Below are 54,703 nucleotides of genomic sequence, written 5' to 3'. Positions count from 1 at the left end.
CCGCTGTGCCGTCCCTCCCTGGTAACTGTTGGTCCCGTGACGAGTGGCGAAAGGCCGCTCAGCGGACGGTCAACTCGACGGTCCCCTCGATATCCAGTACGTCGGTCGGGGCCAGGAGTCGGGCGGTCGTGGTCGATCCACCGGCCGTCGTGAGCCGGAGGCTCACCACGTCGTCCGTCCGCAACACGCGGCCGAAGTGCGTGCTGTCCTCGGCCAGTCGCCGGTGTCGGTCGTCGATCTCCTCGTCGTCGTCGCCGAGGTCGAACACCAGTCGGTGACGTTCGTGGTTGGTCCCCAGTGTCGCGTCCGCGCTCGTGGCCCTGGCCGGTTCGATTCCGAAGTAGCCGTCGGCCGATCTGTCGGTCGACCGCGCGGCCAGTTCGTAGCTGTCGTTCGCAGTCTTCCAGCTCACGGTGACGCCGGTCAGATCCACTTCCTCGACCCAGTCGGCCTTGGCCACGGTCACCTCGACCGTCCCGATCCGCCGCTGGGCGACGTTGGTTCCGACCGCCGAGACGACCCGGAGCGCCGACGGGAGTGACCCCTCGTCCTCCGACTTGCCCGGTCCGGCCGAACCGGGCTCGACCGTCCCCGGCCCCACCGTCGTCGGCGTCGTGCCTCGGTCGCCCTCGTCATCCCCGTCGCCGCCGTCACCGAGACAGCCGGCCGCGCCGGCCGCCCCGAGGAGTGCCATCCCCCGCAGGAACCCTCGTCTGCCCGTCATTTCTGCCCGGTAGTTGCCCGTGCCGGCCCTTTAGCCTGTCCGTCGCCGTGACGCAAGTCTTATGTGCAGTTCCGTCCGTCAATGTACAGTAATGGACGCTAGTGGAGAGATAGCACCAGCGGTCGAGTCGATCCTCGCCGCCGCGCGCGAGCGAGGTGGGGGCGACGAGCGGGTGTCCGTGGACGCGCGGTCGTTGCCCGACGCCTTCGCGGCCGCCGAGGCCGACGGGCGAGTGCCCGTGATCGCGGAGGTGAAGCCGACGAGTCCGACGACCGACGGCGAGCGGACGGACGACCCCGTCGAACTCGCCGAGGCGATGGTCGCCGGCGGTGCGGCGGCCCTGTCGGTGCTGACCGAACCCGATCACTTCGGGGGGTCGCCGGAGAACCTGCGGCGGATTCGGGCGGCCGTCGACGTACCGGTTTTGCGGAAGGACTTCGTCGTGCGGGAGGCGCAACTCGACACCGTGGCGGCCGACGTCATCTTGCTGATCGTCCGGTTCCTGCAGGAGGAGGACACGGACGACCTGGCCGACCTGCTCGCGGCGGCCCGTGATCGGGGCTTTCAGGTCCTCGTGGAGGTCCACGACGGCGACGAACTCCAGCAGGCACTTGACGCCGGAGCCGATATCGTGGGTGTGAACAACCGCGATCTCGCACAGCTGAACGTCGATCTGGACACGTTCGAGCGCGTCGCGCCCGACGTGCCCGACGACGTGACGCTACTGGCCGAGAGCGGGATCGAGACCACCGACGACGTGGCCCGGATGCGCGCCGCCGGGGCCGACGGGCTGTTGATCGGCAGTGCGATCATGGACGGACCGGTCGGGGAGAACACGTCGCGGCTGACGAACACCGAGCAAACATGAGCGAGACAGGCAAATTCGGACAGTACGGCGGACAGTACGTGCCCGAGGCGTTGATGCCGGCCATCGAGGAACTGACGGACGCCTACGAGCGGTACGTGCTGGACAACGAGGACGGGTTCATGGACGAGTTCCGCGAGCGACTGCGCGACTTCGGCGGCCGACCCACGCCGTTGCAGTACGCCGACCAGCTCTCGGAGCGGTACGACACCGATGTCTACCTCAAGCGCGAGGACCTGCTCCACGGCGGCGCACACAAGCTGAACAACGCCCTGGGACAGGTCCTGCTCGCCAAGTACATGGGCAAAGAGCGGATCATCGCCGAGACCGGGGCCGGCCAGCACGGCACCGCGACGGCGATGGCGGCCGCCCACCTCGACATGCCCTGTGAGATCTACATGGGCCGGACGGACATCAACCGCCAGCGGCCCAACGTGTTCCGGATGCGGCTCAACGGGGCCGAGGTCAACCCCGTCACGGTGGGTCGGGGCACGCTGAAGGAGGCCATCAGCGAGACGATGCGAGACTGGGCGACGACGGTCGAGCGGACCCACTACGTCATCGGATCGGTCGTCGGCCCCGCGCCGTTCCCCGCGATGGTCCGTGACTTCCAGTCGGTGATCTCCGAGGAAGCCCGCGAGCAGATCCGGGAGCAGGCGGGTCGGCTCCCCGACTCCGTGGTCGCCTGCGCCGGCGGCGGGTCGAACACGATGGGCGCGTTCGCCGAGTTCGTCGACGACGCGGACGTGGACCTCCTCGCTGTGGAGGCCGGCGGCTCCTCCCTGACCGTCGACGAGGAACGCGGCGTCGCCCCGAACTCGGCGACGCTGTCGACCGGTGTCGAGGGCGTCCTCCACGGCGCACGCACCAAACTCCTCCAGGACGGGGACGGCCAGATCATGGAGTCCCACAGCGTCTCGGCGGGACTGGACTACGCCGGCGTCGGCCCGGAACTGGCCCACCTCGTCGACGAGGGACGGATCACGCCCGCCAACGTCGGCGACGACGCCGCGCTGGAAGGGTTCCACAGGCTCTCACAGGAGGAGGGAATCATCCCCGCACTGGAGACGGCCCACGCCTTCGGGTACCTGCACGAGAATCCCGACGCGGTGGGCGACGTGACCGTCGTCAACGTCTCGGGCCGGGGCGACAAGGACCTCGAAACCGTCATCGAGGAGACCGAAAAGCGGGACCTGGACGTGGACGTTGACATGTCCGTGTTCGACGCCGCCGGAGGTGCGATGTAGATGGCGAACAACCCCGACCTGGCGGCCGCGTTCGAGCGCGACGAGCCGGCTTTCGTCCCGTACCTGGCCGCGGGCGATCCCGACTACGACGCCTCCATCGAGTACGTCGAGGCGCTGGCCCGCGGCGGCGCGGACGTGATCGAACTCGGGCTCCCCTTCTCCGAACCCATCGCCGAGGGCAAGACGATCCAGGACGCTATCGTGCGCGCACTGGACGCGGGCATGACGCCGGATCGGTACTTCGAGTTCGTCGAAGAACTGGACGTGGACGTGCCGCTGGTCTGTATGACCTACTACAACCTGATCTACCAGTACGGCCAGGAAGAAGGCCCGCGTCCGTTCGTCGAGAAAGCCGCCGACGTGGGGATCACGGGCTTTGTCGTTCCGGACCTCCCCGCGGAGGAGGCCGACCCGCTCCGGGCGGCCTGCGACGAGTTCGACCTCGATCTGGTGTTCATCGTCGCGCCGACGACACGGGGCGAGCGCCTCGACCGCATGCGCGAGCAGGTCTCGGGGTACGTCTACGTGCAGGCGCGACTGGGGACGACCGGCGCGCGCGACGACGTGAGCGATCAGACCGACGAGAGTCTGGCTCGCATCGACGACTGGGACGTGCCCAAGGCCGTCGGCTTCGGCATCAAGGAGGGCGACCACGCCGCGCGGATCGTCCGCGCCGGGGCCGACGGGATCATCGTCGGCTCCGCGCTGGTCGACATCGTGGCCGACGGGTACGAAGCCGACACGCCCGTCGCCGAAGTCGCGGACCGCCTCGAAGCGAAGGCCCGCGAGTTGAAGCAGGGGGCCCTGCGCGGGGCCGAACAGCGCGCCGAGGCGGGCGGGGACTAGCGCACCTCACGGATCGCTGACAGCCCGCACACCGGCGGTGTCTCCGTCTCGAAATCACCGCCAGCGATTGCTTCGTCGGGGTCCCTGATGTCGCAGTCTCGCAACGCTTATGTCCGTACTTGCCACACCTTCACCTAATATGAGTACGGGGAACACAGCGCGGCTGGCGCGCATCGGGACAGGGGGACGCCACCTCATCGTCCCCATGGACCACGGCATCACACTGGGGGCCGTCAAAGGCCTCAAAGACATCGAATCGACCATCGACGCGATCACGCGGGGCGGCGCGGATGCAGTTCTCACCCAGAAGGGCATCGCGGGGCGCGTCCACGAGAACAAGAACGGTGCGGGCTATATCTGCCATCTCAACGGCTCGACGGCCATCGGTCCGGACGAAAACGACAAGCGCACGACCGGGACCGTCGAAGACGCCATCCGGGCCGGGGCCGACGCCGTCTCCTTCCACATCAACGTCGGCTCGACCTACGAACGCGAACAGATCGAGGAACTCGCGGCGGTCACGAGCGAGGCCGACCGCTACGGGATGCCCGTCCTCGCGATGACCTACGCGCGCGGGCCGGACATCGACCCCGAGAGCGAGGACTACAACCAGGCCGTCGGGCACGCCGTCCGCCTGGGCGAGGAACTCGGCGCGGACCTCGTGAAGACCGGCTACACCGGCGACGCCGAGAGTTTCCAGCACGTCGTCGAGTCGACCAGCCTGCCCGTCGTCATCGCGGGCGGCGCGAAAGGCACCGACAAGGAGACCCTGCAGATGGTGCGGGGCGCGATGGACGCTGGCGCGGCCGGCGTCTCGATGGGCCGCTCCATCTTCCAGCACGACGACCCCGAGGCGATCACGCAGGGCGTCGCCAGCGTCATCCACGACGACCAGAGCGCCGAGGAGGCCGCCCGCGAGGCCGGGCTCGCAGTGGAAGCCTGAAACGGACCGGTTTCACTGATCGTGCGGAGATGAGGGAGTCAGACGACTGTTCAGATACACCTTTTCCCTCATCTTTCGGTTCGGGGCCCGTTGACCACCTGTCGGAAGATATCGGTGCCGTTTTGACACGTTTCCGCGCACTGCAGGTATGGGCGAGCGGCTCGAGCAACGAATTGGCCAGCTGGCCGGTCTGTCGATGCTAGGGGTTCTCGGGCTGGGACTCGCAGAGCTGTTGGGCGCCATCGACTACTTCTCCGTGCGTTCGTTTCTGGCCCTGTTTTTCGGCCTCGGCATCTGTATGGCGATACTTCAGTGGTGGGCGTCTTGAGGCCAAAGTAGTGCTGGACCGGAGGTCCCACGATACCCTGCACACGGGCGCTTTCCGCCCGTTCACAGATTGTGGTCGCAGGCCACCTGAGGCCGAAACAGGAGACCTAGAACAGGTACCGCTTGTCAGTCTCCGCGGCCACGTCGACCATCACCAGCTGGGCGTCCATGTACTGCAGGGTGTTTTTCATGTCGGCGGTCACGTTCAGCGTCCCGCCCATCACGGCGTCGAGGAGGCCCAGATCGCCCGAGAGCAGGCGTTTCCAGTCCTCGTACTCGCCGGTGAGGCGGACGCGGTGTTCACGTTCGTCCACGGACTGCATGGTCGCGGTCTCCAGACAGTCGCCGTCGACCATGTTGAGCCAGGCGAAGACGTGGCCCTCGTCGGTGACGTGTTCGTCGAGTTCGTCGACCAGCGAGTCCAGCACGTCCGGCATGATGTTACGGAGGCCGGGCCAGACTTTCTCGGGCGACTCGTTGAGCGGTGTTTCGAGCAGTTCCGCGGACGCACGCTCCTGCAGGGTCCCGGTTCGGGCCTCGACGTTCTCCTGGATCTGTTCGGGCGCGGTCTGCATGACGGCTTCGAGCGTGCTGTCGGGAAGCTGTCGGATGGCGTCGCCGAGGTTCCGCCAGAGTTCCTCGGGCAGGTCGTTGACGGCGTTCTCGAAGATGGGGAGGTTGCGGATCTCGAAGACGAAATCGCCGTTCCACTTGGTGCCCCAGCCGTCCATCTCCCGGTCGAGCGCCTCGCTCTCGCAGAGTCGTTCGGCGTAGGCCTCCAGCCACGCCGTCGTCGGGAAGTACTCGTGCAGTTCGTAGTAGGTCAGTTCGTCCGCTGACGTCCCCTCCTGTTGCGTACTCATGTTGTCACACCCCGTGGCTGCCGCGGACGGCACCGGTCCCGCTGGGTGGTACCGCCCGGCGTCACACTATCTATGCCAACACGTCGTACAATAAAGTCTTGTTCGATTCTATCAGCACGCGACCACGTCGGCCAACGCCGTGGCGGTTCGTTTCGGGTCCGCCAGTCGCAACCGACCGGTAGCTACCATGCGAGGACGCTTATACGCCTGTAACCGCCGGTTGAGACTATGGCTCCCGTACAGCAAGACGAGGAGGCCGGCGAGCCGGAGTCGACCGTTCCGCGGCCGGCGACCTCGCGCATCGACGACCTGGCCTCGGTGCTGGCCGACGCGGGGTCGCTGGGTATCGTCTGTCACGACAACCCCGATCCCGACTCCATCGCCAGCGCACTGGCGCTGGAACTGCTCGCCGAGGCCTGGGGGGTGCCCGAGACCGAGATCGTCTACGGCGGGTCGATCACCCACCAGCAGAACCGCGCGTTCGTCAACCTGCTCGACCTGGATCTGACCCACCTCGACGACACGGACCTCGACGGGTTCGACTGCATCGCCTTCGTGGACCACTCGATCCCCGGCGTCAACAACAGCGTCCCGGCCTCGACCGGCGTCGACGTGGTCATCGACCACCACGACTTCCCCGAACCGCCCGACGCCGAGTACGTCGACGTGCGCGACCGCTGTGGCGCGACCGCGTCGATCCTCGTCGGCTATCTGACCCAGAGCGACGTGCCCATCTCCGAACCGGTCGCCTCGGCGCTGCTCTTTGCCCTCCACCGCGAGCGCCTGGACTACGTCCGGCATCCGACCGCCGAGGAGTACCAGGCCGCGCTCACCGTCTTCCGGCAGGCCGACGTGCCGCTGGTCGAGGAGATGTACGGGTCGGCCTTCACCCCCGCGATGCTCGACGCCATCGGCGAGGCGATCCGGAGTCGCACCGTCCGCGGATCGAGCCTCGTGGCGACCGTCGGCCGGACCAGCGAGAGCGGTGCGATCCCACAGGCCGCCGACTACCTCCTGAACCTGGAGGGGATCACGACGGTCCTGGTGTTCGGGCTGGTCGACGAGACCGTCCGGCTCAGCGCCCGGTCCATCGACTCCCGGGTCGACATCGCCGACGCGCTCCGGGCCTCCTTCGCCGACGTGGGGCAGGTCGGCGGCCACGGGGACATGGCCGGCGGCCAGATCCCGCTGGGGCTGTTCGCGGACCACGGCGAGGACGACCCCGACCTCCTGGCCTTCGCCGACCGTCGAGTTCGTCATCGCTTTTTCGACGCGATGCATCTGGACGGCGACGACGGGTGAGTGGGACCGTCGGCCCCCACCTGCGGGAACTGACACTGATTTACGGCGGGACGTTCTACCCGCCTGCATGCTCAGAGACGAGTTCGAGGCAGTCGGGGACCGCGACCCCGAGGACCTGCTGGCCGCCTACGAGGCGGTCCTGACGGACGTGATCGAAGCCCGCGGCGTCGAGACCGTCGCCGCCGAGACCGAGATCGACGAGGCGACGCTCTCGGCGCTGGTCGCGGGCGACTCGCCCGACGTGACGCTCGAAGAAGCGGCGGCGATCCTCGCGACCGATCCGGATCGGCCCGATTCCGACTTCCTCGTGGCCGACGCTCGCGACATCCTCCTGATGGGGATGAGCAGTGCCGTCCTCGACGTGGAGGCGATCCAGTCGGGGATCGACGGCAAACTCGAAGCCAAGGAGATCCAGCAGAAAGTCGAGGGGCGCTACCCGATGACCATCGCCGAGTACGCCCTGCTGCACGGGTACATCGAGAGCAAGAAGTGACCATGCGCGTCGCGATTCTGGGCTGTGGCTACGTCGGGCTGGAACTGGGACGACAGCTATCGACCGATCACGAGGTCGTCGGCGTCCGCCGCTCCGAGGCGGGCGTCGAGGCCATCGAGGCCGCGGGGTTCGAGGCCGTTCGGGCGGACGTGACCGACCCCGACGACCTCGACCGGGTCCCCGACGCCGACGCGGTCGTGTTCGCGGCCAGTTCGGGCGGTCGGGGGGCCGAGGCGGCCCGCGAGATCTACGTCGACGGCCTCCGGACCGCCGTCGAACACTTCGCCGTCCGTGACGATCCGCCGGAACGGCTGATCTACACCTCCAGCACGGGCGTCTACGGCGACCACGACGGCGACTGGGTGGACGAGACGACGCCGCTTTCCCCGACGACCGAGAAGACCGAGGTGCTGGCCGAGGCCGAACGAATCGCCACCGAGGTGGCCGGGGATCACGGTATCGACGGCACCGTCGCCCGCTTTGCCGGCCTGTACGGCCCGGACCGCTACCGGCTGGAGCGATACATCGAGGGGCCGGTGACGGAGGGGTACCTGAACATGGTCCACCGCGACGACGCCGCGGGCGTCGTGCGGTACCTGCTGGAGACCGACCGCGGCCGCGACGACGTGGTGCTGGTCGTCGACGACGAGCCGGCTCCGAAGTGGGACTTTGCGGACTGGCTGGCCACCGAGTGCGGTGTGCCCGAGCCGCCCAAGCGGACGAAAGCCGAGCGGCTGGCCGACGACTCGCTGTCGGCCGCCGCCCGCCGCCGGATCGAGACGAGCAAGCGCTGCTCGAACGACCGGCTCCGCGAGTGGGGCTACGACTACTCCTACCCGACCTACCGCGAGGGGTACCGGGCGGCCATCGAGTCGTATCGCCGCGGCGATTACGGATAATCCTGCCGTACAGCACCGGTACGTGCGTGTTGGTGGCGGCTTCCGAGTTTTGTACCGATGGGGAACCTTCATGTTCGTCGGGTTCGACACAACGCGAGTATGCCACTTGCTGCCGCGGGTGGCGTCGGGCTCGGTGCAGCCGTCGATACCACCGCGGCGTTCGCCCTGGACGGCCCATCGCTCGTGGCGGTGGCCGTCGCTGCGCTGGTCGCCCTCGGCGTCGTCGCCTGGCTCGTCGCCCGCCTCCGCCGACCGAAGGGGGCGAAACTCGAGCGACTCCTGGCCGCCCGCGACGAGGTGTCGGTGTTGATGCACCCCAACCCCGACCCGGACGCCATGGCCAGCGCCATGGCCGTCCGGACGCTCGCCGAATCCGTCGACACGGACGCGACGATGCAGTACACCGGCCAGATCCGGCATCAGGAAAACCGCGCCTTCGAGACCGTCCTCGATCTCGACTTCGAGCGCGTCGAGGACGCCAGCGAACTCACCTCCAAGGAAGTCGTTCTCGTCGATCACAACACGCCGAGAGGCTTCTCCGGCGCGGACAGCGTCGACCCCTTCGCCGTCGTCGATCACCACCCCGGCGAGGGTACCGGCTCGGAGTTCACCGACGTGCGTACCGACAACGGGGCCTGCGCCACGATCTGCGCCGAGTACTTCGAGGACCTCGGCTGGGACCCCATCGACCCGGACGACGAGGCCGGCCCCGAACAGCTCCCGACGGACCTCGCAACCGGCCTCATCTACGGCATCCAGGCCGACACCAAACACCTCACCAAGGGGTGTTCGGCCGCCGAATTCAGTGCCGCCTCCTACCTCTACGAAGGGGTCGACGAGGACATGCTCGACCGCATCGCCAACCCCGAGGTCGACGCCGAAGTGCTGGAAGTCAAAGCGAGGGCGATCACCAACCGCGAGGTCCGCAACGCCTTCGCGTTCGCCAACGTCGGCGACGTGAACAACGCCGACGCCATTCCCCAGGCCGCCGACGAACTCCTCCGGCTGGAGGGCGTGACCGCCGTCGTCGTCGCCGGCGAGAAAGACGGCACCGTCCACCTCTCGGGCCGCTCCCGGGACGACCGCGTCCACATGGGCAAGACCCTCCGGGCCGCCGTCGACGACATCCCGATGGCCGAAGCCGGCGGCCACGCCCGCATGGGTGGCGGCCAGATCTCGCTGGATCACATGGAGGGCCTGGGCCCCTCGACGGGCATGACGATGCCCGAACTGACGGATCGGCTGTTCGACGCGATGAGCGGGGATATTTGACCACTTTTTACTTCGTCGGGTGCCGCGCTCCGCGCGGCACCGCTCCTCGTAAAAACGTGGGGAAAAACTGCCGACCCCTCACTCCGTTCGGGGTCGGTGAACCGGCGCGCAGAGCGCGCCGGATGCTGGTGCCAACCGAACCACCCGCGACCGCCCCGCCTTTACTGTCGGCCGCCCAACGCACGCCCATGGCTACCCGCGAGGCAACCTGGGACTATCGGGACCGCCACCACGAGCGGTTCGCCCGCACCTACTTCCGGTCGTTCGCCGACTGCGTCGTCTCCTCGGTCGGCGTCGGCACGTACCTCGGCGACCCCACCGACGAAGCCGACGAGGACTACCACGAGGCCATCGTCGAAGCGCTCGAATCGGGCATCAACGTCGTCGACACGGCGATCAACTACCGGTGTCAGCGATCCGAACGCGTCGTCGGCGCGGCCATCGAGGCCGCCGACGTGGACCGCGAGGCCGTCCTCGTCGCCACGAAGGGCGGGTTCGTCCCCTTCGACGGCGAACGACCGGCCGATCCGGGACAGTTCGTCCGCGAGGAGTACCTCGATACGGGTCTCGTCGACCCCGACGACCTCGTTCGGGGGCAACACTGCATCGCGCCCGACTACGTTTCCGACCAGCTGGACCGGTCGCTGGAGAACCTGGGACTCGATACGGTCGATCTGTACTACGTCCACAACCCGGAGACGCAACTCGAATCGAAATCACGGGACGCCGTTTACGACCAGCTGGAGGACACCTTCACCCGACTCGAAGAACGAGCGGCCGCGGGTGATCTGCGCCACTACGGCGTGGCCTCCTGGGAGTCGTTCCGGGTGGCGGCGGACGCGGACAGCTACCTCTCGCTTCCCGAAATCGTCTCGCGCGCCCGGACGGCGTCGGATCGGGCGGGGACGGAGGCCACGCACCTCCGGGCGATCCAGTTGCCGTTCAACGTGTTCATGGCCGACGCGTTCACGGTCGAATCACACGAGGGAGCGGAGGGGGCACAGTCGGCGCTGTGGTTCGCGAACGACGCGGGACTGGACGTGTTCACGAGCGCGTCGATCATGCAGGGGCGGCTGGCCACGGACATGCCGGAACAGGTCGAGGCGAAACTGGACGGGGAGACGCGGGCCCAGCGAGCGATCAACTTCTCGCGGAGCGCCCCCGGTGTGACGAGTTCGCTGGTCGGGATGGGCTCGCCGGGCCACGTCGCGGAGAACGTCGCGGCGGGCACGTTCGAGCCGCTGGGTGCGAGCGCGTTCGACGCCGTCTTCGAGTGACTATCCCACTTTCTTCCACTTGCGGTCACAGCTCGGACAGAACCTGATCGTGTTGAGTTCGTCGGGGTCGTTTTCGGTTCCGAGTTGCTCCCCACACGCCGCACAGGTGAGTCGCTCGTAGGTGTCCTTCTCGATGTCGCCCGAGCGTAGCCCCTTGCGGACGGAATCCATAGCCGGCCATACTCGTGGACTCGTTAAAAAGCCCGCGCCGACGTGTCAGACGCGCGTTCGACGCCAGGCGTCCCGGTGCCGGCCGGGAGGCCCACGCACGTCCGAGAACGGCGGGTTTTTTCGGGGGCAGTCCTTACGACGGGGCGATGGAATACGTCCAGGAGCGGGTGGCGACGCTCCACGCGTTCGCCGACCGCGTTCCAGACGCGCCGACCGAGAACGCGGCCGTCGTCGTCCCCCTGACCGAGCGGGAGCACGCCAGCCTCGCCGCCGAGCGGGTGCTGACGACGCTGGATCGGGTCGACCCCGCCCGCGTGATCGTCGCGCTCCGGGCCAGCGAGGAGCGCGTCGACACCGTCGCCCGCTGGCTCGACTCCTTCGAACTCGGCCCCGACGTGCTGTGGTGTAACGCCCCCGAGGTCCGGGACACCCTCGGCGAGCACGGGCTGAACGGCCCCGCAGGGAAGGGGCGGGACGTGTGGCTGGCGCTGGGACTCGCCGCCCAGGAGGAGTACGTCGCGGTCCACGACGCGGACGCGACGACCTACTCGCGGGCCCACGTCCCGCGCCTCCTCTTTCCGCTCGCCCGTGGCTACGACTTCTCGAAGGGCTACTACGCCCGCGTCGAGAACGACCGGCTGTACGGCCGGCTCTTTCGGCTGTTCTACACGCCGCTGGTCCGGGCCCTCGCCGCGGAAGACGACGCGCCCATCGTCGACTACCTGGCGAGTTTCCGCTACGCGCTGGCCGGCGAGTTCGCGGCCACGAGCGACCTGGTACGCCAACTGCGCGCCCAGCGTGGCTGGGGGCTGGAAGTCGGGACGCTCGGTGACGCCTTCGATGTCGCCGGCTTCTCCGGCACCGCACAGGTCGACCTCGGGCGGCACGAACACGACCACCGCGCGGTCGGCGGTCCGCAGGGGCTGGGCGACATGTGTCGCGAGGTCGCCACCGCACTGTTCCACGCGGTCGAGGACGCGGGCGTCGATCCCGACTACGACCGGTTGCGCGAACGCTACCGGGCGGTCGCGGACGACCTCGTCGCACAGTACGAGACTGACGCGGCGTTCAACGGGTTCGCGTTCGACGCCGCTGGCGAGCGCGAGCAGGTCGACACCTACGCCGAGGCCGTCGCCCCGCCGGCGGAGGACACCCGACTCCCGGCCTGGGCGGAGACGGACCTCGATCCCGCGACGGTCGAACGGGCCGCCCGGCAGGGGCTGGACCGCGCGACCGACCGGTGACCGGCGGTCACGCCTCGCCGTCCCGCTCCGACCAGTTCACGACGACGCCCATCACCGCGGGGCCACCCTCGTACTCGATCCGGCCGCCGTGGAGTTCCAGGTCGAGCGTCGAGCCGTCGCGGTGTTTCCCGACGATCCGGTAGTTCAGTTCCTCGCGGTCGCCGGCCAGTCGCGCCTGGAGGTTCCGGCGGACGCGGTCGCGGTCGGACTCGGCGACGACCGTCAGCGGTGACATGCCGATCATCTCCGACCGGTCGTAGCCGTGGATGGCGGCGAGTTTCTCGTTGACGAACCGGAACTCGCCGTTCTGGATGAGGTAGATCCCGACGACGTTCTGTTCGACGAGGCGCTGGTACTGCTCTTTGGTCGTGCGCAGTTCCCGCTCGGCCCGGTGGCGCGCCACGGCCGTCTCGATCTTGTTGGCCAGCACGTCGTAGTGGTCGATGCCGGACTCCTTCTGGAGGTAGTCGGTCACACCCGCGGAGATGGCCTCACTGGCGATCTCCTCGCTGCCCTTCCCGGTGTAGAGGATAAACGGGAGGTCGTCGTATTCCTCGCGGACGCGGTCGAGGAAGGCCAGCCCGTCCATCCCCGGCATGTCGTAATCGCTGAGGACGCAGTCGACTGCCGATTCGGCGAGCCGGTCCAGTCCGGCCGCCGCGGTGGTCTCTCGGACCACGTCGAGCCTGTCCGACGCCCGCTCCAGACACTCCTGGGTCAGATCGAGGAGGCCAACCTCGTCGTCGACGTGGAGCACCTGTATCCGGTCGTCGATCGGAGCGTGCACAGTTCCTTACACGTTAGGGATGCTATACAATAAACGTGAGCCCTGCTACGCGGAGTTGTCGGCGGCCCCGTCAGAGTAAAGGGGGTGCCACTCGCGGGTCGGAGCATGGACGTGACGGGCGACGAGTTGGCGGGGGTCGTCGACCTGTTCGACGCGCTGACGCCCGGGGAACTCGCGCAGGCGCTGGTGGAACTGGCCTACCGGCAGGGCGAGGATCTGGAGCCGGCGGCGTTCGAGGACGACATCGCCGCGGCCCGCGAGACGTATCACCTGGTCGGGTTCGAGCCCGGGGCGGCCGACGAGGCGTGGCTGGTGCCCGGCCCGGTGGCGTTCCCGGAACTCCCCGAGGACGCGACGGACCTGCCCCACATCCTCGACGTACCCGACCGGACGGTCGACCGCGAGCAGTTGGGAGCCGCCGCGGAGGAACGCTTCCGTGCGGACACGGCCCAGGCCGTCGCCGACGGGGACGACGAGCGGATGCGGGAACTGCTCGACGTGAGTTACGAACTCGAAGTGTGGGGGCCGGTCGACCTGGAGTCGGCGCGGGACCGGCTCGACGACGCGCTAGCATGACCCACGGACGCCGGTGTCCCCGGGCAAATTAAGAGCGCGGGGGCCCACATGGAGGGTATGGACCTGGAGCGGGTCGGGAACTTCCGGGCGACCGGAATAAACGACGAGGAGCGCGAGGCCGCCGTGCTCGCGCCGATCATCGCCCGTGACGGCGGTGAACACCTGTTGTTCACCAAGCGGGCGGACCACCTCGGGGAGCATCCGGGTCAGATGAGTTTCCCCGGCGGTGGCCGCGAACCCAGCGACCGGGATCTGGAGGCGACCGCGCTCCGGGAGGCCAACGAGGAGATCGGCCTCGATCCCGCCGAGGCCGACATCGTCGGCCGACTCGACGACATCAGCACCGTGACCCGGTACTCCGTCCGGCCGTTCGTCGCACGCATCCCCGATCAGGAGTACGTCCCCGACGAGCGCGAGGTCGCCGAGATCGCGGTGCTGGCGGTCGCGGATCTCACCGACCTGTCCAACTACGAGTCAGAGCGCCGCGACCATCCCCACTACGGCGACATCCGCCTGCACTTCTTCCACGTCGACGGCTACACCGTCTGGGGCGCGACCGCCCGCATCCTCGTGCAGTTGCTGGAACTCACGACCGACTGGGAGATGCCGGCGGACGTGGATCGGGAGGTCGATCCGGACGCAGACCTCCCAATGTAGCGGCCAGTGGACGCGAATCGAGGTATGCGTTCGGCGGACGCAGACCTCCCAATGTAGCGGGGTCCCCGACTACCGGGAAGCGACAGCGTTTTGCGGGCAACTCCCACACTGAGGGACAACGGGCCGCGGGAACGCGGCCGGTCGGAAATCATGTTAACAGAGGGCGCGCTGGCGAGGACCGGCATCGACGCGGTGGCGCTGAAACCCACGGAAGTCGACCTCTCGCGAGCGGCGGGACTCTCTGTCGACGCGGTCGTCGACTACGAGGGCCGTGACGAGCTGCCCGACCCCGACGTGCTGGCCGACCTCGCGTCGGATCGGACGGTCCGGGTCACGACACCGGTCAGGGCCGACGGGTTCGACCCGCTCGGTGACGACGGACTGTGGGACTGGGTACCCGACGGCGTCGGTCGGATCCTGGTCGCGGGCAACCCCGCGTACCTGACCGAGGCCGAACAGGGGCGGGCGGTCGCGCCTCGGCTCGGTGCGGCACGCGACCGCGCGCCCGACGCCTGGGTCGGCACCGAGAGCGTCGAACGGATCGCGCTGGCGGCCGGCGGACCGCAGTTCGAGTTGCTCTCACGGTCGACCGAGCGGGACCTGCACGCCCTCCGGACGGCCGGGTTCGAGGGGCGACTGGCCGTCTACGCGCCGACGGTCGTCACCGACGACGAGGACGCCATCCTCGACGCGGTCGGGGCCTACGCGGCGCGTCGCGGGCCGGTCCGGGCGGCACTCCCCGAGGACGCCGCGACGGACGCGACGGCGACGGGCCGGGCCAGGGAGGTCCTCACGCAGGCCGTCCGGGACTACGCGCTGGTCGGCGACGGCGAGACGGTCGAGAATCGGGTCGAACGGCTCCGCGAGGCGGGTGCCGATACCGTGGTGGCCTACCCGGCCCGCGGCCTCGACGCGCTCGGACGATGAGCGTCGGCCGGGCCCGCCTCGCCGGTGTCGTCGGCGTCGTCGGCCTCCTGCTGACACTGCTGGCGGCCGTCCTCGAAACGTCGCCGGGGCTGGCCGCGACGGCCGCGTGGGCGGCAGAACTGTTCATCTTCGTTTCCTTCCGAATCGCCGCCGTCGCCGTGTTCTGTCTCGGATTCGCGGTCATCGTCTACTCGGCGTACCACCAGCGCCGGGGGAGCGTCGACGAGGTGGCCGCCCGCCGGATCGCCTTCGGCGTCGCGGGCGTCCTCGCGCTGTCGCTGTTCTTCCCCCTCGTCGTGCTGGACGACCTCGCCGTGCTGGCCGGCGGTGTCCTGCGGCGAGCAGGTGTCGATCTCGACGGGATCGCCGTCCTGTACGCGAGCCTCGCCGTGTTCGGGAGCCTGACGCTGGTCGGGCTGGTCGACGCCGTTCGCCGACGCCGGGGCTAAGTGCGGTCGCGCCCCAGCGTCACCAATGACCGATTCGGTCGCCGTCGTCGGCGGCGGTGCGGTGGGCGTGACCGCGGCCCGCGCCCTCGCCGTCCGCGGCGCTGACGTGACGTTGTTCGAGCGCGGGGAAATCGCGGCCGAGAGTACGGGCCGAGCGGCGGGCATCTGCTACGACGCCTTCGCCGGCCGGACCGACGCCGCCGTCGCCGCGCGGGCGATGACCCGCTTCCGCGAACTCGCGGCCGAGACACGGTTCTCCCTCGTCGAGCGCCCGTACGTCTGGCTCGCGCGCGAGGGCGACGAGACGCGCGCCGAGGCTATCCGCGAGCAGGTGCCACGGATGCGCGAACGGGACCGTGCCGTCGAACTGCTCGATCCGGGGGCGCTGGCCGCCGAGTTTCCCGCACTGCGGACCGACGACGTGGCCGTCGCCGCGGTCGCACGGGACGCGGCCTGTGCCGACCCGGCCGAGTACGCCGCCGTGATGGCCGAGCGGGCGCGCGAGGCCGGCGCGGTGATCCGGACCGAGACCGAGGTGGGCCTGACCGACGGTCCCACGGTCGTGACGCCCGACGGCACCGTCGCATTCGACGCGGTGCTGGTCGCGGCCGGCGCACACACGCGCCCGCTGCTGGCCGAGGCCGGCGTCGCCGTGCCGATCAAGGCATACCGGGTGCAGGCGCTGGTCACCGAGCCGATCCCGGCCAGCGAGCGCGTCCCGACGCTGTACGACGCGACCGAGGGGTTCTACTGGCGTCCAGTCGAGCAGTGCGGGACTGGGGTCGACGGACGAGCGTCGGAAGTCCGTCGGGGAGCGCGCGAGGGCGGCCTGCTCGTCGGCGACGGCGTGGAGAAGCGCGACTTCGACCCCGAGGACTGGGACCGGACGGCCGACGAACCCTTCCTCGCCAGCGCTCTTGAGCGTGTCGACGCGGCGCTGGCACCTGGGGAGACGCGACCGTCCGAGGCCGAGCGCTCCTGGGCCGGCCTCTGTACCGCGACGCCGGATCGGGACCCGCTGGTCGGCGAGATCGAATCGGACTTCTTCGTCGCGGCGGGGTGGCACGGCCACGGGTTCATGCGTGCGCCGGCGCTGGGGAGAACAGTTGCGGGGCAGATTCTGGGCGAGGACGGCATCGAGGCGTTCCACCCGACGCGGTTCGACGGGGACGAACAGTTCCCGGTCGTCGAGGGGATGACCGTCGAGTAGTTACGCGTCGCTCGCTTCCGGCGCGTCCGTCTCCTCGTCGGCGTTGCCGGCCGACGCCTCGGCGGCCTCGACGTCTTCGACTTCGGTCGATTCCTCCTCGACGTGCATCTCGCGGGCGTCCTCGTCTTTGGGGATGTGGACTTCGAGCGTCCCGTTTCGCCGGAGGGTCGCGTCGGCCCCGGTCGGGTCGACGGCGGCCTCGGCGGGGAGGGTGACGCGGCCGTCGAGCGCGAGGCCACGACCGGGGACGAGCATCTCGAAGCCCTCGTAGAAGTCCCGGAAGCGGTCGATCCGGACCTCGACGGCGTTGTCGTCGAACCGGACCTGTACGTCGCTGCTGGTCGCGCCGGGCGCGTCGAACACCGCCAGGAAGGCGTCCTCGGATTCCAGCAGATCGGCCGGGAGCGGGCGACGCTCCTGGACGCGACTCGCCGCGCGGCCGACGGTCTCCATGACCGTGTTGCCGAGCGAGCGGCCGAGTTCCCGGATCATAGTTCGATCTCCTCCAGTCCGTCCGTCTCGCCGCAGTACGGGCACGAGAAGTCCGTGACTCCCACGTCGTCGGGCATGTCGTAGGTGTAGTGAAGTTCGAACATGTCGAGTTCACAGTCCCCGCTCGTGCACCTGACTTCGAGCGTTTTGGGCATACTCACCGGTAGGGCGGCCTCGCCTATCAATGCCCCGGCTTTTTGCACCCGTCGCACCCACCTGCGAGCATGCTCCACGGCGTCGACTTCAGCGGTGCGGCCCAGGCCGGCCACAACATCTGGATCGCCGAGGCCACGGTGGACGGGAACGAACTCCGGATCGAGTCCTGTGACTCGGCCGCCGACCGCTTCGGCGTCGCCGAGCGCGCCCCCAGTCTCGGCCAGTTGCGCGCGTTCCTCCGGGACGCCGACACCGTGGGACTGGACTTTCCGTTCGGCGTGCCCGCGGCCGTCCACCAGCGCGACTCCTGGGCGGAGAGTCTGGAGTGGGTCGCCACCGCCGCGACCGACGCCGACGGATTCCAGGCGACGTGTCGCTCCCGAGCGCGCGACGCGACCGAGGGCGAGCGAGCCGACCTCCGCCGGGAGACCGACGGCCCCGTCGGCGCGCTCTGCCCCTACGGGAGTCACGTCTGGAAACAGACCTTCTTCGGCATCCGGGACGTGCTCGCGCCGCTCGCCCGCACCGACGCGGTGGCCGTGCGCCCGATGCAGGACGGGGGCGACACGTCCCTCTGTGAGGTGTACCCGGCGGCGACGCTGGCCCGGTGTGACCTCCCGGCGGCCGAGTACAAGGACGGCGGCGAGCCAGCGAGGGAGCGCCGCCGGACCATCGTCGAGGGACTGGAAGCCGAGACGCCCCTCGCGTTCGCCCAGGGCGTCCGCGCCGAGTTGATCGACGACGCGGGCGGGGACGCGCTGGATGCAGTCGTCGCCGCGCTCGCGACGCATCGGGCCCGCGAGGCGGACTTCGAGCCGGATCGAGCGTGGGACCGGACGGAGGGGCACATTTACGTCTGATCTCGCCGGGGCATCTCGTCGACGAGGATGGTCGCAGTCCCCTGGATGACGATGTCGCCGTCGCCGTTCTCCACGCGGGTCGAGACGCGGTAGCGCTCCTTCGCGAGTTCGTCGACGATGGTACACCGGGCGGTGTAGGTGTCGCCGACTGCGGCGGGCGCGACGAACTCCAGATGTTGATCGAGGTAGATGGTCAGGCCCGGGAACGCGGCCAGCGCGGCGCTGATGAGTCCCGCCACGAGTGTCCCGTGGAGGATGCGTTCGCCGAAGCGCGTCTCGGCCGCGAACGCGTCGTTGAGGTGGAGCGCGTTGGTGTCGCTCGTGATCCTCGCGAACTGATCGGCCGCCTCGTCGTCCAGTCGCCGGGTCAGCGTCACCTCGTCGCCCACGTCGAGGTCGTGTTCGTCGGCCACCGAGAGGTGGAACTCGCCGGGCGTCCCGCCGTATGGCAGCCGGGTCGTCCGCATCCCTTCGATCTCCTCGAGGAAGGGGAAGTCGGCGTCGACGTACCGCTCGGGATCGGCCTCGAAGTGTTCCTTACAGGCCTCCGAACAGAAGTGGTAGCGCTGTCCTCGATACTCGGCGGTCGCTCCCGGATCGTCCGGATCGACCTCCATGCCACAGGCGATGTCGACGACCATGCGTCCGTAGACGGGAACCGCGCCCGTAGTGGTGTCTGCCGGTCGTTTCCGGGTCGGCACGGATCGGTTGCGGGCTGGCCCCGCGCCGCCTCTCACCCCTCGCGGGCGACGGCGAGAAAGACCAGCGCGAACAGCCCCGTGATCGCCGCGGCCCACCAGCCGACCGGACTCCCCAACCGAGTCAGCGCGACCGCGCCGACCACGAGCAGGATCGCGAATCCCCCGGCGACCGCCCGAACCGCTGGATTGGGGTCCCGACTCGCATCGGATGCGGTCGTGTCGAGGATCTCATCGAGCGCGGCCGTGGCGTCGTCGGCGACGGTCGCGGGCACGAGGAGCCACGACGGAACTGCTCCGAAACTCCCCGGCCCGGACGCCGAGAGCCGGACGACCACGAGCGGGCCGATCCGGCGGGTGTTGTAGTCCGTGACTCGTGAGAGGTCCCACTCGCGGTAGTCGGTGCTCGCCGTCCCGGATTCGGGGTCGATCTCGCCGTGCGTCGAGCAGGCCACCCCGACCGCGCCCGCACAGAAGCCGGCGGCGAACAGTCCGCCCGCCAACCGCTGGTCGATCACCAGTGCGGTCGCGAGCGTCGGGCCGCCCACGACTCCGGCCGCGACTCGCTCCCGACCGGGGATCGTCGGCTCGCGACCGCTGAACGGGAGCTTCCGCTGGGACTCGTCGGTGAGCATCGGCAGGAGGTACAACAGCGAGAACGGGCCGCCGACCAGTGCGAGGAGGACGACGAGCAGTCGCATCTCGGTGCTCCCGCCGACGAACACGAGGACGAGACCGAGCGCGCCGAGTGCGAGGATCCCCGCGTAGACGCCGAAGACGGCCGCCATCCCGGCCCGGACGAGCCAGCGGAGCCACGGCTCGGTGCCGTAGTCGTACCGCCAGGAGACCGCGGCGGGCATGTGCGGCGGTACGGGGAGCGGTCCCAAGAGCGTGGGGGTCGGTGGCGGTGGTGGTCGCGAGCGGCGAGTCAGACACCGTTATACGCGTCGGCGGGCAAGGGCCGCCCATGATCGACCCGGCCGAGATCGACGTGACCATCGTCGACGGCTACGTCGACGAGCCGGCCCACTTCGGGGTGCCCCCCTACATCTCGACGTACCCGCGCTACACCGCCGGGGCGCTGGTCGACGCCGGCGTCCCCCGCGAGCGGATCACCTACCACACCATCGACGCGCTCCGGGACGAGGGGTCGCGGTGGCGCGACGTGGAGGACGCGGACCTGCTGATCTACGTCGGCGGCATGACCGTCCCCGGGAAGTACGTCGGGGGGACGCCCGCCGAACCCGACGAGGTGCGCCGCATCGCTTGGACCGCCGAGGGCGTCTCGATGATCGGCGGCCCCGTCCGCTTCGGCGTCGGCGAGGCAAACGAGGGGGCCTCCGAGACCGCCCGCGACGACCTGGACTTCGACTTCCTCGCGATGGCCGACGTGGAGGCGGCCGCCTACGATCTGGTCCACAACGGGCTGGAAGGCTTCGAGGACCGCTACCGCGGCGTACCGGAGGAGACCCGCTGGGCGAAACAGGGCGCGTTCGTCGTCGAGCAACACCCCAACCACCCGGAGTACATCCTCGCGGAACTGGAGACCTCGCGGGGCTGTCCCTATCGGTGCTCGTTCTGCACGGAACCGATGTACGGCGATCCGGACTTCCGGCCGCCCGAGAGCGTCGTCGGCGAGGTGGCCGCGCTGGCCGACCACGGCGTGAGCGACTTCCGCCTGGGCCGGCAGGCCGACATTCTCGCCTACGGCGGCGACGGCGAAGCACCCAACCCCGACGCGCTGCGGGACCTCTACAGCGGTATCCGCGAGGTCGCGCCCGACCTGGACACGCTCCACCTGGACAACATGAACCCGATCACGGTCGTGAAGTGGCCCGAGAAGTCCAGGGAGGGTATCCGGATCATCGCCGAACACAACACGCCCGGCGACACGGCCGCGTTCGGGCTGGAGTCGGCCGATCCGCTGGTACAAGACGAGAACAACCTCAACGTCACCGCCGAGGAGTGTTTCCGAGCTGTCAAGATCGTCAACGAGGAGGCTGGTTTCAGACCTGGCGGTGACAGGGAGACCGCACCCAACTTCGGGAACGATGCCAGCCCACGGCTCCCGAAGCTCCTGCCGGGGATCAACCTCGTCCACGGGCTGAAAGGCGAGCGGGCCGAAACCTTCGAGCACAACAAGCAGTTCCTCCAGCGGGTGTACGACGAGGGCCTGATGCTGCGCCGGGTGAACATCCGGCAGGTGATGGCCTTCGAGGGGACCGACATGGCCGACACCGGCGCGGAGATCGCTCACGACCACAAGAAACAGTTCAAACAGTACAAGCGCGAGGTCCGCGAGGAGATAGACAATCCGATGCTCAAGCGGGTCGCGCCGCCGGGGACGGTGCTTCCCGACGTGCACCTGGAGTACCACGAGGACGGCTACACCTTCGGTCGGCAACTGGGGACCTACCCCCTGCTCGTGGGGATTCCGGGCGAGCGCGACCTCGGGCGGACCATCGACGTGGCGGTCACGGACCACGGCTACCGCTCGGTCTCGGGGGTGCCCTACCCGCTCGATCTCAACGCCGCCTCCATGGACGAGTTGACCGAGATTCCGGGTATCGGCAAGCAGACCGCCGGGAACATCGTCGTCGACCGCCCGCACGAGTCTGTCGGCGAGGTCGCGCCGGACGCGGAGCTGGATCGGTTCGTGACCCTCGGGAGTCGCGAGAGCGCCGACTGATCGACGGTCGGACCTAGGCGAACTCGTCCTCGTCGTCACGCAATCGGGCACTGACGAGGCCGACGAGTGCGCCGGCACCGCCGAACACGAGCGGGTAGCCCACGCACATCCGGAGGAGCGCCTCCGGGAGGTCCCGAAGTTCGACCGTCAGTTCCGCCGACTGGACGACTGGGAAGACAGACAGGATGGCCACGAACAGATCCGCGACGATGGCGTTGAACAGCCACGTCGCGCCGAGGGTCGCGACCGCGGTCGCGAGTCCGTAGCCGAGGACGAGCGCGACCGGTTTCGTCAGCAGGTCGATCACACTCCGCGTCCCGGCCCCGACGACGGCCCCGTACCAGACGAGGACGAGCGGCGGCAGGACGATGCCGAGTTCGGCGAACGGGATCGCGAGCGTCTCGGCCGTGATCGGGAGGGTGCCGGTCCCCGAGATGGTCGGCGAGACCGGGAGGACGCCGACGAGCGCGTCGACCGATCCCGTGGCCGAGAGCACGAACTCGATCTCCACGCCGTGGAGGCTCACGAACACGAAGACGGCGAAGAAAAAGGTTAGAAAGACGCCGACCAGCACGCCGATAACCAGCGCGACGAGCAACCCCCAGAGTCCGTAGAACGCACCGACGGGCGACGAACCGGCGGCCGCGCCGGCCGCCCTCGTCCCGCCGGTGAGGATCTCGAACAACTGGAGGAGAAACAGGATCAACGACACCAGATAGAGGACCATGATGCCGATAAACGCGCTGATGCCACTGATGCCCGCGTCGGTCAGGAATCGACCCAGCACCGAGTTCGGTCCCGATCCGGTGCCGCTCCGTCGCCGTCCGCCGGTCATGTCGCTCGTGGAGCAGATGGGCGATAACCCACTTAACCGTACGGACCGGTTCGGCGCGAAAAAGGAGCCGCTCAGGCGGTCTGCATCTCTTTGAGTACTTCCAGGTCGCGGTCGGTGCGCATGAACTCGGCGGTCCGGCGCTCGGTGCCACAGTCCGGGCAGGTGAACTCGTCGTCCGCCGCCGGGAGGTCGGTCGGCCCGTCTTCCCAGTCTTTCTCACAGTCGGGACACAGGAGTTGAACGAACGCCTCGTTCATATCCGACCGTGCGACCCGCGGACGTGAAAAAGTGACGGCGGTTCCCGACTCGAAAGAACGGACGGGACGGGTTTTTGCCACGGCGGCCCGACTCGGCCGCGGCGACGGTAGCGTGGCGGGCGGTTCGGTGCCTCGTCCCCGCCGTGGCGGAGCGTGGGCTAACAGAAGGTACTTTTGCGCGCTGGTGGAAAGACGGGCAATGAGTCCGACTCGGGAGGTGAGCGTCGTCCTCCCCGCCTACAACGAGGCGGCGACCCTGGCGGACACGGTCGAGGTTACCCTCGAGACGCTCGACTCCTTTCTCCCCGCCGGCTCGTTCGAGGTGATCGTCGCCGAGGACGGCTGTGCGGATCGGACGCCCGAGATCGCCGACCGATTGGCCAGCGAGGACGACCGCGTTCGCCACTACCACAGCGACGAGCGCCTGGGCCGGGGGAAAGCCCTCGGACAGGCGTTTCGCGCCGCCGAGGGCCAGACTCTCGTCTACTTCGACACCGACCTCGCGACGGACATGCGCCACCTCGAAGAACTGGTCGAGCGCGTTCGCTCCGGCGAGTACGACGTGGCGACCGGCTCGCGGTGGGTGCCCGGAGCCGACGCGGACCGCCCGGCCAGGCGTGGCATCCCCTCGAAGGGGTACAACCGGCTGGTCCGCCTGTTCCTCCGCTCGGATCTGCTCGATCACCAGTGTGGGTTCAAGGCCTTCGACCGCGATGCCCTGCTGGACCTGCTGGACGACGTGGAGGACGACCACTGGTTCTGGGACACCGAAGTCCTCGTCCGGGCCCAGCGGGCCGGCTACCGGGTCGCGGAGTTTCCCGTCGAGTGGACGCCACAGGGCGACTCGAAGGTCGACCTCGTGCGAGACGTGTTCGGGATGGGGAGTCAGATCGTCCGGACCTGGTGGCAACTGAGCGTGAGTCCGCGCCTGACCCGGCGGGTGAGCATGACCGCCGGGTCGGTGCTGGTGTTCGTCGCGCTGGCGCTCATGCTCGTCTATCTGGAACCCGCGGCCGTGCTGGACGCGATCACCGGGGCCGACCCGGCGCTGGTCGCGGTCTCGGCAGTGGTCTACCTGCTCTCGTGGCCGCTCCGTGGCCTGCGCTACCGGGACATCCTCTCGCGACTGGACTACGACGGCGACACGTGGTTCCTGACCGGGGCGATATTCATCAGCCAGACCGGCAACCTCGTGTTCCCGGCGCGAGCCGGTGACGCGGTGCGGGCCTACGTGGTGAAGGCCCGGCGGTCGATCCCCTACCCCACGGGGTTCGCGTCGCTGGCCGTCGAGCGGGTGTTCGACCTGCTGGCGATCACGGTCCTGGGTGGGAGCGTCCTCCTGGGGCTGGTCGCCACCGGCGGGACCGAGGAGGTCGCCGCGGCCATCGCGGCGGACGTGGGTACGGTGACCATCGGCGGGGAGACGCTGAACCCGGCCGCGGCGGCCGGCACGGCGATGCGGGTCGCGGCCGGCGTCGGGCTGGTCGCCATCCTCGCGGTGGCGGTCATCGTCGTCAACGCGCGCCGGGACACCAACCTCGTGCGCCGGGCGGTTCGGGCCATCAGCAACGACTCCTACGCGGAGTACGTCGCCGGCGTGATCGAGCGGTTCGTCGGCGACGTGGAGCGGGTCGTCAGCGACCGCGGGGCCTTCCTCCGGGTCGGCTTCGGGAGCCTCGCCATCTGGACGCTGGACGTGGTGACCGCGCTGATCGTGTTCGCGGCCTTCGGGATCGAGGTGACGCCGTACCTGACCGCAGTGGCCTTCTTCGCCGTTTCCGTCGGGAACCTCGCGAAGATCCTCCCGCTCTCGCCCGGTGGGATCGGGCTGTACGAGGGCGCGTTCACCATCATCGTCGTCGGCCTGACCGCTAATCCCGCACTCACGGCGCTGGTCGCGCTCGGTATCGCCATCGTCGATCACGCGGTCAAGAATCTGGTCACCATCGCCGGCGGACTGACCTCGATGGCGTGGCTCAACGTCTCGCTGACCACTGCGGTGGCCGAGACCGAGGAGGCGAGCGCGAGTGCCGCAGACGCCGGTGACGAGGCGGCCTAGTACCGCTCGGTCACGAACGGGCCGGCGGCGCTCGCGACGGCGTGGACCAGCGCCGACTCGCGGTCGATCCGCTCGCCGGTGAGGACACCCGCCGCCCCCTCTCGTTCTGCGACGCCCTCGGTGTCGAGCAGATCGTCCATCACCGGCCCGAGTTCGGCCCCGTCCGCGACGCGGGCGGCCACGTCGTCGGGGAGCCTGAGGCTCGGGCCGCCGCCGACGCCCCAGCGCTCGCCATCGGTGACGGCGGCCCACATGATCAGAAAGAGGCCGTCGGTTCCCTCGACGCGGGCGACGCCGCCCTCGATGCCGACGCCGAGGGCGGCGTCGGTCGCGGCCAGCGCGGCTTCGGCGCGGTTCCGTGCGCCGCTGATCGTCTGGTCGCGCCCGCGGGGTTGTTCCGGGACGCCCGACGCCACGTCGACGGGTTCGGCGACCGCGTCGGGGAGGGCTCGTCTGGTCGCGGCCACCTTCACCGGATTCTCGCTGCCGACTGCGACGCGCATGTCGAGCCCTGGGGCGGGGGTGGCCTTGTGCGTTGTGTCCGAACCCCGCTCTCAGGCCGCTCGTTCCCAAAAATCGAAGCGATTGGTGTGAATTTATGTGCGGCCACGGTGTTCTCTCGTGTATGTGGGGTCAGAAACGGGGTGAGAACCGGTGAGTACGACAGTTCCGTTCTCGATGATCGAGGAGTCGGTGCATCACATCGAACACGAGTTCCAGCCCTGGAACATCCAGGCCGAACTCGAAACGACGGTGACGGTCGACGTCGACCGCCTGGGTGAGGCCGCCGCGACGGCCTGTGCGGTCCATCCGATCGCCGGGGCCCGCAAGCGGCCGAGCGATCTCTCGTCGACCCGCTTCGAGTGGGAGCTTCCCGACGACGAGTACGAGGTCGAGGTCGGTGCGATCGACGGAAGCGGGCGGGACCTCGAGGAGATCCAGAACCAGCTCTACTACCGACGGTTCGACCTGACCGAGGAACCGCCGTTTCGGGTGCTGGTCGTCAGAGGTGCGGGGATCGACGGCGGCGACCGGATACTGGTGAGCATGAATCACGTCGCCGCCGACGGCGTTGGTACCCTGCGGATCGCCCAGGCGCTCTGTGAGGCCTACCGCGGCGACGAACCGATGCAGGATTCCGTGAGCTTCCGGGAGTCGCGGTCGATGCTCGACGACCTGCGCCCCTCGTCGCTGGACGACGGGCTGAACGTGGTCGATTCGGCGACGCGGCACCTCCAGAACGTGGTCGACTCGCCGACCCGGATCGCACGGGTCGGCGGCACGGACGAGGCGGGCTGGCGGTTCGCCAGGCGCAAACTCGACGCCGAGTTGACGGCGCGGCTCATCGGCGACCGGCCCGACGGCGTGTCCGTCAACGACGTGTTGCAGGCGGCCCTGCACATGGCCATCGCAGAGTGGAACGAGGACCACGGGGAGTCCGCCCGGAAGATCAGCGTCATGATGCCGATCAACCTCCGGCCCGACGACTGGTTCTACCAGGTCGCCGGGATGTACTCGATGTTCGAGAGCGTCGAGACCCGCACCCGGGACCGGACCGACCACATGACTGCGGCCCGGGAGATCGGCGAGCAGACCGAGGAACTCACCGAGCGCGACCGGGCAGCCGCGCTCTACAAGATCCTCGAGATGTTGCCGCCGGGGACGCCGGTGGAGCTGAAACGCCAGTTGCCGCGCCTGCTCCGTGGCCCCGGTCGCCGACTGCTCGACACCGCGATGCTGTCGAACCTCGGCCGGATTCCGGCGATGCCCTCGCTCGAACCCGACGCCGAGGAGCGGCCGTGGTTCTCGCCGCCGGCCTGGCGAGGCACCCCGGTCTCCATCGGCGTCGCGACCTTCCAGGGCGAAGTCAACCTCTCCTTCCGCTACCTGCGCAGTCAGTTCGACCAGCAGGCCGGCGAGGAGTTCGCGGACTACGTCGTCGACCACGTCGAACGCGCCATCGAGTGACGTGGACGGCCGCTTTTTGAACGGGCCGCTCAGGGTGTGGGGTGTCACACCGTAACAACGTATTAATACTCCAACCATCCGGACGAAATCAGATACGTAGAACCTGTTACCCGGAGAAAAGCGAACGGCACCGAAACATTTAAATAAGTTTCGCCGTAATGTATTTGCTACCCACGACTGTCCGGGAATTTTCAGGTCACACCTGCCCGGATAGCATTCGCCTTCGTACCAATGAGCGAGAACACGAGAGCGCGAACGCGCACGACCGACGAGACGACAGCAGAGGAGACCGACGAGGCCGAGGAGGTAGACTGCCCGGAGTGTGGCGGTCACCTCGTCATGGACAACGAACACGGCGAGACGGTCTGTGAGGACTGCGGACTGGTCGTCGAGGAAGACGAGATCGACCGCGGCCCCGAGTGGCGCGCGTTCGACGCCAGCGAGAAAGACGAGAAATCGCGGGTCGGAGCCCCGACCACCAACATGATGCACGACAAGGGGCTCTCGACCAACATCGACTGGCGCGACAAGGACGCCTACGGCAACTCCCTGGGCAGTCGCCAGCGCCAGAAGATGCAGCGGCTCCGGAAGTGGAACGAGCGATTCCGGACCCGCGACTCCAAGGAGCGCAACCTCAAGCAGGCCCTCGGCGAGATCGACCGCATGGCCTCCGCCCTGGGTCTCCCCGAGAACGTCCGCGAGACCGCCAGCGTCATCTACCGCCGCGCGCTGGACGAGGACCTCCTCCCGGGCCGCTCCATCGAGGGTGTCTCGACGGCCTCGGTCTACGCCGCCGCGCGCCAGGCCGGCGTGCCCCGCAGCCTCGACGAGATTACGGACGTGTCCCGCGTCGAGAAAAGCGAGATCGCCCGCACTTACCGCTACGTCGTGCGCGAACTCGGCCTCGAAGTGAAGCCGGCGGACCCCGAGAGCTACGTGCCACGCTTCGCCTCGTCGCTGGAACTGTCCGACGAGGCCGAACACCGCGCCCGCCAGCTCCTCCAGAACGCCAAGGAACAGGGCGTCCACTCCGGGAAGTCCCCGGTCGGCCTCGCCGCCGCCGCCGTCTACGCGGCCGCCCTGCTGACCAACGAGAAGACCACCCAGGCCGCCGTCTCCGAGGTCGCGGACATCAGCGAAGTCACCATCCGCAACCGCTACCACGAACTGCTGGAAGCCGAGCAGGACCTCCCGATGGCCTGATCCCGGTTCGATTTCTCCCGCAGTCGCCGGCTCCGGAGCGACAGGACCACAAGAGTCGAATGGGGGCCGCGCGTGGCCACCCGCATGGAGACCGAGCACAGGGTCGTCCTCGACGACGCGCGGCGGCTGGCCGCCGTCGACGACGACGCTGTCGACCTCGTCGTGACCTCGCCCCCGTACCCCCTGGTCGAGCAGTGGGACGACCTGTTCGCGGACCTGGACCCCGCGGTCGAGACCGCGCTCGACGAGGGCGACGGCGACCGCGCCTTCCGGCTGATGCACGACGCGCTCGACACCGTCTGGGCCGAACTCGAACGCGTCCTGGCTCCGGGCGGCATCGCCTGTATCAACGTCGGCGACGCGACTCGTACCGTGGACGGCCAGTTCCAGCTGTGGCCCAACCACGCCGAAATCGTCACCCGGATGCGCGATCACGGGTTCACCAGCCTCCCGGAGATCCTCTGGCGGAAACCCACCAACAGCCCGAGCAAGTTCATGGGGTCGGGCACCCTGCCGCCAAACGCCTACCCGACGCTGGAACACGAACACGTCCTCGTCTTTCGGAACGGCGACCTCCGGGAGTTCCCGCCGGGCGACGACGACCGCTACGAGAGCGCGTACTTCTGGGAGGAGCGCAACGAGTGGTTCTCGGACTGCTGGGAGATCCTGGGCGAGGATCAGCACCTCGACGGCGACGGGACGCGCGAGCGCTCCGCGGCCTACCCCCTCGAAATCCCGCTCCGCCTGATCCGGATGTTCTCGACGTACGGTGATACCGTACTCGACCCGTTCCTCGGGACGGGGACGACGACCATCGCGGCGATGGTCGCCGGCCGCGACTCCGTGGGCTACGAACTCGATCCGGCCTTCGCCGACGCCATCGGTGAGAGCGTCGAGCAGGTCCCCGGACTCTCCGAGCGACTCGCTGGCGACCGCCTCGACGCCCACCGCGAGTTCGTCGAGCGCCGCCGCGCCGAGGGCGACCCACCGGGCTACGAGGCCGCGAACTACGAGTTCCCCGTGACGACCAAGAACGAACGGGAGATCCGGTTGTACACCGTCGCCGACGTGGCGAGCGAGCGGACCGACGACGGCCACCGCTACCTGGCGACCCACGAACCGTACTGATATCGCCCGGCCCCGCCAGCGTTGCCGGGAGGTCGGGGCTTTTCACGTCGAGCGGTGAACTCGGCCCATGGCGAGTCTGCCGGTCGCGGTGGCGCTGTTCGTCGGCGGGCTGGCGGTCCTTCTGTGGTCGGCCGATCTGTTCACCGACGCCGCCCAGAAGATCGGCCTCGCGCTCGGGCTCTCACCCTTCGTCATCGGGATGACCGTCGTAGCCATCGGAACGTCCCTGCCGGAACTGATCGCGGCCGTGCTCGCGGTCCTGCGTGACGAACCGGGCATCGTCGTCGGCAACGTCGTCGGGTCGAACGTCTCGAACGTCTTCCTCGTGCTGGGCACCGCCGCGGTCGTCGGCCGGGACCTGCGCGTCGAGCGCGACCTCATGCAGGTGGACCTGCCCCTCTTTGCGGCCTCGGCCGCGTTCCTCGCGCTCGCGATCTGGACGAGTCCGTTCACCCGGATCGAGGGTGTCATCGCGCTCGGTGCGCTCGCGGTGTACGTCCACTTCACTATCGCCCAGCGCGACGTGTCCGTCCCCGAGATCGTCGAGGAAGTCGAGGCGGTCGAGACGGACATCGAGGAACCGCCCATCGGCGTGGTGACCTACGCGGCGTTCGTCGGGGGTCTCCTCCTCGTGGTCGCGTCGGCGTCGGTGCTGGTCGATTCGGTGGTCGCCCTGTCGTCGGCGCTCGCGGTCGAACCCGCCGTGATCGCCGTCACGGCGCTCTCTATCGGGACGGTCCTGCCCGAGCTGACCGTCAGCGCGATGGCCGCACGGCGGGGCGACACGGCGGTCGCCGTCGGCGCGATCCTGGGCTCGAACGTCGTGAACGCCTTCGGCGTCATGGGCGTCGCGTCGCTGGTCGGGCCGCTCACGATCCCGCCGACGATCCGGAGCTACGGTCTGCCGGCGATGGTGCTGGCGACGGTGCTGTACCTGTTCGTGACCCAGGACCGCGAGGTCACCCGCTGGGAGGGGGCGACGCTGGTCCTCATGTACCTGGTCTTCCTCGTGAATCTGGTGTCGGGCACCTGAACTGCCAAGTGGACAGGTTTTTGTTCGGACTCGGACTGACCCGAGGTATGGACTTCGAGTCGTTCGTGCTGGCGGCGGCCACGGCCGATCTGGGGGACGAGCCGGCCGCCCGCGAAGACGCAGACGCCGTCGAGTTCCGCATGGACCTCGCGACGGACCCGCTCGCGGCACTCGCCGACTACGACGGGGAGTTGCCGCTGATCGTGACCAACCGCGCGGACTTCGAGGGCGGGGAGGCAGAAGACGACGACGCCCGCCTCGACGCGCTCTGTACCGCCGTCGAACACCCCAAAGTCGAAGCCGTCGACGTGGAACTCACGACCGCCTCCGAGGGCGACGGCGGGCGCGTGATCGATCACGCCCGCGATCACGGGGCCGCCGTCATCGTCTCGACCCACGACTTCGCGAAGACGCCGGAACCGCCCAAGCTCCGACAGTTGCTCGATCAGGCCTGCGAGTACGGCGACGTGGGCAAACTGGCGGTGACGGCCCGCTCCACCGACGACGTGCTCGAACTGCTGGCGGCGACCCGGGCCTCCGTGGCCGGCGGCGACCGCGTCGCGACGATGGCGATGGGCGAACCCGGCCGCCACTCCCGGGCGGTCGCGCCGCTGTACGGCTCGAAGATCGGCTACGCACCCGTCGACCCGGCCGATGCGACCGCGCCCGGCCAGTACGACCTCGCGACGTTGCGCCGACTCGTCGCCGAGTTGGAGTCGGAGCCGACCGAGGACTGAGTGGCGGTCCCGCCGAACCGCCGGAGCGGGGCGGAACCACCGTTTATCGAAGGCGGAAGCTTAACAACCGCCCATCACAGAAATCCGGAACAGTGCCAGACAGCGCACGGAAGCGGCCGCTACTCGCCGCCGTGCTGGGACTCGTCTATCCGGGACTCGGCCACGTCTACCTGCGGGAGTGGGCGCGTGCGCTGCTGTGGTTCGGACTCATCATTCTCACCGGATCGCTCATGATCCCCGACGGGGTCTACCCGACGACGCTGACCGTCGACTCGCTGATGCAGATGTCCCGCGCCATGCCGCTCCGGGCGGTGGTCGCCCTCTCGGCCGTGACGGGCATGAACATGGTCGACGCGTACATCCTGGCCTCGCGGAACAACGAGGCCACCCAGCGCGTCGCCGACGGGACGCAGTGTCCAAGCTGTGGCCGCGAGGTCGACCCGGATCTGGAGTTCTGTCACTGGTGTACGACGAAACTGAACGGCGAGCCCGAAGAAAACTGACCGACCGGCGTTACATCGGGAACTGGCGCGGCTCGCGCTGGACCGAGATCCACTTCGTCTCGGTCAGTTCCCGCATGATCGCGTCGCCGTGGAACCGGCCGATCCCGGAGGCCTTCATGCCGCCGAAGGGCACGTTGGGTTCCTCGTTGATCGGCTGATCGTTGATGTGGACCATCCCCGCGTCGATGGCGTCGGCCACGTCTTCGGCGCGGTTGCGGTCGCCCGACCAGACCGAGGCCGCCAGCCCGTACTCCGTGTCGTTGGCCAGTTCGATGGCCTCCTCGTCGTCCGAGAACGGAATGACCGGCGCGACCGGCCCGAAGTGTTCGTTACAGGCCGCGGTCATCTCGTTCGTGGCATCGGACAGCACCGTCGGCTCGACGACCAGCGAGTCCTCGACGCCGTCCAACTCGACCGTGTCGCCGCCGGTTTCGAGTGTCGCGCCCTGATCGACCGTGTCCTCGATAAACTGGAGGATCTGGTCGCGCTGGGACTCGTTGATGATCGGACCGACGATGTTGCCGTCGTGGACGCTTCCCGCGGGAAGCATCTCGGCTTTCTCGACCAGCCCCTCGACGAACTCGTCGTAGATGGACTCGTGGACGAGGTGGCGGTTGATCGAGATACAGACCTGTCCCTGGTGGGAGAAACTGCCGAACGCGCTCCCCGAGAGGGCGTTGTCCAGATCCGCGTCTTCGAGGACGACGTTGGGGCCGTTCCCGCCCAGTTCCATCGCGGGGAAGGCCAGCGAGTCGACGGCCTGTTTCGCGACGTGGCGGCCGACCTCGGTAGAGCCGGTGAAGGCGACCACGTCCACGTCGGGGTGGCCCGCCACGCGGTCACCGATCTCGGACCCCTTGCCGGGGACGCAGTTGACCAGTCCCGGCGGTGCCCCGGCCATCTCGAACAGCTTGGCGATGGCCAGCCCGCTCGTGACCGGCGTGTCCGAGGCGGGCTTGATGACGACGCCGTTACCCAGCGCGACCGCGGGCGCGACCGCACGGATCGAGAGGTGGAAGGGGAAGTTCCACGGCGGAATGACCGCGACGACGCCCGCCGGTTCCCGCTTGACGAGGTTCTCCTTGCCCTCGATGGTCGAATCCCGAATGTCGCCGCCGGCCCGCGAGGGGTAGGTCGCCGCCTCGGCGACGCCGCCCGCGGCCGTCTGGAGTTCGACGTTGCTCTTGAGCTGGGCACTGCCCGACTCGGCCATCAGCAACTCGGTGAGTTCGTCCTCGTACTCGTCCATCAGCGCGTAGACCGTCTGGACGACCTCGGCCCGCTGGTCCGGGCTCTTTTCCGCCCAGCGCTCCTGAGCGCTCGTCGCCGCCGCGTAGGCGTCGTCTACGTCCTCGGTGGTGCCCGCGGGGACCCGTGTCCACTCCTCGCGTGTGGAGGGGTCCTCGACGGAGATTGTGTCACGGTCGCCCGGCCCGTGCCAGTCCCCGTCGACGTACAGGCAGTTCCAGTCCGCGTCCGCTGATAGCTCCGGTTCGGATCGCTCGGTCTGTGGTGTCTGTGCCATCAATCACTGATCGTTACGCAAGTGCAAAAATCCCGAGGTAGCGGAAACATCGTTAGTTACGTCGGGGCCACTGAAAACAACGTAAGAATCCGAACCCCGCGAGGGAAAAACGACCGGCTACTTCTCGATGATGCTCTCGTCGACGGCCTCGCCGAAGTGGCGGGCGGTGTCCTCGTAGAACACCTTCAGCTCGTCGCCGACCTCGAGGTCCGTGACCGCTTTCCGGCCCTCGCTCGTGGCCACCTTGATCGTCTCGGCGTTCTGGAGCAGGGTCTCGATGCGGTCGCCCTCCTCCGTTTCGGCCTGCACCCGGAACATCGGTCGCTTCTCGATTTTTACGCGGCCGACGATGGCCTCGCGGGTGTTCCCGTTCGTGTCGACGACCTGCACCTCGTCGCCGCTGCGGAGTTCCGAGAGGTACTTCGTCCCGCCGTCGGGCGTGCGGACGTAGGCGTGGACGGCACCGGCGTTGACCCGGAAGGGCCGGGAGGCGACGTAGGGCGATTCGGCCGTCTCGGCGTGGACGAAAAAGAGGCCCCGGCTCATGGAGCCGACGAGCATCCCCTCGTCGTGTTCCATGAGGTTGCCCGTGTCGACACAGACGCGGTCGGCGGAGCCGGTCTGTTCGATGGCCGTGACCTCGGCCCACTGGAGGTCGACGGACTCGCGCTGGCTCTCGTCACGGACCTCCACCGTCTTGCGAATCTCGTCGGGATCGTCGGTGTCGAGCAGGACGCCGTCCGACCCGAGTTCGAGCGTCTCGAAGGCGGTGCGAGCCTCCTCGGCGGTCTGGACGCCGGCGATGAGGTCGGTCTCCTCACCGATGCGGGCGATGAGATTCTCCAGGGGAATGATCTGCCAGTCTTCGCCGATGACGAGGGTGTACTCGGCCTCGGTGGCGACCGCCTGGGCGAAAGCTTCGTAGTCCTCGTTCAGGATGCGAACGTAGCCGCCCTGCGGGCTGTCGCCGTTCGAGCGCAGCGAGGAGAGATCGGCAGAGCCGGAGAAGTCGGTGGGCAGATCGACGGTGCCGTCGCCCTCGCCGTCCTTGCCGACGACGACGGCGTCGGCGTTGGTCTCGTCCTCCTCGGCCTCCATGACGTGTACGTCGCCGTTCGAGAAGGCGGCGACGTTGACTTCGCCGAGTTCGCGGACGCGTTCCACGTCGGACTCGTCGACCAGCACCCAGTCCACGCCGGCCTCCAGGCCGGCCGTGATGCGGCGTTTGCGTGTCTCCCAGTCGCCGACTTCGTCGTCGGCTTTCAGCCAGACGGAGCGTGTCATGTGTCACGCCTCGCAGTCGCCCGGCTTGAACATGGCGAAGTCGGGGACATTCACCGTCGGCCGGTCGCGGCGGTGCCGCTCGAACCTCCGGTCAAAAAAGGACGCTGGCGGCTGTCTACGGCCCGATCAGGGTCGCGTCAGCGACAGCGTGTAGTCGAACCGTCCCTCGTAGGCGTCCGCACCGACGACGATGGTGTACTCGCCGGTCTGGTCCAGCACGTGGGCCGGGATGGTCTGGTCGACGGTGTACGCCCGTGCCTTGGCGACGACCGTGCCGTTCGGGTCGACCAGATACAGCTCCGTCCGCGTGTTGGGCTCGTCGGAGCGCAGCTCGATGTCGACGGCGTTGCCGGCCGTCCCGTCGAACGTCACCGGTTCGTAGGTCCCGTTGTACTCGCTGGCCGTCGGGTCGAACCGGTCGGTCGCGCCAGCCTTGGTCTCACCGACGGTGATCGAGCGCAGGTCCGGCAGGTCCTGTGGCCGGTTGACCGTCAGGTTGTACCGGAACAGGTCGTCGAATCCATCGGGGGCGGTGCCGCCGACGACGACGGTGTACTCGCCCGTCTGCTGGAGCGTGGTCGGGCCGATCAGGGCCTCGTCGTACTCGCCGGCCGTGGCGACGACCGTCCCGCTCGGGTCGACCAGGTACAGGTCGATGGAGGCGGGGTCGCTCGGCTCGGAGTTCATGACCGCTTCGATGGCGACTTCCTGGCCGGCCTCGGCCGAGAAGGTGACGGGCTCGTACGAGCCGTTGTACTCGGCGGCGCTCGGGTCGGCCTCGTCGATCTCACCGAACAGTGTCTCGCCGAAGGTGACCGAGCGGAGGTCGGTCGTGTCGGTACCGTTCACCGAGAGGTTGTAGCCCAGCGTCGTCCCGCCCGCGTTCGCGGCGGCGATGGTGTACTCGCCGGACTGGGCGAAGCGGTGGGTGAGTTCCGCCGTGGCGCTGTCGCCGGTCGACTCCGCGACGACAGCACCGTCCGGATCGATCAGGTACAGGTGCGCGGCGGCACCGTCGTCGTCGGCCGTCATCGTCACCCGTCGCGTCTCGCCGGCCGTCGCCGAGACGTTCACCGGTTCGTAGTAGCCGCCGAAGTCGAGGTCGATGGCGTCGTCGTCACCGATCTCGCCGGCCTTCCGCTCGCCGGTGCCGATCGAGCGCAGGTCGGCGGTGTCGTCGACGCGACCGTCCGCGTCGACGAAGTACGACATCTCGTACGCGAAGCTGTCGTCGCCACCGCTGGCGAGGACCATGTCGTAGCTGTAGGAACTGTCGAGCCGGTGGGCGGCGACCGCCTCGGGTCCGCTGGCGTCGGATTCGGCGACGATGGTCCCGTCGTTGCGGACGATGTACGCCTTCGCCGTCGCGGTCGGGTCGTCCGCTTCGAGCGCCACCCGGCCGTACGGCGTCCGGGAGCGACTGATCGCGATATCGAGCCGGTCGAAGCGGCCCTCGAACCGGTCCGACACCGGGTCGAACCGGCCGATCTCGCCGGTCACTTTCTCGTCCGGGCCGACGAGGTTCCACGGTGCGCGGCCGACCGAGAGCGTGTAGTTCAGCGGCGTCCCGTCCTCAGTCGCCGCGATGACGGTGTAGTTCCCGGTGGTCGTGAGCTTCGTGTAGATCGTCGAGGCGGCACCGTCCTGGGTGCCCGTGGCGGCGACCGTCCCGTCCGGACCCACGAGCGTGGCGTTCGCGGCGGTACTGCCGTCGGTCGCCGTGAGGTTGATCCACACCCGGTCCTTGTACGCGATGGACTGGTTGATCCTGACCGGTTCGTAACTGCCGCCGTACTTGGCCGCCGACGGATCGTCGGCGTCGATCCGACTGGTCCGCCGGTCGTTCACGTCGATGGCCCGGAGGTCGCTGGCGGGGTCGTCCACCTGGACCGCCGAGACCGACAGCGTGTAGGTGAACGCCTGGCCGTCGCCGCTGGAGACGACGACTTCGTACTCGCCAGCCGTGTCGGCCGTGTAGGGGCCGAGCGCGGCGGTTCGGTCGGACGCGGTGTCGCTGGCCACGACCGAGCCGTCCGGCGCGACCAGTCGCGCGTTCGCGTCGTCGTCGGTCGCGTCGGGCGTCGCGTCGAGTTCGACCGTCTGGCCCGCCTGGAGCGAGAGCGCGACGGACTCGTAGTGACCGCCGTACACGTCCGCGGTCGGGTCGAGTGCGTCGACCGCGCCCGTCTTCGTCTCACCGACGCCGATGGCTTCGAGATCGCCCACTGGCTCGATCCGCTCGGTCGTCAACGTGTAGTTGAACGTCGCGTTGTCGGTGCTTCCGGCGGCGACGGTGTACTCGCCGGAGCGAGTGAACTGGGTGGCCAGTTCGGCCGTCGTGCCGGTCCCGTCGGCCGTCGCGACCACGGTCCCGTTCGGTGCCACGAGGTTCAGCGCGGCGTCGACGTCCTCGGGCGCGGCCGACATCGTGATCCGGGCCGCTTCCCCGGTGTCAACGTCGAACCCGACCGGTTCGTACAGACCGCCGAAGCGGTCGGCGACGGGATCGTCCGTACCGACTTCGCCGGTTTTTGTCCGGTCGAAGCCGATTGTTCGCAGGTCAGCGGAGACGTTCTCCTCGTCGGCATCCGCGTACTCGAAGTCGAGGGCGTCGAAGTTCCAGTCGTCCGCCTCGGCCGTGACGCGGATCACGTGTTCGCCCTCGGTCAGATCGACCTGGCCTGCGGAGACGTTCTCCCAGGACTGCCAGCCGCCGGTTCCGTCGAAGCCGACCGTCCCGGTCACGTCCTCGCCGTCGACTTCGACGTGGAAGGCACCGCCACCACCCCAGAAGTCGTCGGAGGCGACCCGCGCGCTCAGGTTGTAGGTTCCGGCCTGCTGGACCGAGACGGTGTATTCGAGCCACTCGCCGGTCTCGATCCAGCCGACGTTGTACCCGCCGCCGTCGCTCGCTTCCACGTCGACCCGGTCGTCCCGGTAGTCGTCACCGAGGTCGAACCAGCCTTCCTCGTTGAACGCGACACCGCTCCCGCCAGTGTCGTAGTTCTCCGCCTGGATCCGACCCGGCAGTTCGACGGGTTCGCCTCCGTAGGGTGCCTGTCCGTCGGCGGCCGCGGTCGATTCGGCCACCGCCTGTTGCCCGGTGGTCGCGGCAGACGCCGCGGCGATACCCGGTATCGATGCCAGCAGAGACACCACGACGAGTGCGGACAGAACGGCCGCACGTGTCCGTCCCCTCCCGCCGTTGGCGTCCCCAATCACCAACTGCATCATATCTGTCGACTGCACACCAGAATCCTCAGATATCGGGATAAAATCAGTTTCGATCTAGTTATAAACTTAATCAATAGTTTGCCTCAAATATGCAGTCCTTTAAATTATGATCCCCCGGTCTCGTCCGGAGCGGCCGGGTGTGGCCTGCGTCTCGGGTCACCGGTGGTCCGGCCAGGTGTTCGGGACTGCCGGACCGCTGTCCCGCCCCGGACGGACGGCCTGCCAGTCGGTCCAGCTCGCGGACCGTTCGTCCACGTTCCCGTCCTTGTCGCCGACACCCTGTGGTCCCGGCGGGACCGCGATGACGACGCCGGTCCGGGACGCGAAGGAGATTCGGTCTGCGTGCCCGAGCCGTTCGGCCTGGCCGTCGTCGTCGTAGTCGACGCTCGCGACGCCACCGTCCCGCACGTAGGTGAGCGAACCGCCGGGGCCACTGGCCGAACCGGTCTCCGCCCGAACGGTGAAGCGGTCGTACCCGCCGCGAACGTCGACGATCCAGGCGTTCACCGTCACCCACCACGCCGGGCCGGCAGGGACGATGGGGAGACCCGCGGGAACTCTGTTCACCGACCGCGCCAGTCGCTCGTCGAGTTTGTCGGCGAGTCGGCTCGCACCCTCTCGGGTCGCGTTCTCGATGCCGGCGGCCAGGCTCATCTTGACTTTCTGCCGGAGCAACTCCGAGGTCGTGCTGATCTTCGTCCGCGAGACCCGCGTATCCTCGCCGGTCGCCGTCGCGTGCAAGAGCAACTGAAGGGTTGCACGCAGGCTGTCGCGCCTGGCGTCGTTGTGCTCGACCGCTCGGTCGGCGACGGCCGCCGCGGCCGACCCGTTCGTCAGCGCCAGCGCTTTCGCGCCCGGTCCCTCCCACTGTGCGAGCGCGTCGTCGACGATGCGGCGGCGTTCCGTCTCGTCGTCACCGATTCCGAAATCGGCCAGCTGGTCTCTGAGTAGTTTTCGGGCGTCCCCGACCTTCCGCCGGACTACACCGTCGAGTGACCTCGATTTCCGGTCGAGCGCGCGGTCGAGCGTCTCGTTTTCCGTCGTCAGCTCGCTGGCAGATCGCGTCGCGTGGAGGGTCCGGGCGGCCGTCCGGAGGCCGACCGTCGACCCGAGATCGACGCTCCCGAGCAGGGTGTCCGCAACGTCGCCGTGTGGGGACGCGAACAGGTTGACATTTCTCGCCGCCAGGGGACTGATGCGCGCGTCATCGGGCAACGAGTCGGCGTACTTCGGGCCGACTTCCGCGACGGTCAGATACGCCGGAGACCCATCGACGGCGGTGATGTCGACCCCGTCGATACCCGTCTCGGCCGCTGTCTCGACACCTGTCCGGTTTTCCAGTGCCGCCCCGAGCAGTTCCGTCGAGCCGCCGCCAGCGCTCCCGACCGCCTCACCGAGGTTTCGTTCGCGCTCCTGCTGTCTGTCGGCCCGCTCCGCGAGGAGTTGCCGTGTCCGTTCGACGAACACGCCCCGGGCGGCGAACCGCGCCTTCTCGGCGACGCTCCCGTACTCGCTCGGCGGGTCCACCAGCCCGGCGAGCTTCCGGTGCAGTTCGGCCGCCGGGTTCGCCTCGAACGCGCCGGCACGGCCACGCTCGACGGTCACGGAGACGTTCGCGACCCGGTCCCGGAAGGTCGCGAGGTCGGCCAGCAGCCACCGGTGAATCCCGTCGGGAACTCGTCCCTGAATGGTCCGGCGACCGGTGATATTTTCTCCCTCCTTGACCGCCATCTTCGCGAGTTCGTCCGGCCCGCCTCGCCCCTCGACGAGTCGCAGTCGCGCCCGTCGACTGACGTTGGCCAGGTTCGGGCCGTCGAGCGGCCCCGCGCCGGCTTCGTGAACCGTTTCGATCCCGCGAGCCGGTGCGTATTCGGTGTGGGCGTGCCGGCCGATCAGCGCCACCCCCACGTCGAATCGGAACGTGTCGCTCGCCGCCGTGACGGTCGTCTCGTTGCCGTCGACCCAGTGGCAGTACTTCGTCCGCTCCTGTCGCACCCGTCGCCCGTAGGAGGCGAACGCGTGCCAGCCGTCCGGGACCTGCGGGCTCTCCTCGGTCGTCCCTTTCACGACCGGGTCGCTCCCGTCGACACCCTCGTAGTCGAGCTGCCACCAGCCCTCTGGCTGGATGGTCCAGCAACTCGGCAGGGACCCGCTCGTCCGATCTACCTCGCTGATCGTCTCGACCTCGGCGCTGTAGAGCGACCGGACGAGCGACCGGAGACTCACCGGCGCGGCGGCCCTGGCCAGTCCCCGGTCGGCGGTGCCGTTGACGCCGACTGTCATCCGGTCCCCGGCGTCGGGCGCGCCGGTGCTGGTATCAAGTGACGGGATCTCGACGGGGACGTTCGGTCCCGGCCGCCCACCCCGGAACAGTGTCTTGACGTACCCGGCCGGGATTCCCGCGCCGCGGAGCAGGTCGGTCGTGGCCACGCCGACCATCGCCCGGTCCATCGCCCGTCGACCGGCCGCGTCACTCCGGCCGAACAGGTGGCGCTGTTCACGCAGGATCGCGCCGTTGGTCGTGATCTCGACGTGGCGGTTCGCCAGCACGTTCTCGATGGCCGCCCCGCCGGACCAGTACTGGGCGTGGCCACGCGCCCAGACTAAGGGGTACAGCTGTGCCGTCAACCGACTGGTCAGCCCCGGTCGTCCGATCCCGGCGTTCAATCGTCGGTCGAAGCGACCGACGCGCTCGTGGACGGCCAGCACCGGCGTCCGGACCACGACCGTCGGGCTCACCGTCCGGTTGACGACCGTCCTGTTCCCACGCCGGGCGGTCACAGTGAGGTTCTCGACGCGCACTCTCAGCCGCGTCCGGTTGTCGTCGGCCGCTTCGACGTGGACCCGCTCCATAGCCGACGCCAGACTGCTGGCGTTCGGCGTCGCCGGAAGTGAGGCGGTCGCCGTCACGTCGCCGCGCCTGACTGTCAGCTCGTCCAGTCGCTCCCGCGCTCGCAGATAGATCCGGACGCGCAGGGCGTCCCTGAACGGCGTCTCGTCGGAGAGTACCCGCCCGGCCGACGTGTTCGCGCGGTCGAGGACCGGATCCCGCGCCGCGGCGTCACCGGCTTCGACGACCGCCGTCCGGATCGCCGTCTGTGTCTCGCCGACGACGCGCTCGACGGCCACGTCCGTCGCCGGGTCCGCGGCCGGCCGATCCGGCTGGAGCCCCACGAACAGCGCCACGCTCCCCACTAGGAGGAGGACGCCGACCAGCGCGAACGGGAGCCATCCACGGGCGTCGTCCCGAAAGCTGACTCGCCGCGTCACGGCGACCACGTCCGGACGGTGATCCGGACCTCTCCGACCGCCACCGCGTCGGCCGCGTCCCGGGGCGAGCGAAAACGGCTGTGCATGTCCGCGGCCAGTCGCTCACCCAGCGCCGTCGCGAGCCTGTCGTTGGCTTTCGTGGCATTGTCGGCGACTGCCGGGTGCGTCACGCTCGCGCCGAGCAAGCGCCCCAGTCGCTCGTACCGGTAGGTCACCAGTCCCTCGACCGGATAGTCACCGAGCAGTGCGCTCCGGGTTCGGTCCGGCGGGAACAGCCCCCGAACGATTCGCCGGGCCACGACCGCCCCTACTCGCTCGAAGGTGGCGTTCGTCCGGTTCCCGGCCGCCGCTCGCCGTGCAGGGCCGCGGGCCGACGGGAGGCCACTCGCCACGACGACCGTCTCGGCGTGGACGGTCTCGTCGGGTGGCGGCGTGGGACCGACGGTGTACGTGCCCCGGATCGGCGCGCCGGGATACGGCTCCCAGCGTGCGCGGATCTGTGCGAGGTGAGTCCGTCCTCGGGTCAGGTTTCGGGTCGCGTTCGCCACCGCCCGCTGGTAGTCCGCTCGCGTGCGGGTGACGCGCTTCCCATTAACGGCGAGACTGCCGAGCGCGGCCGTCGAGAGGTGGCTCGCGAGCGTCCCGTGGGCCGTCCGCTGGAAGGCCACACCCTCCGTTATCGGGAAGTCGACGACCCGTGACGACGCCTGCCGTGCGCCCGGCGCGAGCGTGTAGTGAACCGTCGCCGCACTCGTCGTGAGCGTGTCGGCCACGCCGTCGGCTGCGTCGGCGCTCGCCGGCGGTGGCGCACTCGTGACGAGTGCGAGGGTGCCGACCGCAACCCCGACGAGCAGGAGAAAGAGGGCGGTGTCGAGTACCGTGCTGATCGCTCGCATCACCACACCCTCACTGTGAGCCGCCCCGGCTGGACCCGTCCCGATCCGAGTCCGACGCTCACCCGCGTACTCGCCCGCTGTGCAGATTCCGGCGGCGACGCACCCCGAGTCCATCGCCGGTCGCCGGCGGTCAGTGTCACGTTCAGCCGCCGCCCCGCCGGTGCCGCGGATTGCACGCGATCCAGTCGACCCGGCCGGACCACGCCGCCGGTCTCGACGGCGTCCTCGACCGCCGACAGGGTGGGTTGGGCGACGTTCCGGGGTTCGGTGCCCGGGAGTGCGTCGCCGACCGCGCCCGCGTAGATCGTCAGCCCGACGCCGAGCGCGAACACCGCGGCGATGGCCGCGACCGGCTCGACCTGTCCCCTACGCGCCGACGAGCGTGACATCGACCCCCTCCCAGGTGACGCGGCGAACGACGAGCCGGCCTGCCGTCTCTCGCCACGCGCGAGTTCGGTTCCGTGCCTCCGCTGCAGCCGCCCGGAACGCCGTGGCGTTCTGAAACACTTTCGCTGGCGGTTCGCCACGGAGGACCGCCGCGAGCGCCGTCCCGTCCCGGACCGGTGTGATGGGACCGTAGGCGAACGCCGCGTGCGCGGTGCCGCCGTCGTTCCGTAGGGCGATACGACGGCTGCCGAGCTCGACCGCCGTCGCGTCCACGCTGTGCTCGCCAGTCGCGTTGTGCGGGCTGGTCGCCACGGCGTCGACCGTCGCCGCCGCCCGCTGGGCGTCCGGCGGAACCGTCGTCGGGAGCGTGGCTGCGACCCCGAACGCGAGCGCGCTCGCCGTCGCGACGCCGAGCCAGAGATACCAGGTATCGACCGGTGCGTCGAACATGGACAGGGATGGTCCCGTTCCGGTACTTAAGGGTTCAGACGAACAGCCCCACGGCGTGGATCGCGGCCAGGTAGGTCGCGGTCGCGACGAGCAGTGCCCACCCGACGCGGTAGCCGACCAGCGCGCGGTCGAGACCGTGGGCCAGCCCAGTCGAGAGCGTCGTCAGGATCGCCGCGAGGACGAGCGCGTACGCGCCGACGGCCAGTCCGAGGCCGGCCGTCGACGGCCCGGACGCCGCTCCCGCTGTGCCCGCCGTCCCCGAGGCTCCCGCGGCCCCGACCGCGAACGTCCCGCTCGCGTCCATCCCGGCGGCCAGCGCGACGGTCGCGCCCGCGACCAGCGGCCCGAACAGCGCGGCGGTGTTGGCCAGCGTGCCGGTTACCGTCCCGATCTCGTGGCGTGCGTCGCGCTCGACCGCCGCGAGTTCCTCGACGTTGTCGGCCATCGCGACGATTGCGCGGCCCGCGGGCTGGCCTTCGCTGGCGGCCAGCGCCAGGAGCGTGGCGGTACTCCGCGCACGTGGGCTCGGAACGTCGGCCAGCGCGCCGTGTTCGCCGAGGAACGCCTCGCGGACACCGACTTTGAGCCGGCGCTGGCGCTGGGCGGCCTCTCGCAGGACCGCGCCGGTCGGGTCGGTCACCTCCTCGGCGGCGGTCGCGACGGCGCGCTCGACGGCTTCGCCCTCCTCCACGCGCCGCCCGATCTGGTAGAGGGCGTCGGCGAGGCCGTCCTCGACCGCCCGGACGCGCTCACGGACGGCGGTGATCGGCCGGTAGGAGACCACGAGTGCCGCACCACAGCCAGCACCGACGGCCGCGAGGGGGCCCGTCCACGGCGCGACGAGCCTGCTGGCCAGGACCCACCCGGTCGCGCCGGCCGCGAGTCCAGCGGCCAGCGCTGGCCACCGTCGACTCGGCACGTCCGGATGGTCCCGCCCGACCGACGGCGGCGGGAAGGTGACCGGCCGGCGGACCAGGAGCCACGCGCTCGCGGCCACGAGGACGGCCGGCAGTGCGAGGTCGTAGAGTGCGACGACGGCCGCGAGCGGGACGGACGCGCCCGCCGTCCGGACCGCGGGCAACATCGCGACCAGCGCCAGCGGGAGCAAGACGCCGAAGGCGTACAGCCCCGTGGCCGGCCCCTGCAGGCCCGAGGCGAACTCCGCCATCCGGTCGCGAGTACCGTCGAGTACCGCTGTCATCCCGCGGTCGAGGGCGCGTTCGCGCTCCCCCTCGGGCGCGGTGCCGGCGGACTCGACGAGCAGGAGCGCGCGCCGCAGGGCCGGGAACCACTCGTCCCACTCGGCCGTGAACGAGGGAAAGCCCGACCCCGCCGACCCGGCGGCGCGGCGCACGTGCTCGCCGAGGCTGTCCGCGAGCGGTCCCTGCCCGGTCTCGGCCGCGAAGGCCGCCGCCGTCTCCGTCGCCGGCGTCACCCGCATCCGGAGGACGGCCCGGCTCACCAGCGCCGGCGCTTCCCCGAGCGCGCGTGTCCGCCGCGCCGTCGCGAGCGCGTGGGGTGCGCTGTGGACCGCGTGGACGGCGGCCAGCGCGCCCGCCCCACCACAGCCGAGGACGAGCGGTGCCGTCCCTGCCGGTGCGACGACACTCGCGAGGACGACCACGGGGACACACAGTAGCGCGGCCCCGTACCCCGCACGGACGACGGTTTCGGGGGACAGGTCCGAGCCGATGAACCCGAGCGCCCGGTCGAGGTCGGCGCTCCCCTCGGCCGGCCACGGGTAGCACCGTGCGAGCAGTCGGACGACTCGCTCGATTGCGACCGTCATGCTGGATGCCCCGCTCGTCGTCGGGCGTGGGCCTGCCGGATCGTCTCCGGATCGGTCCGGCCGCCGTCGGCGAGGCCGGCCAGCCAGTCGGTTCGGTCCTGCAGTTGCCGCCTGACTGTCGCGTAGTCCTCCGTCGAGCCTGCGAGGCCGTCGACCAGCCGGCTGTTCCCGCGCTCGATCCGACCGGTCGGCCGCAGCTCTCCGGAGTCCAGCTCGAACAGCGACTCGAAGCCGACGCCGTCGGCGGTGACGACTTCCTCGATCCGCTTGACCCGCCGGGCCCGGCCGGTCGGCGACTCGTAGGGTTCCAGCGTCACCAGCAGGTCGGTCGCGCCGAAAGAGGACTCCGGGACGCCCAGGTCGGTGACGACGCGCTCGCGGACGGCCGCGCCGCCGTCGCCGTGGATCGTTCCCAGCACCGCGCTCCCGTTCGCACCGACCCGCATCGCCTCGTAGAGGACGCCCGCCTCCTCGCCGCGGACCTCGCCGACGACCAGTGCGCCCTCGCCGAGTCTGAGCGCAGTCCGGAGCGCTTCGGCCGGGGCGAGTGCGCCGCCGTCTTCGTTTCCGGTCCGGAGCGACTGCACGTCCCGGCCGGCGTCCTGTAACTGCCCGACCGGTAATTCGGGCGTATCCTCGATGACGACGGTCCTCGTGTCGGCGGGCAGTTCCCACAGCAGGGCACCGAGCATCGTGGTCTTCCCGGCACCGCGGGTCCCGGCCAGCAGGGTCGCGGCATCGCGCTCGACGGCCAGCGAGAGCAACGCGGCCGCGTTCGCGGTGAGCGTCCCGTTGTCGATCAGGGCCGGGAGCGTCCACGCTTGCCGCTCGTGGGCGCGGAATGTGAAGGCGATCCCATCGCTGACTGGTTCGGTGACGCCGGCGACCCGGACGCGCCGGTCGGCGACCGTCGCCGTCGCGTCGAGCGCCGGACTGGCCCGCGAGAAGGCCCGCCCGCTCTCGCGTCGGAACCGCGAGGCCAGTGCCTCGATACCGCCCTCGGTGAGCCGGACGTTCGTCGTCAACGTCTCGCCGTCGACGCGGACGCGGAGCCGATTGCTCGCCGCCGGTGCCGTCACGAACACGTCCGTGACTCGCTCGTCGGCGAACAGATCGGTGAGGACGCCGTGGCCCTGCGTGTGTTTTTCGAGGACGCGCTCCAGGTCTCCGACGGTCGCGTCCAGCGTGGACTCGTCGTCGACCACGCGCCGGACCGCGCGACCCGGCGCACGCTCGCCGCCGGTCACCGCACCGCTGGCCAGCCGGTCGTAGGCCGTGACCAGCCGTTCGGTCGCTGCCCGACCGAACCCGTGTTCGACCGGTTCGAGATGGTAGCGCCGGCGCTCACGGTCCGGTTCCGCGTAGATCCGAGCGACTGCGCCCGTCTCCAAGTCCCGTCGCGACGCGAACCTGGCCGTCGTGGGCGGCTGGAGTCGCACCCGCGACCGGCTGATAGTCGGCCCGACCGCGGGGGCCAGCAGGTCCTCGTATCCGTCGGCCTGTGCGGCCACTTCGGCCAGCCCGGTCTCGGCCGCCAGCGTCGCGACCGCCCCCGCCCGCCCCGTGGCGGCCCGGGCAGCCCCGAGCGGATCGCGGCGTGCCCGGTCGGCGATGGCTTCGTCGTGGAACGCGGCCGCGTCGGCGAATCGACCGGTGGCAACGAGCGCGGCTGCCGCCGTCCCCTCGTAGGCTCGCTCGACTCCCGCGGACCGGGTACAGATCACTTCGGCGTCCCGCTCGCAGAGGGCGTCGACGACCGCGGCCCGACAGGCCGGTTCGGTCGCGAGCCGTCCTCCGCCCGGACAGTCGCCGGCGTCGATCACTAGCCGGTCGCCGTCGAACGACGGCGTACAGCGACAGCCCGACTCCTCGTCTCCGTTGCGGACGCGACTGAGTACTCCCATGGGCGTCGCTCGTCCCGTTCCCGGATTTAAACCTCGGGGAGCCGCCGGACCGCGATCAGTCGCTCGCCGTCGCGTTCGATGCGCGTCAGCGCGATCCGGTATTCGCCCGGGGAGTCCAGAACCAGCGGCTCGTCGCGGACACGCCCGTCTCGGCAGTGGACGACCCGGACGCCGGGGAGTCGCCGCGTCCTGACCTCGCCGCCGTGGACCCGCCACGCGAGATCGACGGCTGATCCCCTGGCCGCACGCGCCTGCCCCGGGACGCCGCCGAGCGCGAGCGCCGCCACGCCTGCGTCCGTCCGGGCACGTGCCGGAATCCCGACCGAGACGATCCGGCGCGCACCGGCACCGTCGCCCACCGCGCTCTCGCGGTGCCGGAGGTCGGCGATGGCCGTCCGGAGCCGGTCGGCCTCGGCCGTGAGCGTCGCCTCACTGCGCTCACGGGCCGCAAGGTCGATCCCCGGTAGACTGGCCGCGAGCAGTGCCGACGCGAGAACGACCGCCACGACCACTCGGAGCATCAGAGCGCGTCACGCAATCCGGAGAGGAAGCCGTCCCCGTCCTCGTCGTCGCGCCGTCCCGTTCCGGGTGCGGTATCGCTCCGATCCCGTGGATGCGCCCGCCGCTCAGATCCGTCTGGCTGTCGTCTCACACCGTCACGACCGCTCCCGTCACGCGGTGCTCGTCGTCCCCGGGTGCTCTCGTCTCGACCGGTGATCCGACGTGCGATCTCTCCGGGTGATTCGGGCGGGTCGTCGTCGCTCCCGTCGACTCGTGACTGGCCATCGCGCTGGTTCGCTCTATCGGCGTCTTCGTGCGGATACCGGCGGTCGCGGTCGGTCCCGTGACGCTCCAGTTCTTCGACCTTGGCGAGGGCGGTGTCGGCCCGGCGCTCCACGTCGCGGTTGACGGTTCGGACGTTGCCGACGTACCCGCGCACGGCCTGGACGCTGGCAGCCAGGTCCGTGAGCTGGGATTCGAGGTCCTCGACCCGCGCCCGGAGGTCGTCGAGTTCGCGCTCGCGTTCGGCGGCCTCGGCGACCGCCGCCAGGTCCGTCTCCCCGTCGGCGAGCGCCCGTTCGACCGCTTCGAGCCGTGCTTCCACGTCGTCTTCGTCCATGATCGTGGCTGGTCCCGTACCGGTATTTCAACGCTTGGGTCCCAAGATTGAATACCTGGTTCGGTGTTAGTTACGCGCTACAGCGATAGTAACAAACCGCTCGGTGCGGGGTCCGACCCACGCGAGGCGCTCTCGCGGGGACTTACCAGCCATGCACGACACAGACATCCACACGGTAACGGTCACGTTGGTGACGCTGTTCGCGGCCGCGCTCGTCGCGACCGCCGGAATCGGCACGGCGGTCGCACAGGTCGACGACGGCGACGCCGACAGTACGGAACGACAGTTCGACTTCGACGCCGGTCCCGACTCGTCGGTCGGTTTCGAGTTCGCCGACGGGAGTCCAGACTTCGATTTCGGCGGTGACGACCTGGACGAGCCGGGCTTCAGCTTCGGAGGCGGGGGCGACGAACCGGGCTTCAGCTTCGGGAGTGGGGCCGGCGAACCGGGCTTCAGCTTCGGCGGCGGTGACGGTGACGCGCCGACGTTCGGGTTCGGTGACGGCGACGACACCCCTTCCTTCGGTGGCACGGACGGCGACGACGCACCGTCGTTCGACTTCGGTGACGACGGCGACGGCGAACCCGACGACGGCGACGACGACACCGGTGACGGACAGGCCAGCGTGGTTCTGGTGCCGACGGTCACGGACACGAATTCCCCGGTCAACGAGACGGAGACGCTCACCGTCGTCGCGACCGTCGAGAACACCGGTTCCGGGGACGGAACGGGGACTGTGGAACTCACCGTCGACGGCCAGGCCGCGGACAGCCGGCAGGTCGATCTCGCCGCGGGGGCGAGTACCACCGTCTCCCTGTCGTGGACGCCACAGCTCGGCGACGCGGGCGAGTACACCGCCACGGTCGCCACCGCGAACCGGAGCGCACAGGTCCCGATAACCGTCGAGCCGGCACCGACGGCCACTCCGGCCGACTTCCGGGTCGGGCCCCTCTCCAGCAACTCGCCGGTCGACGTGACCGACGCCCTCGACGTGACCGCGACGGTCGAGAACGTGGGCGGGCGGGAAGCGACGCAGACGGTCACCCTCGACGTGGCCGGGTCACAGCGCGACAGTCAGTCGGTGACGCTGGCCGGGGGTGCCAGCCAGCAGGTCACGCTGTCGTGGACACCACAGTCAGGTGATGCGGGCGAGTACACCGCGACAGTCACGACCGCAAACGACACCGCCACGACGAGCGTGCGCGTGGCGAACGAGTCCGACGGCGGCGACGGCGGGAAGGTGTTGCCCTTCCGCCCGTCGTCGTTCAGGGGATACGTGGAAGGCGAGACCGGGTATCTGCACACCGGGATCGGCAACGACTCGTTCGTGATCGACTTCACCGAGTGTCGGAACTTCCAGCCGACCGACGAGTACGTCCAGCAACACCCGGACTACCTGCCTGTCGATCCGTGCATCGTCCTGACCGGCAACGTCTCGGAGGAGACCGACACCTGGGAGGGTGAGTTCCAGACCTCGCGGGTCACCGGGTCGATCACCGACACGGCGGTCGGGGCCGCCTACTACGCCGCCAACATCACGACGACCGACGGCGTGACCGGCACGTTCGATCTGTCGACGGGTGAGATCACCGGCCAGGGCACTGCCGAGATCAACGTCACCGTCTGGAACGTCGACAACGTCGGGGTCCCGTGGGTGCAACGCGGTGACCCGATCTCGGACGACACCTGCCACATCCCGAACGTCCCGCTGCGGCTCTCGACGGAGAAGAGCTACGAGCCGAAATCGCCGATCCCGTCGACCGACCTCGTCTCGGGCATGCGGTTGAACGACGCCAACGAGACCACCGTCGTCTCCAACGACTTCGCCGTCGGGAGTGCCAAGGACTGTGGCGAAGTCTACGGGTACATCAACATCAGCAAGCAGATCAACGCCGAACTCGGGATTCCGGCCGAGGCGGGGCGCAACGAGCTGGTCTTCGACTTCGATCTCGATCTGAAGCGGTAGTCGGTCCGCCCCCACCTTTGATTAGTCGGACTCACATTGGTGATGATATGAAAGTCGTCCTGATTGGTGTCGGACAAGCAGGAGGGAAGATCGCGCAGGCCCTCGCGGAATTCGACTACGACCGCGGATTCGAGGCGGTTCAGGGTGCCTTCGCGGTTAACACGGCGCGTGCGGACCTCCAGAATCTCGACATCGACACGATGCTGATCGGGCAGGACCGGGTGAAAGGACACGGCGTCGGTGGCGACAACGAACTCGGGGCCGAGATTATGCAGGCCGAAGCCACCGAGGTCATGGACGAACTCGACGGCCGTGTCACCAGCGAGGCCGACGCCGTCTTCGTCGTCGCCGGCCTCGGCGGGGGTACCGGGAGCGGCGGCGCGCCCATGCTCGCCCGCGAACTCAAGCGCGTCTACACGATGCCGATCTACGGCCTCGCGGTCCTTCCCGGCCGCGACGAGGGCGCGATCTACCAGGCCAACGCGGGCCGGTCGCTCAAGACCTTCACCAGAGAGGCCGACTCCGTCCTCGTCATCGACAACGACGCCTGGAAGACTTCCGACGAGAGCATCGAGGAGGGCTTCGCGGCGATCAACGACCGCATCGCGGAACGCGTCGGCCTGTTGCTGGCGGCCGGCGAGATCGTCGAGGGCGTCGGCGAGTCCGTCGTCGACTCCAGCGAGATCATCAACACGCTCAAGAACGGCGGCATCGCCTCGCTGGGGTACGCCTCCGCGCTGGCCGACGAGGACGCCGGCGAGAACATCAACGCCATCACCTCCACCGCGCGGAAAGCCCTCCTCACCGGTACGTCCCTCCCGCAGGCCGTCGAGGCCGACAAAGCCCTCCTCGTGATCGCCGGTCACCCCGACCGGATCGCCCGCAAAGGCGTCGAACGCGCCCGCAAGTGGCTCGAAGAGGAGACCGGCAGTCTCGAAGTCCGGGGTGGCGACTTCCCCCTGTCCAGCGAACGCATCGCCGCGCTCGTCCTGCTGGGCGGCGTCGAACGCTCCCAGCGCGTCCAGGAGTTCATGGACCGGGCCCGCGAGGCCAGCAAACAGCAGGAGGAACCCCAGGAGAACGCCAGAGAGGCCTTCCAGAACGACGAACTCGACGATCTGATGTAGGCCGGGCGACGGTTTTCCGCGGCGGCGTTCGTCTCGGGGGGCTTCGAAACAACTAATCAGCGCCCCCGAGAAGTGACGCCCATGGCTGAGGACGAATCCGAAGACGAGGGGCCCGCCGTCGAACTCGGCGACGGTGAGCCGGTCGAGGGCGTGCCGCTGGCGCAGGTCTCGGCGCGACTGATGTGGGGCGCGAAAAAGAGCTACATCCAGCAGCGCGAGGGCGACACGACCATCCGGACGCCCGACGGCCCCCGCGAACTCGGCGACGTGCTCGACGAGGTCGAGGAGACCTACTTCCAGCGCCGCCAGGAGTTCGAGGAGGAGGTCCGCGAGGTCGTCGGCACCGGCCCCGTCCCGACCGCCGAGTGACGGCGCGCTCGCGCGGCCGAGGTACCTTTTTCTCCCGCCGACGATTGGTATTCGACGATGACGCTACCCGTAGACCCAACTCTGATCGAGTCCGGCGATATCGGCGAGAAACGAGCCACGCTTTCGATGGACCACGACGAGGCTATCGAACACACGCGCGAGACATTCGCCGACGCCGGCTTTGGCGTCGCCGTCGAGTTCTCCGTCTCCGACCTGCTGGCCGAGAAGATCGGTGCCGACCGCGACCCCTACTACGTCCTCGGGGCCTGCAACCCGGAGGTGGCCGACCGGGCGCTCGACGAGTGCATCGAACTCGGCGGACTGATGCCGTGTAACGTCGTCGTCCGCGAGGTCGAACCCGGCCGACAGGCGGTCTACCACCTCTCGATCATGCGCGTCGCCCGCCTGCTCGGCCTGGCCGAGGACGACGAGGAATGGGCCGACATCGTCGCGACGACGGGCGAACTCGTCGACGAGGCCTTCGAGAACCTCTAGGACTGCTCGTCGTCCGTCCCGGTGGCCTGACTGTCTCCGGTCTGTTCGGCTTCGAGGTCGGCGATGCGTTGCTCCAGTTCCTCGATGCTCTCGTCCCGGCGGAGATAGAAGTACCCGCCGGCGACGAGTACCAGCGGGAGGCCAAAGAGGAGGATCGCGATCAACAGGATCACGAACAGCTCGGGCGCACCCGGAACGCCCGGGACGACCAGCGGACCGGCGGAGAGGGCTGTCAGCGACGGAACCGACGGGAACGCGACCATGCGCGCCGGTACTCCCGGCGGGCGCTTCACTCTGTCGGGTCGTCGGATTCGGCGTCCAGTTGGGCTTCCAGTCGGTCGACCTTCCGCTCCAGCAGTGCGACCCGCTTCTGGATCTCCTCGGACTCGGGATGATCCCCGAACGCGAGCGCCATCCGAACGCCGAGGACGATCACGCCGAGCAGGAAGGCGACGTTGAGCAGGAAGACTGCGAGCAAGACGAGGAGTTCGGGCAAGCCGGGGACGGACAGGGCCATGGCGGACCTTCACATCTGCCGACAAAAGCGCTGGCGGTCTCGGCTCAAAAGTCCGAGATCTGTGCCTGCAATCCCGAGACCATCTCGGACTTCCGGCGGAGCTGGGCCAGCGAGACGGGGAAGTGTGGCGCGAGTTCGGTGAGGGCGTCCCGGAAGCTCTCGGCTTCCCCCACCTCTTGCTCGAAGGCGTGGCGAACCCCTTCGCGGATCTGCCAGACGCCGACGGGGGCCCAGTACTCGGGGGAGGCGTGCCGGACCACGAGGACCTTGGCCTGTCGGCCGCGTTCCTGCAGGTGTTCGAGGACGGCGAGCCGAGTGGCGTAGTACGCGCCGGAGGTCTCGTCGACGTAGTCGGTGCGGCCCTCGTAGCCCTCGCTGTCGGCGGCCATGTACATGCCCGCGTCGGGGTCGGGGTTCCAGATGCTCCCGGGCGCTTTCAGCTCCACGAGTTCGAACTCCCACTGCCCGGGCGTCATGATCACCCAGTAGGTGTTGCCCATGTACTCGTTGACCCGGACCTCGGTCGTGTCGATGGAGCTGGCGTTGCGAATGGTGCCCCGGAGGTACTGGCCGACGGTGTCGTCGACGGCGGTGATCGACCAGCGGGTCGGGACCAGCCGGCGGTTCGCGCCCTGTCCAAGCGCACCGGCCGAGAGGATCTTGTTGATCTCGTACACGTCGAACCCCCGCCGATAGAGGTAGGTCATCGCGCCGTCGGCCCGCCAGTCGTCGTCTTCGAGCGTCTTCTCGACCTCCAGCGGGACCGAGGGGTTCTCCGCGAGTTCGGCGTCGCGAGCGCGGGCCCGGGGCCCGCGCGGTGCGCCGATGTCGTCCAGGTCCACGTCCAGGTCGGGCTGGCCGTCGAGACCGATCTCCACGTCGACGGGCTCGTCGGCGATGGCGACCTCGCGCTGGACGCCGACGAAGCCGTCCCACACGTCCTCGACGTTCACGCTGGCGGATCGGGTCGAGTTCAGCAGGCCCGTCCGGCGCTGGAACACGTCGTCGATGGAGTAGCCCTGCTGGTACCACTCGCCGCTGGTCACGTAGTCGGTCGGGTCGGTCTCGGGGCCGGCCACCGGCGAGAGCAGGCCGGTCGACACGTCGGGGTAGTTCGACCGGCCGACGAAGATCGAGGGGGCCGTCGACCCAAAGAGGGCGTCGCCCTGGACGGTCTCGTCGAGCTGGCGCTCCACGTCGTCCAGGTACTCGGTGATCGCGTAGGACTTCTCCTCGGCCAGCCGGCGCAGGTCGGCCGATTCGTCCCGCTGGAAGTCCTCGATGAACTCGTCGAGCCGCATCTGCGCGCACTTGGCGGCTCGGGCGTATCAATCTGTCCCGTGCCCGCCGTCGACGCCTGGGCCAATCGCCCGTTTCGACGGGTGTGAAACGAGACTAGGATTAAGGGTCTGTGTAATCTCCATCCACAGACATGCCCCTGGGGGTCTCCTGGCTCGCCATCGCCCACTTCGGGACCGGCCTGGCGATTCTGGGACTGCTGGGGCCGGTCTGGTCGTTCCGCTCGCGGCCCGGGGCACAGCTGTGGGCCGGGGTGGTCGTTCTCATGGCGGCGACGACGTTCGCGTTCGGCGCGTCACTGCTGGTGTTCGACCGGGGCGTCCGACTCCTGTTCGAGATGGCCGCGCTCACCAGTCTCGTCTGGACGGCCGTGTTCTTTCTCTGTTTCGCGCTCACGTACACCGGTCGCGCTCACCTCCTGCATAGCTGGTGGGTGCGCGGTCTCGTCGTCGCCCAGGGGATCGGGACGGCCCTGATCCTCTCGAATCCGATCCACCAGTTGCTGTGGACGGACTTCCGACTCGCCCCGGCCTTCGGGGCCGCGACGGTCCTGTACGACAAGGAACCGCTGTTGTTCGCCGTCGCCGGCGTCACTTACCTCGTCGTCGGTATCGGGATCGTCATGCTCGTCGAGACCGTCGCCAGCTACGGCCCCTCGTACCGCCGGCAGGCCATCGCCATCGCGGTGACGCCCCTGTTCCCGGTCGTCGCGAGCCTCATCTGGCTGCTCGGAATCGGCCCCTACCCGCAGTTGAATCTCGTCGCGCTCTCCTTCCTGCCCCACCTCGCGCTGGACGTGTACGCCCTGTTCGGCCGAGACATGTTCGAGTTGCCACCCGGTCTCCGCCGGGCCGGCGAACGGGCGGCGCTGGACGAACTCGGGAGTCCCGTGTTCATCGTCGCCGACGACGGGCGGGTCATCGACGCCAACTCCACCGCCGTCCGGATGTTCGACGTCGACCCCGACGCGGCGCTGGGCCGACGGCTGGGTGACCTGCTCGGGCACGACCTGGCGATGGACGCCGGCGAACAGCGGGTCGACCTGCTCGTCGGCGGCGAGCGACAGACGTTCAAACTCGTCTTCTCGCCGTTCGAGACGAAAAGCGGCCTCCACGGCGGCTACACCGTCATCATGCAGGACGTGACGGCCGAAATTCAGCGCAAACAGCGTCTGGAAGTGTTGAACCGCATCCTCCGGCACAACCTCCGTAACGACCTGAACGTCGTCCAGCTCCACGCCCAGGAACTGGAACTCACGCTGACCGACCCGGAGCGGCGCGACCGCGCGGCGACCATCGAGGACATCTCCGACGAACTCGTCGACCTCGGCGAGAAGGCCCGCTGGGCCGCACAGGCGCTCGAAGACGTGAGCTA

The 54,703-nt window shown here is 69.2% G+C and carries 55 protein-coding genes (1 of these 55 running past the window's edge); 30 read left to right on the top strand and 25 right to left on the bottom strand.

The window, feature by feature from the left end:
* Positions 1-58: 58 nt before the first annotated feature.
* A complete protein-coding gene (locus ACOZ4N_RS10100; protein WP_424019802.1) occupies positions 59-724 on the bottom strand; it encodes a hypothetical protein in 666 nt (221 codons plus the stop codon).
* A 91-nt stretch (positions 725-815) separates the two neighbouring features.
* Between ACOZ4N_RS10100 and trpC the strand changes: the two genes are divergently transcribed.
* From trpC to ACOZ4N_RS10075, 5 genes are all read left to right on the top strand, one after another.
* A complete protein-coding gene (gene trpC / locus ACOZ4N_RS10095; protein WP_424019801.1) occupies positions 816-1,592 on the top strand; it encodes an indole-3-glycerol phosphate synthase in 777 nt (258 codons plus the stop codon).
* Positions 1,589-2,836: a tryptophan synthase subunit beta gene (trpB, locus tag ACOZ4N_RS10090; protein WP_424019800.1), complete on the top strand. Its 1,248-nt coding sequence runs from the start codon at positions 1,589-1,591 to the stop codon at positions 2,834-2,836. Before trpC ends, trpB begins: the two co-directional genes overlap by 4 nt.
* The gene (trpA, locus tag ACOZ4N_RS10085; RefSeq protein ID WP_424019799.1) at positions 2,837-3,682 is read left to right on the top strand and encodes a tryptophan synthase subunit alpha; all 846 of its coding nucleotides are present in this window, start codon (positions 2,837-2,839) and stop codon (positions 3,680-3,682) included.
* 139 nt (positions 3,683-3,821) lie between these two features.
* Entirely contained in the window at positions 3,822-4,625 is an 804-nt protein-coding gene (locus ACOZ4N_RS10080) for a 2-amino-3,7-dideoxy-D-threo-hept-6-ulosonate synthase (RefSeq protein ID WP_424019798.1), read from the top strand.
* Between the two features lie 148 nt (positions 4,626-4,773).
* Entirely contained in the window at positions 4,774-4,953 is a 180-nt protein-coding gene (locus ACOZ4N_RS10075) for a hypothetical protein (protein ID WP_424019797.1), read from the top strand.
* Between the two features lie 106 nt (positions 4,954-5,059).
* On the opposite strand, the gene ACOZ4N_RS10070 is transcribed toward ACOZ4N_RS10075, so the two are convergent.
* Positions 5,060-5,815 (bottom strand): hypothetical protein, encoded by a 756-nt coding sequence (locus ACOZ4N_RS10070; protein ID WP_424019796.1) that lies wholly within the window; start codon positions 5,813-5,815, stop codon positions 5,060-5,062.
* A gap of 228 nt (positions 5,816-6,043) precedes the next feature.
* Here ACOZ4N_RS10070 and ACOZ4N_RS10065 point away from each other — a divergent pair, with 228 nt between their 5' ends.
* The 5 genes from ACOZ4N_RS10065 to ACOZ4N_RS10045 all read left to right on the top strand — a co-directional run bounded on the left by ACOZ4N_RS10065 (position 6,044) and on the right by ACOZ4N_RS10045 (position 11,058).
* Positions 6,044-7,117, top strand: coding sequence for a DHH family phosphoesterase (locus ACOZ4N_RS10065; protein WP_424019795.1), 1,074 nt, complete (start codon positions 6,044-6,046; stop codon positions 7,115-7,117).
* A 67-nt stretch (positions 7,118-7,184) separates the two neighbouring features.
* Entirely contained in the window at positions 7,185-7,610 is a 426-nt protein-coding gene (locus ACOZ4N_RS10060) for a DUF5791 family protein (protein ID WP_424019794.1), read from the top strand.
* Between the two features lie 2 nt (positions 7,611-7,612).
* A complete protein-coding gene (locus ACOZ4N_RS10055) occupies positions 7,613-8,509 on the top strand; it encodes an SDR family oxidoreductase (protein WP_424019793.1) in 897 nt (298 codons plus the stop codon).
* 99 nt (positions 8,510-8,608) lie between these two features.
* Positions 8,609-9,781, top strand: coding sequence for a DHH family phosphoesterase (locus tag ACOZ4N_RS10050; RefSeq protein WP_424019792.1), 1,173 nt, complete (start codon positions 8,609-8,611; stop codon positions 9,779-9,781).
* A gap of 188 nt (positions 9,782-9,969) precedes the next feature.
* Positions 9,970-11,058 carry an aldo/keto reductase gene (locus tag ACOZ4N_RS10045; protein WP_424019791.1) on the top strand — a complete coding sequence of 363 codons (1,089 nt, stop codon included), beginning with the start codon at positions 9,970-9,972 and terminating at the stop codon, positions 11,056-11,058.
* Here the strand turns inward: ACOZ4N_RS10045 and ACOZ4N_RS10040 are convergent, their stop codons facing one another.
* Positions 11,059-11,229: an HVO_0758 family zinc finger protein gene (locus tag ACOZ4N_RS10040; protein WP_424019790.1), complete on the bottom strand. Its 171-nt coding sequence runs from the start codon at positions 11,227-11,229 to the stop codon at positions 11,059-11,061.
* Positions 11,230-11,375: 146 nt separating this feature from the next.
* On the opposite strand from ACOZ4N_RS10040, the gene ACOZ4N_RS10035 reads away from it, so the two are divergent.
* A complete protein-coding gene (locus ACOZ4N_RS10035) occupies positions 11,376-12,473 on the top strand; it encodes a glycosyl transferase family 2 (RefSeq protein WP_424019789.1) in 1,098 nt (365 codons plus the stop codon).
* A 7-nt stretch (positions 12,474-12,480) separates the two neighbouring features.
* On the opposite strand, the gene ACOZ4N_RS10030 is transcribed toward ACOZ4N_RS10035, so the two are convergent.
* Positions 12,481-13,260 carry a response regulator gene (locus ACOZ4N_RS10030; protein WP_424019788.1) on the bottom strand — a complete coding sequence of 260 codons (780 nt, stop codon included), beginning with the start codon at positions 13,258-13,260 and terminating at the stop codon, positions 12,481-12,483.
* Between the two features lie 105 nt (positions 13,261-13,365).
* On the opposite strand from ACOZ4N_RS10030, the gene ACOZ4N_RS10025 reads away from it, so the two are divergent.
* From ACOZ4N_RS10025 to ACOZ4N_RS10005, 5 genes are all read left to right on the top strand, one after another.
* Complete coding sequence (locus ACOZ4N_RS10025; protein ID WP_424019787.1) at positions 13,366-13,836, top strand: DUF7109 family protein; 471 nt, start codon at positions 13,366-13,368, stop codon at positions 13,834-13,836.
* Between the two features lie 57 nt (positions 13,837-13,893).
* Positions 13,894-14,493, top strand: coding sequence for an NUDIX hydrolase (locus tag ACOZ4N_RS10020; RefSeq protein ID WP_424019786.1), 600 nt, complete (start codon positions 13,894-13,896; stop codon positions 14,491-14,493).
* A 150-nt stretch (positions 14,494-14,643) separates the two neighbouring features.
* Complete coding sequence (locus ACOZ4N_RS10015; protein ID WP_424019785.1) at positions 14,644-15,420, top strand: DUF7388 family protein; 777 nt, start codon at positions 14,644-14,646, stop codon at positions 15,418-15,420.
* Positions 15,417-15,869 carry a hypothetical protein gene (locus tag ACOZ4N_RS10010; protein WP_424019784.1) on the top strand — a complete coding sequence of 151 codons (453 nt, stop codon included), beginning with the start codon at positions 15,417-15,419 and terminating at the stop codon, positions 15,867-15,869. The genes ACOZ4N_RS10015 and ACOZ4N_RS10010 overlap by 4 nt, the downstream gene beginning before the upstream one ends.
* A 25-nt stretch (positions 15,870-15,894) precedes the next feature.
* Positions 15,895-17,079 (top strand): NAD(P)/FAD-dependent oxidoreductase, encoded by a 1,185-nt coding sequence (locus ACOZ4N_RS10005; protein WP_424019783.1) that lies wholly within the window; start codon positions 15,895-15,897, stop codon positions 17,077-17,079.
* Here ACOZ4N_RS10005 and ACOZ4N_RS10000 read toward each other — a convergent pair whose 3' ends face one another.
* Both ACOZ4N_RS10000 and ACOZ4N_RS09995 read right to left on the bottom strand, forming a co-directional pair.
* Positions 17,080-17,571 carry an Hsp20/alpha crystallin family protein gene (locus tag ACOZ4N_RS10000; RefSeq protein WP_424019782.1) on the bottom strand — a complete coding sequence of 164 codons (492 nt, stop codon included), beginning with the start codon at positions 17,569-17,571 and terminating at the stop codon, positions 17,080-17,082. It lies immediately after the preceding gene.
* A complete protein-coding gene (locus ACOZ4N_RS09995; protein ID WP_424019781.1) occupies positions 17,568-17,726 on the bottom strand; it encodes a DUF7559 family protein in 159 nt (52 codons plus the stop codon). The genes ACOZ4N_RS10000 and ACOZ4N_RS09995 overlap by 4 nt, the downstream gene beginning before the upstream one ends.
* 69 nt (positions 17,727-17,795) lie before the next feature.
* On the opposite strand from ACOZ4N_RS09995, the gene ACOZ4N_RS09990 reads away from it, so the two are divergent.
* The gene (locus ACOZ4N_RS09990; RefSeq protein ID WP_424019780.1) at positions 17,796-18,587 is read left to right on the top strand and encodes a DUF429 domain-containing protein; all 792 of its coding nucleotides are present in this window, start codon (positions 17,796-17,798) and stop codon (positions 18,585-18,587) included.
* Here the strand turns inward: ACOZ4N_RS09990 and ACOZ4N_RS09985 are convergent.
* Positions 18,578-19,228 (bottom strand): MaoC/PaaZ C-terminal domain-containing protein, encoded by a 651-nt coding sequence (locus tag ACOZ4N_RS09985; RefSeq protein ID WP_424019779.1) that lies wholly within the window; start codon positions 19,226-19,228, stop codon positions 18,578-18,580. The genes ACOZ4N_RS09990 and ACOZ4N_RS09985 overlap by 10 nt on opposite strands.
* Positions 19,229-19,320: 92 nt before the next feature.
* Positions 19,321-20,145, bottom strand: a complete 825-nt coding sequence (locus ACOZ4N_RS09980; protein ID WP_424019778.1) for a hypothetical protein — start codon at positions 20,143-20,145, stop codon at positions 19,321-19,323.
* Between the two features lie 107 nt (positions 20,146-20,252).
* Between ACOZ4N_RS09980 and ACOZ4N_RS09975 the strand changes: the two genes are divergently transcribed.
* Positions 20,253-21,974, top strand: a complete 1,722-nt coding sequence (locus tag ACOZ4N_RS09975) for a radical SAM protein (protein WP_424019777.1) — start codon at positions 20,253-20,255, stop codon at positions 21,972-21,974.
* A gap of 13 nt (positions 21,975-21,987) precedes the next feature.
* Here the strand turns inward: ACOZ4N_RS09975 and ACOZ4N_RS09970 are convergent, their stop codons facing one another.
* Both ACOZ4N_RS09970 and ACOZ4N_RS09965 read right to left on the bottom strand, forming a co-directional pair.
* Positions 21,988-22,809, bottom strand: a complete 822-nt coding sequence (locus ACOZ4N_RS09970) for a hypothetical protein (RefSeq protein ID WP_424019776.1) — start codon at positions 22,807-22,809, stop codon at positions 21,988-21,990.
* 71 nt (positions 22,810-22,880) lie between these two features.
* Complete coding sequence (locus tag ACOZ4N_RS09965) at positions 22,881-23,066, bottom strand: hypothetical protein (protein ID WP_424019775.1); 186 nt, start codon at positions 23,064-23,066, stop codon at positions 22,881-22,883.
* A 199-nt stretch (positions 23,067-23,265) separates the two neighbouring features.
* Between ACOZ4N_RS09965 and ACOZ4N_RS09960 the strand changes: the two genes are divergently transcribed.
* Positions 23,266-25,125 carry a flippase-like domain-containing protein gene (locus ACOZ4N_RS09960; protein ID WP_424019774.1) on the top strand — a complete coding sequence of 620 codons (1,860 nt, stop codon included), beginning with the start codon at positions 23,266-23,268 and terminating at the stop codon, positions 25,123-25,125.
* Here ACOZ4N_RS09960 and ACOZ4N_RS09955 read toward each other — a convergent pair.
* Positions 25,122-25,628: a DUF84 family protein gene (locus ACOZ4N_RS09955; RefSeq protein ID WP_424019773.1), complete on the bottom strand. Its 507-nt coding sequence runs from the start codon at positions 25,626-25,628 to the stop codon at positions 25,122-25,124. The genes ACOZ4N_RS09960 and ACOZ4N_RS09955 overlap by 4 nt on opposite strands.
* A 151-nt stretch (positions 25,629-25,779) precedes the next feature.
* On the opposite strand from ACOZ4N_RS09955, the gene ACOZ4N_RS09950 reads away from it, so the two are divergent.
* From ACOZ4N_RS09950 to ACOZ4N_RS09925, 6 genes are all read left to right on the top strand, one after another.
* On the top strand, positions 25,780-27,093 hold the full coding sequence (locus tag ACOZ4N_RS09950; protein WP_424019772.1) for a wax ester/triacylglycerol synthase domain-containing protein: 1,314 nt from the start codon (positions 25,780-25,782) through the stop codon (positions 27,091-27,093).
* Positions 27,094-27,324: 231 nt separating this feature from the next.
* Complete coding sequence (locus tag ACOZ4N_RS09945; RefSeq protein WP_424019771.1) at positions 27,325-28,296, top strand: transcription initiation factor IIB; 972 nt, start codon at positions 27,325-27,327, stop codon at positions 28,294-28,296.
* 84 nt (positions 28,297-28,380) lie between these two features.
* The gene (locus ACOZ4N_RS09940; protein WP_424019770.1) at positions 28,381-29,424 is read left to right on the top strand and encodes a DNA-methyltransferase; all 1,044 of its coding nucleotides are present in this window, start codon (positions 28,381-28,383) and stop codon (positions 29,422-29,424) included.
* 67 nt (positions 29,425-29,491) lie between these two features.
* Positions 29,492-30,457 carry a calcium/sodium antiporter gene (locus ACOZ4N_RS09935; protein WP_424019769.1) on the top strand — a complete coding sequence of 322 codons (966 nt, stop codon included), beginning with the start codon at positions 29,492-29,494 and terminating at the stop codon, positions 30,455-30,457.
* Positions 30,458-30,504: 47 nt separating this feature from the next.
* A complete protein-coding gene (locus ACOZ4N_RS09930) occupies positions 30,505-31,194 on the top strand; it encodes a type I 3-dehydroquinate dehydratase (RefSeq protein ID WP_424019768.1) in 690 nt (229 codons plus the stop codon).
* Between the two features lie 92 nt (positions 31,195-31,286).
* Positions 31,287-31,697 carry a DUF6677 family protein gene (locus ACOZ4N_RS09925; RefSeq protein ID WP_424019767.1) on the top strand — a complete coding sequence of 137 codons (411 nt, stop codon included), beginning with the start codon at positions 31,287-31,289 and terminating at the stop codon, positions 31,695-31,697.
* A 10-nt stretch (positions 31,698-31,707) separates the two neighbouring features.
* On the opposite strand, the gene ACOZ4N_RS09920 is transcribed toward ACOZ4N_RS09925, so the two are convergent.
* The 11 genes from ACOZ4N_RS09920 to ACOZ4N_RS09870 all read right to left on the bottom strand — a co-directional run bounded on the left by ACOZ4N_RS09920 (position 31,708) and on the right by ACOZ4N_RS09870 (position 47,556).
* Positions 31,708-33,222 carry an aldehyde dehydrogenase family protein gene (locus ACOZ4N_RS09920; RefSeq protein ID WP_424019766.1) on the bottom strand — a complete coding sequence of 505 codons (1,515 nt, stop codon included), beginning with the start codon at positions 33,220-33,222 and terminating at the stop codon, positions 31,708-31,710.
* Positions 33,223-33,339: 117 nt separating this feature from the next.
* Entirely contained in the window at positions 33,340-34,506 is a 1,167-nt protein-coding gene (locus ACOZ4N_RS09915; protein WP_424019765.1) for a 3-dehydroquinate synthase II, read from the bottom strand.
* A gap of 126 nt (positions 34,507-34,632) precedes the next feature.
* Positions 34,633-37,755 (bottom strand): carbohydrate-binding protein, encoded by a 3,123-nt coding sequence (locus tag ACOZ4N_RS09910; protein WP_424019764.1) that lies wholly within the window; start codon positions 37,753-37,755, stop codon positions 34,633-34,635.
* 141 nt (positions 37,756-37,896) lie between these two features.
* Complete coding sequence (locus tag ACOZ4N_RS09905) at positions 37,897-41,010, bottom strand: DUF7286 family protein (protein WP_424019763.1); 3,114 nt, start codon at positions 41,008-41,010, stop codon at positions 37,897-37,899.
* The gene (locus ACOZ4N_RS09900; RefSeq protein ID WP_424019762.1) at positions 41,007-41,906 is read right to left on the bottom strand and encodes a DUF7284 family protein; all 900 of its coding nucleotides are present in this window, start codon (positions 41,904-41,906) and stop codon (positions 41,007-41,009) included. The genes ACOZ4N_RS09905 and ACOZ4N_RS09900 overlap by 4 nt, the downstream gene beginning before the upstream one ends.
* The gene (locus ACOZ4N_RS09895; protein ID WP_424019761.1) at positions 41,906-42,295 is read right to left on the bottom strand and encodes a DUF7285 family protein; all 390 of its coding nucleotides are present in this window, start codon (positions 42,293-42,295) and stop codon (positions 41,906-41,908) included. Before ACOZ4N_RS09895 ends, ACOZ4N_RS09900 begins: the two co-directional genes overlap by 1 nt.
* The gene (locus ACOZ4N_RS09890) at positions 42,273-42,743 is read right to left on the bottom strand and encodes a DUF7283 family protein (protein WP_424019760.1); all 471 of its coding nucleotides are present in this window, start codon (positions 42,741-42,743) and stop codon (positions 42,273-42,275) included. Before ACOZ4N_RS09890 ends, ACOZ4N_RS09895 begins: the two co-directional genes overlap by 23 nt.
* Positions 42,744-42,777: 34 nt before the next feature.
* The gene (locus ACOZ4N_RS09885) at positions 42,778-44,532 is read right to left on the bottom strand and encodes a type II secretion system protein (protein ID WP_424019759.1); all 1,755 of its coding nucleotides are present in this window, start codon (positions 44,530-44,532) and stop codon (positions 42,778-42,780) included.
* Positions 44,529-46,436, bottom strand: a complete 1,908-nt coding sequence (locus ACOZ4N_RS09880; protein WP_424019758.1) for an ATPase, T2SS/T4P/T4SS family — start codon at positions 46,434-46,436, stop codon at positions 44,529-44,531. The genes ACOZ4N_RS09885 and ACOZ4N_RS09880 overlap by 4 nt, the downstream gene beginning before the upstream one ends.
* A gap of 26 nt (positions 46,437-46,462) precedes the next feature.
* The gene (locus ACOZ4N_RS09875) at positions 46,463-46,957 is read right to left on the bottom strand and encodes a DUF7311 family protein (protein ID WP_424019757.1); all 495 of its coding nucleotides are present in this window, start codon (positions 46,955-46,957) and stop codon (positions 46,463-46,465) included.
* The gene (locus tag ACOZ4N_RS09870) at positions 46,957-47,556 is read right to left on the bottom strand and encodes a DUF7310 family coiled-coil domain-containing protein (protein ID WP_424019756.1); all 600 of its coding nucleotides are present in this window, start codon (positions 47,554-47,556) and stop codon (positions 46,957-46,959) included. The genes ACOZ4N_RS09875 and ACOZ4N_RS09870 overlap by 1 nt, the downstream gene beginning before the upstream one ends.
* A 151-nt stretch (positions 47,557-47,707) precedes the next feature.
* Here ACOZ4N_RS09870 and ACOZ4N_RS09865 point away from each other — a divergent pair, with 151 nt between their 5' ends.
* From ACOZ4N_RS09865 to ACOZ4N_RS09850, 4 genes are all read left to right on the top strand, one after another.
* Entirely contained in the window at positions 47,708-49,522 is a 1,815-nt protein-coding gene (locus tag ACOZ4N_RS09865) for a CARDB domain-containing protein (protein WP_424019755.1), read from the top strand.
* 47 nt (positions 49,523-49,569) lie between these two features.
* Positions 49,570-50,649 (top strand): tubulin/FtsZ family protein, encoded by a 1,080-nt coding sequence (locus ACOZ4N_RS09860; RefSeq protein ID WP_424019754.1) that lies wholly within the window; start codon positions 49,570-49,572, stop codon positions 50,647-50,649.
* 81 nt (positions 50,650-50,730) lie between these two features.
* Positions 50,731-51,018: a DUF5789 family protein gene (locus tag ACOZ4N_RS09855; protein ID WP_424019753.1), complete on the top strand. Its 288-nt coding sequence runs from the start codon at positions 50,731-50,733 to the stop codon at positions 51,016-51,018.
* A 57-nt stretch (positions 51,019-51,075) separates the two neighbouring features.
* Positions 51,076-51,513 carry a DUF302 domain-containing protein gene (locus ACOZ4N_RS09850; RefSeq protein ID WP_424019752.1) on the top strand — a complete coding sequence of 146 codons (438 nt, stop codon included), beginning with the start codon at positions 51,076-51,078 and terminating at the stop codon, positions 51,511-51,513.
* On the opposite strand, the gene ACOZ4N_RS09845 is transcribed toward ACOZ4N_RS09850, so the two are convergent.
* From ACOZ4N_RS09845 to nreA, 3 genes are read right to left on the bottom strand one after another with little or no spacing between them, the layout of a single operon-like run.
* Positions 51,510-51,776: a preprotein translocase subunit TatA gene (locus ACOZ4N_RS09845; protein WP_424019751.1), complete on the bottom strand. Its 267-nt coding sequence runs from the start codon at positions 51,774-51,776 to the stop codon at positions 51,510-51,512. The genes ACOZ4N_RS09850 and ACOZ4N_RS09845 overlap by 4 nt on opposite strands.
* A gap of 26 nt (positions 51,777-51,802) precedes the next feature.
* Complete coding sequence (locus tag ACOZ4N_RS09840; protein WP_424019750.1) at positions 51,803-52,030, bottom strand: hypothetical protein; 228 nt, start codon at positions 52,028-52,030, stop codon at positions 51,803-51,805.
* Between the two features lie 44 nt (positions 52,031-52,074).
* Positions 52,075-53,331, bottom strand: coding sequence for a DNA repair protein NreA (nreA, locus tag ACOZ4N_RS09835; protein WP_424019749.1), 1,257 nt, complete (start codon positions 53,329-53,331; stop codon positions 52,075-52,077).
* Positions 53,332-53,462: 131 nt separating this feature from the next.
* Here nreA and ACOZ4N_RS09830 point away from each other — a divergent pair, with 131 nt between their 5' ends.
* A protein-coding gene (locus tag ACOZ4N_RS09830; protein WP_424019748.1) for a histidine kinase N-terminal 7TM domain-containing protein crosses the window boundary here: on the top strand, positions 53,463-54,703 show its 5' portion. The gene runs 448 nt beyond the window's last position; the window shows 1,241 of its 1,689 coding nt (coding positions 1-1,241); its start codon is at positions 53,463-53,465; its stop codon lies off the right edge, out of view.

This window comes from Halorientalis pallida, assembly GCF_049605515.1.
GTDB lineage: Archaea > Halobacteriota > Halobacteria > Halobacteriales > Haloarculaceae > Halorientalis > Halorientalis pallida_A.
This window is presented reverse-complemented; position numbering and strand designations above follow the sequence as displayed.

What these genes read in the sequence shown, in the direction of transcription:
- ACOZ4N_RS10100 (WP_424019802.1), bottom strand. Translation starts at nt 724, where the DNA reads ATGACGGGCAGACGAGGGTTCCTGCGGGGGATGGCACTCCTCGGGGCG.
- trpC (WP_424019801.1), top strand. Translation starts at nt 816, where the DNA reads ATGGACGCTAGTGGAGAGATAGCACCAGCGGTCGAGTCGATCCTCGCC.
- trpB (WP_424019800.1), top strand. Translation starts at nt 1,589, where the DNA reads ATGAGCGAGACAGGCAAATTCGGACAGTACGGCGGACAGTACGTGCCC.
- trpA (WP_424019799.1), top strand. Translation starts at nt 2,837, where the DNA reads ATGGCGAACAACCCCGACCTGGCGGCCGCGTTCGAGCGCGACGAGCCG.
- ACOZ4N_RS10080 (WP_424019798.1), top strand. Translation starts at nt 3,822, where the DNA reads ATGAGTACGGGGAACACAGCGCGGCTGGCGCGCATCGGGACAGGGGGA.
- ACOZ4N_RS10075 (WP_424019797.1), top strand. Translation starts at nt 4,774, where the DNA reads ATGGGCGAGCGGCTCGAGCAACGAATTGGCCAGCTGGCCGGTCTGTCG.
- ACOZ4N_RS10070 (WP_424019796.1), bottom strand. Translation starts at nt 5,815, where the DNA reads ATGAGTACGCAACAGGAGGGGACGTCAGCGGACGAACTGACCTACTAC.
- ACOZ4N_RS10065 (WP_424019795.1), top strand. Translation starts at nt 6,044, where the DNA reads ATGGCTCCCGTACAGCAAGACGAGGAGGCCGGCGAGCCGGAGTCGACC.
- ACOZ4N_RS10060 (WP_424019794.1), top strand. Translation starts at nt 7,185, where the DNA reads ATGCTCAGAGACGAGTTCGAGGCAGTCGGGGACCGCGACCCCGAGGAC.
- ACOZ4N_RS10055 (WP_424019793.1), top strand. Translation starts at nt 7,613, where the DNA reads ATGCGCGTCGCGATTCTGGGCTGTGGCTACGTCGGGCTGGAACTGGGA.
- ACOZ4N_RS10050 (WP_424019792.1), top strand. Translation starts at nt 8,609, where the DNA reads ATGCCACTTGCTGCCGCGGGTGGCGTCGGGCTCGGTGCAGCCGTCGAT.
- ACOZ4N_RS10045 (WP_424019791.1), top strand. Translation starts at nt 9,970, where the DNA reads ATGGCTACCCGCGAGGCAACCTGGGACTATCGGGACCGCCACCACGAG.
- ACOZ4N_RS10040 (WP_424019790.1), bottom strand. Translation starts at nt 11,229, where the DNA reads ATGGATTCCGTCCGCAAGGGGCTACGCTCGGGCGACATCGAGAAGGAC.
- ACOZ4N_RS10035 (WP_424019789.1), top strand. Translation starts at nt 11,376, where the DNA reads ATGGAATACGTCCAGGAGCGGGTGGCGACGCTCCACGCGTTCGCCGAC.
- ACOZ4N_RS10025 (WP_424019787.1), top strand. Translation starts at nt 13,366, where the DNA reads ATGGACGTGACGGGCGACGAGTTGGCGGGGGTCGTCGACCTGTTCGAC.
- ACOZ4N_RS10020 (WP_424019786.1), top strand. Translation starts at nt 13,894, where the DNA reads ATGGACCTGGAGCGGGTCGGGAACTTCCGGGCGACCGGAATAAACGAC.
- ACOZ4N_RS10015 (WP_424019785.1), top strand. Translation starts at nt 14,644, where the DNA reads ATGTTAACAGAGGGCGCGCTGGCGAGGACCGGCATCGACGCGGTGGCG.
- ACOZ4N_RS10010 (WP_424019784.1), top strand. Translation starts at nt 15,417, where the DNA reads ATGAGCGTCGGCCGGGCCCGCCTCGCCGGTGTCGTCGGCGTCGTCGGC.
- ACOZ4N_RS10005 (WP_424019783.1), top strand. Translation starts at nt 15,895, where the DNA reads ATGACCGATTCGGTCGCCGTCGTCGGCGGCGGTGCGGTGGGCGTGACC.
- ACOZ4N_RS10000 (WP_424019782.1), bottom strand. Translation starts at nt 17,571, where the DNA reads ATGATCCGGGAACTCGGCCGCTCGCTCGGCAACACGGTCATGGAGACC.
- ACOZ4N_RS09995 (WP_424019781.1), bottom strand. Translation starts at nt 17,726, where the DNA reads ATGCCCAAAACGCTCGAAGTCAGGTGCACGAGCGGGGACTGTGAACTC.
- ACOZ4N_RS09990 (WP_424019780.1), top strand. Translation starts at nt 17,796, where the DNA reads ATGCTCCACGGCGTCGACTTCAGCGGTGCGGCCCAGGCCGGCCACAAC.
- ACOZ4N_RS09985 (WP_424019779.1), bottom strand. Translation starts at nt 19,228, where the DNA reads ATGGTCGTCGACATCGCCTGTGGCATGGAGGTCGATCCGGACGATCCG.
- ACOZ4N_RS09980 (WP_424019778.1), bottom strand. Translation starts at nt 20,145, where the DNA reads ATGCCCGCCGCGGTCTCCTGGCGGTACGACTACGGCACCGAGCCGTGG.
- ACOZ4N_RS09975 (WP_424019777.1), top strand. Translation starts at nt 20,253, where the DNA reads ATGATCGACCCGGCCGAGATCGACGTGACCATCGTCGACGGCTACGTC.
- ACOZ4N_RS09970 (WP_424019776.1), bottom strand. Translation starts at nt 22,809, where the DNA reads ATGACCGGCGGACGGCGACGGAGCGGCACCGGATCGGGACCGAACTCG.
- ACOZ4N_RS09965 (WP_424019775.1), bottom strand. Translation starts at nt 23,066, where the DNA reads ATGAACGAGGCGTTCGTTCAACTCCTGTGTCCCGACTGTGAGAAAGAC.
- ACOZ4N_RS09960 (WP_424019774.1), top strand. Translation starts at nt 23,266, where the DNA reads ATGAGTCCGACTCGGGAGGTGAGCGTCGTCCTCCCCGCCTACAACGAG.
- ACOZ4N_RS09955 (WP_424019773.1), bottom strand. Translation starts at nt 25,628, where the DNA reads ATGCGCGTCGCAGTCGGCAGCGAGAATCCGGTGAAGGTGGCCGCGACC.
- ACOZ4N_RS09945 (WP_424019771.1), top strand. Translation starts at nt 27,325, where the DNA reads ATGAGCGAGAACACGAGAGCGCGAACGCGCACGACCGACGAGACGACA.
- ACOZ4N_RS09940 (WP_424019770.1), top strand. Translation starts at nt 28,381, where the DNA reads ATGGAGACCGAGCACAGGGTCGTCCTCGACGACGCGCGGCGGCTGGCC.
- ACOZ4N_RS09935 (WP_424019769.1), top strand. Translation starts at nt 29,492, where the DNA reads ATGGCGAGTCTGCCGGTCGCGGTGGCGCTGTTCGTCGGCGGGCTGGCG.
- ACOZ4N_RS09930 (WP_424019768.1), top strand. Translation starts at nt 30,505, where the DNA reads ATGGACTTCGAGTCGTTCGTGCTGGCGGCGGCCACGGCCGATCTGGGG.
- ACOZ4N_RS09920 (WP_424019766.1), bottom strand. Translation starts at nt 33,222, where the DNA reads ATGGCACAGACACCACAGACCGAGCGATCCGAACCGGAGCTATCAGCG.
- ACOZ4N_RS09915 (WP_424019765.1), bottom strand. Translation starts at nt 34,506, where the DNA reads ATGACACGCTCCGTCTGGCTGAAAGCCGACGACGAAGTCGGCGACTGG.
- ACOZ4N_RS09900 (WP_424019762.1), bottom strand. Translation starts at nt 41,906, where the DNA reads ATGCGAGCGATCAGCACGGTACTCGACACCGCCCTCTTTCTCCTGCTC.
- ACOZ4N_RS09895 (WP_424019761.1), bottom strand. Translation starts at nt 42,295, where the DNA reads ATGTCACGCTCGTCGGCGCGTAGGGGACAGGTCGAGCCGGTCGCGGCC.
- ACOZ4N_RS09890 (WP_424019760.1), bottom strand. Translation starts at nt 42,743, where the DNA reads ATGTTCGACGCACCGGTCGATACCTGGTATCTCTGGCTCGGCGTCGCG.
- ACOZ4N_RS09885 (WP_424019759.1), bottom strand. Translation starts at nt 44,532, where the DNA reads ATGACGGTCGCAATCGAGCGAGTCGTCCGACTGCTCGCACGGTGCTAC.
- ACOZ4N_RS09880 (WP_424019758.1), bottom strand. Translation starts at nt 46,436, where the DNA reads ATGGGAGTACTCAGTCGCGTCCGCAACGGAGACGAGGAGTCGGGCTGT.
- ACOZ4N_RS09875 (WP_424019757.1), bottom strand. Translation starts at nt 46,957, where the DNA reads ATGCTCCGAGTGGTCGTGGCGGTCGTTCTCGCGTCGGCACTGCTCGCG.
- ACOZ4N_RS09870 (WP_424019756.1), bottom strand. Translation starts at nt 47,556, where the DNA reads ATGGACGAAGACGACGTGGAAGCACGGCTCGAAGCGGTCGAACGGGCG.
- ACOZ4N_RS09865 (WP_424019755.1), top strand. Translation starts at nt 47,708, where the DNA reads ATGCACGACACAGACATCCACACGGTAACGGTCACGTTGGTGACGCTG.
- ACOZ4N_RS09860 (WP_424019754.1), top strand. Translation starts at nt 49,570, where the DNA reads ATGAAAGTCGTCCTGATTGGTGTCGGACAAGCAGGAGGGAAGATCGCG.
- ACOZ4N_RS09855 (WP_424019753.1), top strand. Translation starts at nt 50,731, where the DNA reads ATGGCTGAGGACGAATCCGAAGACGAGGGGCCCGCCGTCGAACTCGGC.
- ACOZ4N_RS09850 (WP_424019752.1), top strand. Translation starts at nt 51,076, where the DNA reads ATGACGCTACCCGTAGACCCAACTCTGATCGAGTCCGGCGATATCGGC.
- ACOZ4N_RS09845 (WP_424019751.1), bottom strand. Translation starts at nt 51,776, where the DNA reads ATGGTCGCGTTCCCGTCGGTTCCGTCGCTGACAGCCCTCTCCGCCGGT.
- ACOZ4N_RS09840 (WP_424019750.1), bottom strand. Translation starts at nt 52,030, where the DNA reads ATGGCCCTGTCCGTCCCCGGCTTGCCCGAACTCCTCGTCTTGCTCGCA.
- nreA (WP_424019749.1), bottom strand. Translation starts at nt 53,331, where the DNA reads ATGCGGCTCGACGAGTTCATCGAGGACTTCCAGCGGGACGAATCGGCC.